The organism is Tritonibacter mobilis F1926 (genome assembly GCF_000376545.2).
Lineage (GTDB): Bacteria > Pseudomonadota > Alphaproteobacteria > Rhodobacterales > Rhodobacteraceae > Epibacterium > Epibacterium mobile.
The window spans coordinates 1,015,067-1,072,737 of sequence record NZ_CP015230.1 but is presented as its reverse complement, the minus strand read 5'-3'; the positions used below and the strand labels follow the sequence as shown (position 1 = coordinate 1,072,737).

Genomic DNA, 57,671 nt, shown 5'->3' with positions numbered 1-57,671 from the left:
ACTCCGACAGCGAAATGGGCCAGCCTGAGGCTGTGCTCTATCTGGATTGCGCCATCACCCTGATGCCCGATCTTGGCAGCGCGATCGAAGCTTTGATCGCGGTTGAGGTCGACACGGCAGGGGTAATCACCGCAGTATATTTGATCCCACAGGCACCACTGTCCGCTGGAACAGGCTATCGCTTGGTCCGCGCGGATCGTGCCCGCGTATGGGAACGACTTGCACAGCTCAGCTGTGTTGCGTTTTCACGCGGAACGCATATCACCATGGGCACCGGTGAGCAGCGCGCGATTGAAACCCTGAAACCCGGTGACCGGGTTCTGACCCGCAACAGTGGCGCGCGCACGATCACTTGGGTTGGGCAGACCACCGTGCGCGCCGTTGGCGAGATGGCCCCGATCCTGATCCGAGAGGGTGCGCTGAACAACGCTCGTGACTTGCTGGTCAGCCCAGATCACCGGCTGATGATCTATCAGCGCTCGGATGTATTGGGCACCGGACGGCACGAGTTGATGATCCGCGCGCGGGATCTGGTGAATGGCGACAGTGTCGTGGTGCAGGACGGCGGCTTTATCGATTACTATCAGATCCTGTTTGACCATCACCACATCATCTACGCCGAGGGAATCGCAGCAGAATCGATGCTGGTGGATGCGGTCACGCGCCCGGCCCTGCCAGAGGATATTCAGCGCAAAGTTGCAACACCACGCCGCCACGGCACACGCGGGGATCATGGGCTGGAAATTCGCCGCCCACTGCTACAGCGCCCCGATGCGGTAGAATTGCTAAAACGCGCATCCCTGCGCTAAGGATCGCGCCAACACCAACTGCCCATTAGCGCCATACGTGCCCGGCTCCGAGCACGACAACAGCGCGGCCCCGTCAGCTGCCGCGCTGTTGCATGCGGGCAAAGCCCGCGCCCTCGTTTACACCATTCATAAAGGCCTCAGCCACGCTCGGTGCTGTTGCGGCATGACCGTTAGGATGCGCCACATGGGGTGAGCCGACCCGCGGCTCTGAACCATAGTCCTCGCGATCCTCACCAACCGCACCTTTGGCCAGCAGAAAGACTCCCGACAGGCCAAACCAGATACAGCCAAGAATAAGCGATGCCATCGCGTGCGACTGCCCGGACTGCAAAAGCGCCGCGTAAAGCGCCGTCGTTGCAAACCCCGCGCCAATGGCTGCGCTCACTGCACAAAGTGCCGCGTAGCGCGCCCGGCGCACTCCGCGCCGGGCCTTGGATTTAATGAGCCTCAGCATCGCGTTAGCGACGATTGCTCAGGTAACCCAGCGCAAAGCCAAGACCGGCTGCAATTGCCGTTGCCGCGAGGGGCTGCGCGCGCACCGCGTCCTCGGCTTGGCGAGTCATCTGGGCAGCTCCATTCGCGACCGCTTGGCCTTGCTCGCGCGCGGTGTCACGCGCCGCATCACGGGCTTTGCCCGCGCGATCCTTGGCCAGATCGGAAACGGATTTGGTAAGCACAGAAATGTCAGAGCGCAGGACTTCCATCTGCGTTGCAATATCTTCGGTGGACGGTGCGGTTTGATCCTTCGGCATGGGAATGTCCTTTCCGGTTTTGTTTCGCGTTCGGACAGACAACGTGAGACCACGCAAATTGTTCCGCAAATTTCCCAAAAATCGCAGCCCCCTCCCAGCCTGCCTCTATCGCCACGGTCCAGACCACGACGCCTCACATGATGCTGGGGAAGGCTCAGAGCACCGATCCGGTGCTCTGAGCCTCGCCGGGCCGAATGGCCCGGTGCCCGGCCCAACCGGACGCGGGGTGCCCCAAAGGGGCGCAACGATGGATGGGCGGGAGGTCTCCCGCGCTCCTTGAGCGATGACACCGCTTTTCCTTGCCTCATCCCCGCTTTCTGGCTAAGGCCAGCCTCATGTTGGACACCGCTCATAACCGCCCCGATCTGCCGCCGGAAATCGCGCGGCGCCGCACCTTTGCGATCATCTCGCACCCGGATGCGGGCAAGACCACCCTGACCGAGAAGTTCCTCCTCTATGGTGGCGCCATCCAGATGGCCGGACAAGTGCGCGCCAAGGGCGAAGCGCGGCGCACGCGCTCTGACTTCATGCAGATGGAAAAAGACCGTGGCATTTCTGTTTCGGCCTCCGCGATGTCCTTTGACTACGGCAATTTCCGCTACAATCTCGTCGACACCCCCGGCCACTCGGATTTTTCCGAGGACACCTACCGCACGCTTACGGCGGTAGATGCAGCCGTCATGGTGATCGACGGTGCCAAGGGCGTCGAGAGCCAGACCCAGAAGCTCTTTGAGGTTTGCCGCCTGCGCGATCTGCCGATCCTGACCTTCTGTAACAAGATGGACCGCGAAAGCCGCGACACCTTTGAAATCATTGATGAGATTCAGGAAAACCTCGCCATTGATGTGACGCCCGCCAGCTGGCCCATCGGTGTGGGGCGCGATTTCATCGGCTGTTACGACCTCTTGCGTGACCGGCTGGAACTGATGGACCGCGCCGACCGCAACAAGGTCGCCGAGAGCATCTCGATCCAAGGCCTCGATGATCCCAAACTGTCCGAACATGTGCCCGAGCATCTCTTGGAAAAGCTGCTCGAAGAGGTCGAAATGGCGCGCGAACTGCTGCCCAAACTCGACCCGCAGGCTGTACTTGAAGGGCATATGACCCCGATCTGGTTCGGCTCTGCGATCAATTCCTTTGGCGTGCGTGAACTGATGGACGGCATTGGCCAATATGGCCCGGTGCCACAGATCCAATCCGCCGAACCCCGCCAGATCGCACCCGAAGAGAAAAAAGTCGCAGGCTTTGTCTTCAAGGTGCAGGCCAATATGGACCCCAAGCACCGGGACCGCGTGGCCTTTGTGCGACTGGCCTCGGGCCATTTCAAACGCGGCATGAAGCTGACGCATGTGCGCAGCAAGAAACCGATGGCGATCTCCAACCCGGTGTTGTTCCTCGCCTCTGACCGCGAGCTTGCCGAAGAGGCCTGGGGCGGTGACATCATCGGCATCCCCAACCACGGCCAGCTGCGCATTGGCGACACGTTGACCGAGGGCGAGGCCTTGCGCGTCACAGGCATTCCGTCCTTTGCGCCGGAACTTCTGCAGGGCGTGCGGGCGGGCGATCCGATGAAAGCCAAACATCTGGAAAAGGCGCTGATGCAGTTCGCCGAGGAAGGCGCTGCCAAGGTGTTCAAACCCTCGATTGGTTCGGGCTTTATCGTCGGCGTCGTCGGCCAGTTGCAGTTCGAGGTGCTCGCGAGCCGGATCGAGATGGAATACGGCCTGCCCGTGCGTTTTGAGGCCTCGCAGTTTACCTCGGCGCGCTGGGTGCATGGCGATAAGGCGGCGGTGGACAAATTCACCAACGCCAACAAACAGCACATTGCCCATGATAACGATGGCGACGTGGTCTATCTGACGCGCCTGCAATGGGACATCGACCGGGTGGAACGGGATTATCCTGACTTGAAACTCTCCTCCACCAAGGAAATGATGGTCTGAAACGCGGGCACCCCTTACCGGGTGCCCGTTTTCAATCATGCAGGCAGGTGGACAGATGAAAGATCCCGCAATTACGGGAAAATGGGGCCTCGTTGCTACCCTCAAGTCCGACGCGCACGAGATCCTGAACTTTGCCGCGTGGCATCTGGAACAAGGTGCGCATCGCCTGTTTCTCTACCTGGATGCCCCCTGCCCCGAGGCGCTGCGACACCTTGAAAACCACCCGCACATCCGTGTCATTGAAACGACCGAGGCCCATTGGCAAAAACGCCGGGGCCGTGTGCCGGTAAAACATCAGGTCCGCCAGAGCCTGAACGCCACCCGCGCCTATCGCCGTCAGGCCCGCGACCTGGACTGGCTGATCCATATCGACGTTGATGAGTTTTTGTGGTCCACCTCACCGATTGAAACGCAACTGGCATCCCTCACAGACGACACCATCTGCGCCCGCGTGCGCCCGCTGGAGTTGCTCGCTGGCAGCAACGATCAATTCAAGGCGCGCGTGCCCCAGGGATCAAACGCTAGCGCCACCAGCACCCGGCTCTACCCCCGTTTCGGCGGCTACCTGAAAGGCGGCTTTGTCAGCCACATACAGGGCAAGGTCTTTGTGCGTTGTGGCCTGAGTGATGTGGAATTGCGCATTCACAATGTCTTTGTGGATGGCGCCGAAAACCCTGCCAAAACAGAACTCGATGATATGGACCTGTGCCATTTCCACGCGAGCGACTGGGATCATTGGTTGAACCACTATCGCTACCGGCTGCAAAAAGGCTCCTACCGGGCAGACCTGCGCCCGGCTCAGCCCCGCGAAACCGGCGGTGTCACCTTGCACGAGTTGCTGTCCTCCTTGGAATCAGAAGAGGGCGAATCCGGCCTCAGGGCCTTTTTCGATGAAGTTTGCGCCGACAGCACCGACTTGCGGCAAAAATTGACGGCAGAGGGGCTTTTGCGCCAACGGAGCTTGCCACTTGCACAATTGCAGCGGAAACATTTCCCGGAATTTTGACGAACTGTTTCAGAAATACTGCAAATACCCCCAATCTCCAAAAGAACGCCGGCGGAATTTCGCGATCATTTGACCGTATCTCGCAATTTTGCTATGTGCCGCCACATCCGGGGACACCTGACTGCTCAGGCGTCCGACTGATACCGGGATAGAGACACACGCGCGGGCCAGGTCAGTGTCCGCAAAAACGGACGCATATGACAAAATTCACCGATCTGAACCTTAATCCCAAGGTCCTCAAAGCCATTGAGGAAGCAGGATATGAAAGCCCGACCCCGATTCAGGCAGGCGCGATTCCCGCCGCCCTAGAAGGACGCGATGTCCTCGGGATCGCTCAGACCGGCACCGGCAAGACCGCCTCCTTCACCCTGCCGATGATCACCCGCCTTGCCCGTGGCCGCGCCCGGGCGCGCATGCCGCGCTCGCTGGTGCTCTGCCCGACGCGCGAATTGGCCGCACAGGTGGCGGAGAACTTCGACACCTACGCCAAACACGTCAAACTGACGAAGGCCCTGCTGATCGGCGGCGTCTCCTTCAAGGAACAGGACGCAGCCATCGACCGCGGTGTTGACGTGCTGATCGCCACACCGGGCCGCCTGCTGGACCATTTCGAGCGCGGCAAGCTGCTGCTCACGGGCATTGAGATCATGGTGGTGGATGAGGCCGACCGGATGCTCGATATGGGCTTTATTCCCGATATCGAACGCATCTTCTCGCTGACGCCCTTCACCCGCCAGACGCTGTTCTTCTCCGCCACCATGGCACCGGAGATCGAGCGCATCACCAATACGTTCCTCTCCGGCCCCGAACGGGTGGAGATCGCGCGGCAAGCGACCACCTCCGAGACGATCGAACAGGCGGTGGTGATGTTCAAAGCCTCCCGCAAGGATCGCGAAGGCAGCGAGAAACGCCGCGTTCTGCGCGAGCTGATCAATCAGGAAGGCGAGGCGGTCAAAAACGCCATCATCTTCTGCAACCGCAAAACCGACGTGGATATCGTCGCCAAATCGCTGAAGAAATACGGCTATGACGCGGCACCGATCCATGGCGATCTGGATCAGAGCCAGCGGACAAAAACGCTTGATGGCTTCCGTGACGGAACGCTCAAGATCCTCGTGGCCTCCGACGTGGCGGCGCGTGGTCTGGATGTCCCCTCCGTGAGCCATGTGTTCAACTTCGACGTGCCCGGCCATGCGGAGGACTATGTGCATCGCATCGGGCGCACCGGTCGCGCCGGGCGCAACGGTAAGGCCATCACCCTGTGCAGCCCGCGCGATGAAAAGGCGCTGGATGCAGTCGAGGGTTTGGTTCAAAAAGAAATCACCCGCTTGGAAAACCCGGTAAAGCCGACACCGCGCAAAACCGCGACCAAGGAAGACGCGACAAGCGATAAGCCCAAACCGGCCCGTCGCAGCCGCAGCAAAACCACCGCTGCCAAATCCGAAGAGCCGCCGGTCGAAGCCGCTGCACAAACGACTGAGCAGCAGCCACAACAGGCGCAGGACAAACCCCAGCGTCAGGCCGAGAAACCCGCGGACGATACCAACAAATCTGGTAAATCACGCTCACGCGGACGCCGCGATGATCGTCGCGATGACAAGGTCGTGGGCATGGGTGACCATATGCCAAGCTTCATCGCGCTCAGCTTTGATGAGCGCCGCGCCAGCTGATCACCAATAGCTGCAGCCAAAGAAAAAACCGCCCTGCATCAGCACGGGCGGTTTTTTCATGGCGAAACGATCCACCTAACGGATGCCGCATTGCAGCAGAGGCATAGCGGGATTGCCAAGCTATGCGATGTGCAAAGCTGAGGGATACACTAGATGAAGGGCATCAAACGAAGACCCCAAGGTGAAGTTATGGACCTGAATTCAACCGCCCCGCTGCTCAGCGACGAGATGAAAGACATCGAACTCCGTGCCCGCAAAATGCGCGCCGAGATGATGGGCGTCATCCTCTCCAGCATCGGCGCTGCACTGGTACGTGCGATCAAAGCACCTGCCCTGCTGCTGTCACGCCCGCGTACGGCCTGATAATTCTGGCCGCCGCGGCCTCCCTCCCGCGTCAGCCTGATGAAAAACGCCCGGACTTCACGGTCCGGGCGTTTTCTTTGCCAAAGCGCCGACCGCTCCCCTTTCTTCTAACCGCAAATATCCTGGGGTGAATGCGCGTCAGCGCAGAGGGGCAACGCCCCTGCCGATAAAAATACGCCCGGAGAGGCAACTCTCCGGGCGCATCATTTCTCATGTATCGGTCAGATCAGTTGGTTATGATCTCAGGTCCCATGATCATATTGGGCAGGAAGGTCGAGATCGCCGGGATATATGTCACCATAATCAGGAAAACAAAGAGCACCGCGAGGAACGGCAGCGCAGCCCGCACCACCGCCATCATCGGCATCCCCGCAACCCCGGAGGTCACAAAGAGGTTCAGCCCCACCGGCGGTGTAATCATCCCGATCTCCATGTTCACAACCATGATGATACCAAGGTGAATCGGGTCAATCCCCAGCTCAATGGCGATCGGGAACACCAAGGGTGCCACAATCACCAGAAGTCCCGAGGGCTCCATGAACTGCCCGCCGATCAGCAGGATCACATTGACCACGATCAGGAACATCACGGGGCCAAACCCTGCCGAGAGCATCGCATTCGCGATATGCTGCGGCACCTGCTCGTCGGTCAGAACATGCTTCAGGATCAGCGCGTTGGCGATCACGAACAAGAGCGTCACAGTGAGCTTGCCAGCCTCAAACAGCGTGTGTTTGGTATCGCTGTGGAAAAACGCGGTGATCAGCGCATAGGGCTTTTTCAACAGCGAGTCCTTGGGTTGCCCCTCTCCATTGGAAAGCGGCCCCATGTCCTTGTAGACGAAACACGCAATAAAGAAGGCGTAGACCGCCGCCACTGCAGCCGCTTCGGTCGGGGTAAAGATACCGCCGTAGATGCCGCCCAGAATGATCACGATCAGGAACAGACCCCAGCCTGCTTCACGTGCAGAGGCAAAGACCTCCCCCCAGCCGTTCCACTCGCCCTGCGGCAGGTTCTTGACCTTGGCCATCACATAGATCGTGACCATCAGCATGATGCCCGCCATCAGGCCCGGAATAACACCGGCAAGGAACATCCGCCCGACCGAGACCTCAACCGCTGCGGCGTAAACCACCATCACGATGGAAGGCGGGATCAGGATACCGAGCGTACCTGCGTTACAGATCACCCCGGCAGCGAATTCCTTGGAATAGCCCACCTGACGCATGCCCGCGATCACGATCGTCCCGATGGCCACCACGGTTGCTGGCGACGACCCGGACAGCGCTGCAAACAGCATACAGGCAAAGACGCCCGCAATCGCCAGACCACCCGGCAAGTGACCGACACAGGCGATGGAGAAACGGATGATCCGCCGCGCCACGCCGCCTGTGGTCATAAAACTCGAAGCCAGAATAAAGAACGGAATTGCCAGCAGGGTGAAATGCCCTTCAAAGGCCTGAAACAGCGTCCCCGCAACCGAACCCAGCGAGCTGTCGGAATAGATCAGCAGGAACACGGTGGACGACAGACCAAGGGCCACCGCAATCGGCACACCGATCAGCAGCAATCCGATCACGAGGGTAAAGAGAAGAACCACTTCCATCAGTCATGCTCTCCTTGTTGAGCGCGAACCGCTTCGAGTTCGTCTTCGACTTCGTGACTTGCAACCAGACGGTCGGTCTGACCGCGCAGGATCTGAAACGCCGCCTGAACAAAGCGGATCACCAGCAACAGCATCGACAGCGGCAACACCAGATAAGGCACGACCTTTGGCAGTTTTTCGTAGGAATCGCCGTAGTTGATCAGATCCTCAAGAAAGCGCAGCGCACCGATCATCGGCACATCCTGAACTTCATAGAAACTCTGGCTCCGCGCTTTCAGATCCAGACCCGTGGGAAACCAGCGCCCGGAGGTTGGCGGCAGATCGGCAAAAACCGCCCAGTAGTCATAGGCACCTTTCAGCATCAGAAGCGAAAAGATAATGCAGGCCGCCGCCGCAATCAGACCCAGCGTACGGCGCACGCCCTCGGGCAGCATATTGATCACCGCATCAACGCCCAAATGGGCATGCACTTTGACCGCATAGGACGCGCCCAAAAGCACCAACCAGGCAAAGAGGAACACAGTGACCTCAAGCGCCCAGAGAATATTGGAATTGAAGACGTAGCGCGCAATCACGTTGGCAAAGGTGAGCAATGTCATTGCTCCGAGGATCAGCGCGATCAACGATTCCTCAAGTGTATGGATGAACCCGGACGGGCCGGTTCTTGCCCCCGACATCATTGTCTCTCCAGTTTTTGGGAAATGGGTGCGGACACAGCCTCTGTGCCGCTCAGGTGTCAGAGCGCATTTTCCCTGCGCTCTGACCAGTATTTCAGATGATCGCGGCCCGCATGGGACCGCAGATCTGCCTTAGAAGCCCGCGTTGATGGACTGCGCCGCGTCGATCATGTCCTGACCTACGTCGCCTGCGAATTGCTCCCAGACAGGTTTCATCACATCGACCCACGCCTGACGCTGATCAGCGGAAAGCTCACGCACCACACCGCCTGCGGCGATAATGGACTGTTTGGCTTCGTTGTTCACACGGGTGGATTCGGCGTTCCGGGTTGCGGTGACCTCATGCATGATGGTCATGAACTGGTCACGCACTTCGGGCTCAAGGCTGTCGAGCCAGTCAACCGAGGCCACAACCAGATAGTCGAGCACACCGTGGTTGGTTTCGGTGATACCGTCCTGAACCTCAAAGAACTTCTTGCCGTAGATGTTGGACCAGGTGTTTTCCTGACCGTCCACAACACCCTGCTGCAGCGCGCCATAGACTTCGGAGAAAGCCATTTTCTGCGGGCTGCCGCCGATCGCTTCCATCTGCGCAACCAGCACGTCAGAGGACTGCACGCGGAACTTCAGACCATTGGCATCTTCGGGCAGCAATAGCGGCTTGTTGGCCGACATCTGCTTCATGCCATTGTGCCAGTAACCCAGACCTTGCAGACCACGGCGCTGCATGCTGTCGAGCATGGCCTGACCATTGTCGGAGGCTTGGAAGGCGTCGACCGCGTCGATGTTCTTGAACATGAACGGCAGATCAAAGAGGCGGAACTGTTTGGTGAATTTCTCAAACTTCGAGAGCGACGGTGCGGCCAGTTGCACGTCGCCTTGCAGCATCGCCTCAAGCACCTTGTTGTCATCATACAGCGTGGAGTTCGGATAGACGACCATGCACATGGTGCCGTTCATCTCTTCGTTCACGCGCTTTTCCAGCAGTGAGGCCGCGATCCCCTTGGGGTGCTTGTCGGTGTTGGTCACGTGGCTGAACTTTACGACGATTTCGCCGTCATCACAGGCTTCGGCTTGTGCGGCACCTGCGGTGACGCTCAGTGCCAGCGCGGTTGCGGCAGCAGTCAGAAACTTCATGGAGATCCTCCCTAAGAATCGATGTCTTCCTCTGACCCCGGATCGGACCCGAGGCTTGGGAGCTAGAATTGGCAAAGGCGGAGTTTCGCTCAAGTCGCGATTCGAGAATCACGACAAATTAACTATTTTTGCCTGTTTTCAATAAGGTAGCGCAAAGTGCGAAGGCGAAAGTGATGCGCGCCTTGCCGCCCTGTGCGGGATTTCACACAGGGCTGTTGCGGGTTGTGCGAAAAACCGCACAAGCGTTAGCGCCGATAGTCTTCTGGGCGAATCCCATAGCGGGCGAGCTTGTCGTAAAAGGTTTTGCGCGGCAGCTTCAGCGCTTCGGCAGCCGCAGCCGCCTTGCCGTTTTGCCGCCCCAAGGCCGCAATCAGCAAGGAGCGCTCCACCTGCGCCATCTGCTCTGCGAGCCCCAGGTCGGCAGCTTTGGAGACCTCCTCGGGCATCCCCAGCACAAAGCGCATCGCCGCCGACATCAAGGATCGCGCATTGCCGGGCCAGTCCTGCGCCATCAGGCTGGCGAGGGTCTCGGGGCTGATTTCGGGCGCATCAATCCCGGCTTGCTCTGCAGCCTGCGACACGTAATGACGAAACAGCACCGGGATATCGTCGCGCCGCTCGGCAAGCGACGGAATACGCACCCGCATCACATCAAGCCGGTAGTAGAGATCGGCGTTAAAGCTGCCCCCCGCAACCCTCTCTGACAGATCAACGGAAGAGCCGCCGATGATGCGCGCATCGCTGCCCTGCTCCAGCCGCGCCAGCACCGCATATTGCGTCTCTTGCGGCATGGCGGACAGCTCATCAAGGAACAGCGATCCTCCCTCGGCGCTGTGGCACAGCTCCTCAAAGGTTTCAGGCGTCAGCCCCGCCGCCGGGCGTTTGACAAACGCGCCCTGCCCGCGCCGCGACATCAGATGCACCACCTCGGCAACTTTGGGAATGCCGCTGCCCGGCGCGCCACTCACCAGCACCTCTGCCTCGGTTACGGCGGCGGCGCGCACCCGCGCGCGCAACTCCTGCACCTGCGGCGAGGTGCCAAAGATCATCCGTGCCGCCGGGTCGCCCCGCTCCAGTTGCCGTTGCAGACGGCGGTTTTCCAGCACCAGAGCGCGGGTTTTCAGCGCCCGCTCCAACACCGTCATCAACTTTGCCGTCTCGCAGGGTTTTTCAAGGAAATCAAACGCGCCTTCGGACATGGCCCGCACCGCCATCGGGATGTCGCCCTCGCCCGTAAGCAGCACCACCGGCAGTTCCGCATCCACCTCCTGCGCGTAGGCCAGAAGATGAAACCCATCGCGCCCCGGCATCCGCATATCCGACAGGATCACCCCGTCAAACTCTGGCGTGATGTGATCCTTGGCCGCGACAAACGACCCCGCCGTCACCGCATCCAGATCCGCCAGTTCCAGCGTCTGGCCCAGCGCCTCGCGCACGGCGGCGTCATCATCCACCAACAAGACTTTGCGGGTGGGCAGCGGTGACAGAGAGCGCGTCATGCGGCGGTTTCCTCTTTCCAGTAGTCCAGCTCAACCGTGAACAGGGCGCCATGTTCGGTATTGGTGCCTCGGATATTGCCGCCAAAGCTTTGCACCAGACCGTAGGAAATGGACAGCCCCAGCCCCATGCCTTCCGAACTCCCCACCGCCTTGGTGGAGTAAAACGGCTCAAACACCTTTTCGGGCTGTTTCAGGCCGGGGCCGATGTCGCGCACAGTTACCGTAAGCCGCTTTCCATCATTGACGACAATCCGAACAAGGCGGTCGTCCTGTCCCATCATCGCATCCACCGCATTGTTGATCAGGTTCACAAACACCTGCGTCAGACGCACCTCGCCGCCGCGCACCCAGATCGCGCCCGCCTCGGGGGGGCGCCAGTCAAGCGTCACGTCATGGTCGCGCAGGCGGGTTTCAGTCAACTCCACCGCCGCAGTGATCACCTGCACCAGATCGACACGGCCCACCGGCTCGCTCTCGTTGCGGGCAAAAGCGCGCAGGTTCTTGATGATCCGGGCCATCCGCGCCGACATCTGCGCAATCCGCGTAAGGTTCTCGCCCGCGCGTTCCGATTTGCCACGCTCCAGAAAGGCCTGACCGTTTTCGGCAAACTGCTGAATCGCCATCAGCGGCTGGTTCAACTCGTGGCTGATCCCTGCCGACATCTGCCCCAGCGCCGAGAGTTTATCGGCCTGCACCAATTCGGCCTGCGCCTGTTTCAGTGCCGCTTCCGCCTCCTTGCGTTCGCGCACCTCGCGGCGCAGCTGAACGTTGGCATCCGACAGGGCGCGCGTGCGGGTTTCAACCCGCACCTCCAGTTCGGCATTGGCCTTTGCCAAGGTGCGGCGGCGCTCTGCCACCCAGAACAGGATCGTGCCAAAGGCCAGACAGACCGCAGCCATCGCCATGGCCTGTAATGTGGCGATCCGCTGTGCTGGTGTCACATCCACCAGAATTTCGCCGCGCATCCCAATGGAGGGCAGATCGATGCCGAGATGCAGTGCCTGATTGGGCAAATACGGACTCCAGCCCTGTTGCCAGATTTCATGTTCCCCCACATGACGCACCTTCAGTGGCAGATCGCCCCCATCGGCAGTCATCAGCCCGGTCTTGTCGTCATCCAACTGCCAGAACAGCAGCTCAAACCGGTTCGACATAAAAACCCGGCCATCCTCGATAGTGAAATACACCGCCGGCAGCGAGCCGCGCCACGTCTGCTCGACCACCTCAATATCGGCCACCACCACCAATGTCCCGCGCACCCGCCCATCGGGTCCGTAATCAGGCGCCGCAAAGAAATAGGCGCGGCGTTTGCCTCCGGGCAGCACCATCGGCTCTGCCCCCATGGCGCCTTGCATGGCGCGACGAAAATAGCGGTTTTGCGAGACATCCGCTCCCGCGACCCCTTCGGCTGCCGCCAGCACCTGGCCACTGGCATCCGCATAAAACACATCCAGCGCGCCGGATTTATCGGCAAAGCGGCGCAACAAATTTGTCGCCAACTCCCGCCCTGCTGCATTGTCGAGCGTCTGAAGCCCCGGATGCTCCACCACCAGCACCGCTTGTTCGCGAAAAATCTGCAATTGCGTGCTGACCCGATCAGAGGCCAGCGCCAGATCGGACGCGGTGCGCTCTCCCAGCGCCGTGAGCGCCTGCCGGTAAGCCGATGACCAAACCGCGACAGACAGCACCACGATGACCAGAACAACGCCTAAGATCAGCGCGAGACGGGGGTGACGTGTATCTAACATTGCGCCACAGTAGCAAAGCCCCCCTTGCCAAGGCCAGAGACCTCCGCAAAAAGCCATATACATGAAAACACTGACCCAATCCCCGACTGACCCAGATTTTGTCCAGGACCCCTATCCCTTTTACGACGCCGCGCGCGCAGCTGGGAAACTCGGGTACTGGCAGGACTATAAAATGGTGGCGGCCTTTGGCCATGATGCGGTGCATATGCTGCTGCGCGACCGCCGCTTCGGCCGCGAAATCCCTGCCGAGATGGCCACCGAAGGCCCGGCCCATCTCGCGCCCTTCTTGCAGGTAGAAGCGCACTCTCTGCTGGATGCGGAACCGCCCCGCCACACACGCCTGCGCAAACTGGTGCTGCGCGCCTTTACCAGCCGCGAGATCAAGGCGCTCGCACCGGGGCTGGAGACGCTGTGCCATGATCTGATTGATGCCTTTCCCAAAGATGCGCCCTTTGACCTGCTGACCGCCTATTGCACGCAGGTGCCGGTGATCGCGATCTGTCGCCTGCTCGGCGTACCAGAAGACATGGCCCCGAAGCTCTTGGACTGGTCGCACAAGATGGTGGCGATGTATCAGGCCTCCAAGACCATCGAGACCGAACATGCCGCCGCCAAAGCGAGCGAAGAGTTCATCGCCTTTCTCACCAACTATGTGGACGAGCGTCGCAAGACACCGGGCGATGATCTGATCACCCGCCTCATTCAGGCCGAAGAAGATGGCGAGAGCCTCTCGACCGATGAACTGATCGGCACCTGCATTCTGCTGCTCAATGCCGGGCACGAGGCGACGGTGCATTCGCTCGGCAACGGGGTGAAGACGATGCTGGAACAGGGCTGGTCGCCCGAGTGGCTGGCCCCTGAGGGCATCAGCGGGCTGGTGGAGGAGATCCTGCGCTATGATCCGCCGCTGCATATGTTCACCCGCTACGCCTATGAGGAGGTCGAGATGCTCGGCCATACCTTCCAGCGCGGCGATTTGGTGGCGCTGATGCTGGCGGCGGCCAACCGCGACCCGGAGGCGCTGGCGCGCGCAGATCAGTTTGACCCGACCCGACCGCCCAAGGTGAACAAGAGCTTTGGCGGCGGCTTGCATTTCTGTGTTGGCGCGCCGCTGGCGCGGTTGGAGATGGAGATTGCCCTGCCGATCCTGTTTGCGCGCTGCCCAGAACTGAAACTGGCAGAGGCACCGCAGTATTCCAACAGCTACCATTTCCACGGGCTGACCCGCCTTTGGGTCCAGCAAAGCTAACCTCAGTCGCGCGCATCTGCGTGAAAAAACCGGGCAACCCCGCGATCCGCTGCCCGGTTTTGCGGGGAAACTCTGCTTGAAATTGGCAAAAAAGCCGCCCAAGCGGGCTGCCCTCTGGTTTCAGGACCAATGGATTGCTACATCTTGGGAAACAGCCGTGGGAGGGAACACCTTGGGCATTTTCGATTTTCTCAAAGGCGAATTCATCGACGTCATCCATTGGACCGATGATACCCGCGACACGATGGTCATGCGTTTTGAGCGCGAAGGCCACGCAATCAAATACGGTGCCAAGCTGACGGTCCGCGAAGGTCAGGCGGCGGTGTTTGTGCATGAAGGCCAGCTGGCGGATGTGTTCACGCCCGGGCTTTATATGCTCGAAACCAACAACATGCCGCTGCTGACGACGCTGCAGCACTGGGACCATGGCTTCCAGTCGCCTTTTAAGTCTGAGATCTACTTTGTCGCGACGACGCGGTTCAATGACCTCAAATGGGGCACCAAGAACCCGATCATGTGCCGCGACCCGGAATTCGGCCCGGTGCGCCTGCGCGCCTTTGGCACCTATTCGGTGCGGGTGGTGGACCCGGCGCGGTTCCTCACCGAGATTGTCGGCACCGATGGTGAGTTCACCATGGACGAGATCTCTTACCAGATCCGCAATATCATCGTGCAGGAGTTCTCTCGCGCGATTGCAAGCTCCGGCATTCCGGTGCTTGATATGGCCGCCAACACCGCCGATCTAGGCAAGCTGGTCGCCGCCGAGATCGGCCCCGTTGTGGCTGAATACGGCCTCTCGATCCCTGAGCTATATGTGGAGAATATCTCCCTGCCGCCGGCGGTGGAGCAGGCGATGGACAAGCGCACCCAGATGGGCATCATCGGCGATCTGGGCCGCTATACGCAGTTCAAGGCCGCCGAAGCGATGGAAGCCGCCGCCACGACCCCCAACAGCGGCATGGGCGCTGGCCTCGGCATGGGGATGGGCATGGCGATGGCACAGCAGATGGGGCAAACCTTGCACCAGGCGCAGTCCCCGGCGGCAGCGGGTCAGACCTCCGGTCCCTGGGGCGCACGGCCCGCACCCGCTGCCTCGCAAGCGCCCACGCAGGCCGCACCGAAGGCCCCGCCGCCACCGCCGGTGGAACATGTCTGGCACATTGCGGAAAACGGTCAGACCTCTGGTCCCTACTCCAAGGCGCGTATGGGACGCATGGCCCAAGAAGGCCAGCTTACCCGCGACACCCATGTCTGGACACCGGGTCAGGACGGCTGGATGCGCGCGGGCGACGTGACCGAACTGGCACAGCTGTTCACCATCCTGCCCCCGCCTCCTCCGCCGCCACCGCCTGCGGGGTAATATCCCTGACGATGCCGAGCTTTTCACCCTATTCAACGCACCAATGGAGGTATGCGGTCAGCCTAAGCGGCCCGGTCGCATACAATATCATCCTTATCGTTTCGACAGCCCCAATTCTGCTTTCGAGCGACCCTTGGTATGCTGCAGTTGTGTATATCTTAGCGTTTGCTCTAGTTGGTACACCAATTGCCTTGATGGTGAGTTGGGTATTCTTGTCAGGGTTGCTATGGTATCTCATGCGACGCCGGATAAGCTGGGGAGTTGCAACGCTTTGGGGTGCCATAATTCCGGTGGTCGCTATAGTGACCTATTCGTTTGTGATAAATACTATTGGAAAAACAGAGCCTGGCTGGACTGGCCCCGTGACGCGAGACTGGACAGTCTCGGCTCAACACCAGTTCCTCACATCCTTTCAATGGCAAGCGACCTTTGTAGGCACGTGCGTTGCAACCGCACTTTTTGTTCGCTTCTGTCTCGGACCGGGCAGACAACCTGAAGCACCTTGAATAATTGGCTCCAGACCAGATGGTATCCTCTTCGTGACCCAGACACCGCCGCCCCCGCCCGCAATGGACGCAGCCCCGCAACAGGCAGAGGAAACCCATCGTTTCCCCTGCGAGCAATGCGGCGCGGACTACCGCTTTGCCCCCGCTGAGGGCGCGTTGATCTGTGATCACTGCGGTCACAAGAAAGACCTCACTGAAAGCCCATGGGGCGGAAGCGCGCTGAAGGAGCTCGATTTCCTCAAGGCCCTGCGCGAACAGCTTCCCGCTGCCGAGATGGAAGTGACGCGCGTCTCCTCCTGCCCCAATTGCGCCGCTCAGGTGGAGTTTGACCCCTCGGTACATGCGCTGGAGTGCCCCTTCTGCGCGACCCCGGTGGTGGCGGATACCGGCGAGAATCGCCATATCAAACCCAAGGGCGTGCTGCCCTTTCAGTTTGACGAACGCGCCGCGCGTCAGGCGATGGAGGACTGGCTCGGCGGGCTGTGGTTCGCCCCCAATGGCCTCAAGGATTACGCTCAGAAAGGGCGCAAGCTGGATGGGATTTACGTTCCGTACTGGACCTATGACGCCCAGACCCACAGCCAATACACCGGCCAACGCGGCACGGAATATACCGTCAGCCGCACCGTCATGGTCGATGGCAAACCGCAAGTGCGCACCGAAATCCGCGTGCGCTGGTCCAATGTGCGCGGGCGCGTGCAGCGGTTCTTTGACGACGTGTTGGTGCTGGCCTCCAAAAGCCTGCCGCGCAAATATACCGAAGGGTTGGAGCCCTGGGATCTGTCGCAGCTTGCGCCCTATCAGCCCAAGTATCTGGCCGGGTTCCGGGCCGAAGCCTATACAGTCGACCTTGAGACAGGCTTTGCCGATGCGCGCCAGAAAATGGACCGGGTCATCGAACGCGACATCAAATTCGACATCGGCGGGGATCGCCAGCGCATCAGTTCGGTCGATACGGATGTCAGCGCGGTGACCTTCAAACATGTGCTGCTGCCGGTCTGGTTGGCGGCCTATAAATACCGCGGCCAAAGCTATCGCTTTGTGGTCAATGGCCAGTCCGGCCGCGTGCAGGGCGAACGCCCCTATTCCGCATGGAAGATCGCCGGTGCCGTGGTGCTGGGTCTGATTGTCGCGGCGGGTGTGGCCTACCTCGCGTCACAGAGTTAAATTCCGACATCTGCTTGCGTTTTCACGACACCCCCGGCATGTTCGCGCCAAATCCGGGGAGACGACACATTGTCCGACAGCGCTTTGAGCGAGTTCGACCAACGGCCACGCAGGCGTCACAGCCACCCACGACGGACCCGACCTCATGCGGTCGCGGTCGCTCTGGCTGATGCTGACAGGCGCTGCGCTATCAGCGACAAGGCGCGCTCAGCCCTCTCCCGTAATCCCAAGATGAAAGGACAGGCATGCGTGCCCTCCTGCAACGTGTGAGCACCGCCAGCGTCACCGTCGATACAAAGGTCATCGGCGAAATCGGTCCCGGTCTTCTGGTTTTGGTCTGCGCCATGCAGGGCGACTCGGAAGATGAGGCTGCGCAATTGGTGCATAAAATTTCTCGCCTGCGGATCTTTCGCGATGACGCAGGCAAGATGAACCGCTCCGTCAGCGACATTGGCGGCGCCGTGCTGGTGGTCAGCCAGTTCACGCTGGGTGCCGACACCCGGAGCGGCACGCGGCCCGGCTTTTCCAAAGCGGCCCCTCCGGATGAAGGAAAGCGCCTTTATCATTGTTTTTGCGACAAAATGCGTGCGATCGGCCTGCCGGTTGAGACCGGAGAGTTTGGCGCTGACATGAAAGTTTCACTTGTCAACGACGGTCCTGTTACAATCTGGCTAGACACCGATGACCGTCCAAACAAGCCCGCAAGACCGGGGTAACACCCCCGCTCGGGCCAGAGGATGTGCGGGCCGACATGGGGGCGATAATGGCCGGTTTTCCCGGCCCCCCCAGCAAGGCTCACGCAATTTTCTGGCATTATTCCTTGCCCCAGTGTGCCAAATCGGCAAATCTTGATTCACCATTCAAGAAAAAAGCCGGGACCTACCCGTAACCTCGACAGGGAGACAACGAATGAACGATTATCTCAAGCACCTCGCACAGGAAGCCGCTCTGGGCCGTATGGGCCGACGCGAATTCCTCGGCCGCGCTGCCGCGCTGGGTGTGGCCGCACTGGGGGCCAACACGCTGTTGGCCACTGCTGCCAAGGCCGCAGGTCCGCAAAAGGGCGGCACCATCCGGGTTGGTATTCAGGGCGGCAGCTCTGCTGACAGCCTTGATCCGGCACTGGCCGCAAATGCCACCGCAAGCTCTATTGGCCGTCTCTGGGGCGAGCCGCTGGTCGAACTCGACCCGATGGGCGGCATCTGGCACCGCTTGGCCGAAAGCTATGACGCCTCTGCCGACGCCCGCGTCTGGACCTTCAAAATCCGTCAGGGTGTGACCTTCTCCAATGGCAAGGAACTGACCGCCGAAGACGTGCTTGCCACGATGGAGCGTCACTCCGGCGAGGAAAGTAAATCCGGTGCGCTCGGCATTATGCGCGGGATCAAATCCATGCGTGCCGAAGGCAATGATTTCATCATCGAACTGGACGAACCCAACGCCGACCTGCCCTATCTGCTGACCGACTACCACCTGCTGATCCAGCCGGGTGGTGGCAAGGACGATCCGGCGGCAGGGATCGGTACTGGCCCCTACATCCTGAAATCGGTCGAGCCCGGCGTGCGCTTTGTTGCGGAAAAGAACCCCAACTACTGGGACGACTCGCTGGGTCATGCCGACACCATCGAGTTTATTGTCATCAACGACGATACCGCGCGTGTTGCTGCCCTGCAGTCCGGTCAGGTGCATATGATCAACCGCGTTCCGCCGCGCACTGCCCGCCTTGTGGACCGTGCGCCGACCATCGACGTGCGCGAAACCGCAGGTCCGGGTCACTATGTGTTCATCGCCCATTGCGACAAAGATCCCTTTGCCAACAACGATGTGCGCATGGCGCTGAAATACGGCATCAACCGTCAGGAAATGGTCGACAAGATCCTGAACGGCTATGGCTCTATTGGTAACGACACGCCGATCAACTCGTCCTATCCGCTGTTCACTGAACTCGAGCAACGCACCTACGATCCCGACAAGGCGAAGTTCCACATGCAGAAATCGGGCTATGACGGCTCCATTTTGCTGCGGACCTCCGATAACTCCTTCCCGGGTGCGCCGGATGCGGCAGCGCTGTTCCAGCAATCGCTTTCGGCAGCCGGCATCAACCTCGAAATCAAGCGTGAGCCAAACGATGGTTACTGGTCCGAGGTCTGGAACAAACAGCCCTTCTGTACCTCCTACTGGGGTGGCCGTCCGACGCAGGATTCGATGTTCTCAACCGCCTATCTGTCCACCGCAGACTGGAACGACACCCGTTTCAACAACGAGCAATTCGACCAGTTGCTCTATGCGGCACGCGCAGAACTGGATGAGGCCAAGCGGACGCAGATGTATGCGGATATGTCCACCATGGTCCGCGACGAGGGTGGCTTGGTCTGCCCGATGTTCAACAGCTTCATTGACGGTGTCAGCACCGAAGTGGACGGCTGGGTCGACGCAAAAGCGGGCTTTGAGCTGAACAACTTCTATGCGCCCATGAAAATGTGGGTCAAAGCCTGATATGAATCCGGTTCTAAAGCTACTGGCTCAGCGCATTGCGCTGAGCCTCTTCCTCCTGTTGATGATCTCGGCACTGATCTTTGCGGGCACCATGATCCTGCCCGGTGACGTCGCCCAGTCCATCCTCGGACAATCCGCAACCCCCGAAGCGCTCGCCAACCTGCGCGCAGATCTTGGCCTGAACGACCCTCCGCTTACTCGCTATTTTGAGTGGCTTTTCGGTGCGTTACAGGGTGATCTTGGCACTGCCTTGACCTCTGGACAGGACATCACTTCTGCGATTGGCTCGCGCCTCTCCAACACGCTGTTCCTCGCCTTCTGGGCCGCCATTATCGCGGTGCCTCTGGCCATTTTCCTCGGTCTTTTGGCGGTACGCTACAAAGATCGCTGGCCCGATAAGCTGATCTCAGGCGTCACTTTGGCGTCGATCTCCATTCCTGAATTCCTGATCGGCTACGTTCTGATGTATCTGATCGCCGTGAAACTGCGCTGGTTTCCCTCTGTCGCCATGATCAACGACAGTATGAGCCTGTGGCAGAAGCTCAATTCCATCGCCCTGCCCGTTGCGGTGCTGACGCTTGTGGTGCTTGCCCACATGATGCGCATGACCCGTGCGGCGATCCTCAACGTGATGCAGTCCGCCTATATCGAGACCGCTGAACTGAAAGGGCTTTCGACCTTCAAGGTCATCTGGCGTCACGCCTTTCCCAACTCGGTTGCACCGATTGTGAATGTGGTGATGCTGAACCTTGCGTATCTGGTCGTCGGTGTCGTGGTGATCGAAGTGGTCTTCGTCTATCCCGGCATGGGGCAATATCTGGTGGATCATGTCTCCAAACGTGACGTGCCGGTGGTGCAGGCCTGTGGCCTGATCTTTGCAGCCGTCTATATCGGCCTCAACATGGTTGCCGATATCGTGTCGATCCTGTCGAACCCGCGTCTGAGGCATCCGAAATGAAGAATATCCCCGTATCCGCATTGATCGGGCTGTTTTTCACGGCCCTTTACTTCCTCGGCGCGATCTTTGCGCCGCTCTTGGCCCCCTATGGCATGGCCGAAGTGGTCGGCGACGTCTGGGAACCTTCCAGCGCCGACTACTGGCTGGGCACCGACAATATCGGCCGCGACCTCCTGAGCCGCATGATCTACGGCGGGCGCACCACCATCTTTATCGCCACAATGGCGACGGTGATCTCCTTCACCACCGGTGCGATTCTCGGCATCTTTGCTGCGGTCTCCGGTGGCTGGGTTGACCAGCTGCTGTCGCGCTTTGTCGATCTGATCATGTCGATCCCGACGCTGATCTTTGCGCTGGTGGTGCTGTCGGTCACACCTGTCACAGTCCCGATGCTGATCCTCGTGATGGGGCTTTTGGATTCCACCCGCGTGTTCCGTCTGGCCCGCGCCGTTGCCGTCGATATCGAGGTGATGGACTATGTGGAGGCCGCCCGTCTGCGCGGCGAGAAAACCGCATGGATCATCTTCCGCGAAATCCTGCCCAACGCGCTGTCGCCGCTGGTGGCAGAGATGGGTCTGCGCTTTATCTTTATGGTGCTCTTTGTCTCCACCCTCTCGTTCCTTGGTCTGGGCGTACAGCCCCCCGAGGCAGACTGGGGCGGCATCGTGAAGGAAAACAAGGACGGTATCGTCTATGGCATCCCCGCCGCCCTGATTCCCGCCTTCGCCATCGCAACCCTTGCGATCTCGGTGAACCTCGTGGCGGATTGGGTTCTGAACCGAACCACATCGCTGAAAGGAGGCCGGGGATGAGCGAACCACTTCTGAAGGTCCGCGACCTGAAAATCGGCGCCACGGTCTACCCGCCGGGCGAAAAGCCCCATGATATCGAGATCGTGCATGGGGTCAGCTTTGACCTGATGCCGGGCAAGGTGCTCGGTCTGATCGGGGAATCCGGCGCGGGCAAATCCACCATCGGTCTGTCGTCCATGGCTTACGGTCGGGGCGGCGTAAAGATCACCGGCGGCGAGGTTTGGGTCAACGGGCGCGATATCCTGAAATCGCGTCTGCGCGACATTCGCAAACTGCGCGGCGGTGAGGTGACCTATGTGTCGCAATCCGCCGCCGCGTCGTTCAACCCGGCCAAGACCATCATGGAACAGGTGATTGAGGCCGCTGTCGAGCAGGGCAAATTTTCGCGCAAAGTGGCCGAAGATCGCGCCCGCAACCTCTTTGCCAAGCTCGGCCTGCCCGATCCCGACAACATCGGTGCCCGCTATCCGCATCAGGTCTCCGGCGGCCAGTTGCAGCGCTGCATGACAGCACTTGCGCTCTGTCCTGAACCCGATCTGGTGGTCTTTGACGAGCCCACGACGGCGCTCGATGTGACCACGCAGATTGATGTTCTGATGGCCATCAAAGAAGCGATCCGCGACACCGGGGTGGCCGCGCTTTATATCACCCACGATCTCGCGGTGGTGGCGCAGGTCTCTGATGACATCATGGTGCTGCGCCACGGCGAAACCGTGGAATACGGCACGGTCGATCAGATCATCAACAACCCACAAGAAGAGTACACCCAGGCGCTGGTTTCCGTGCGCTCTATCGAGCATGAGGAAAAGGCCCCCACCGAGGAGCCGGTCCTGTCGGTGCGCAATATCACCGCGCGCTATCAGGGCACCAAATTCGATGTGCTGCACAATGTGAACGTGGATCTCTACCCCGGTCAAACGCTGGCTGTGGTGGGCGAGTCTGGTTCAGGCAAATCGACGCTCGCGCGGGTCATCACCGGGCTGTTGCCGCCGCGCGAGGGAGAGATCTACTTCAACGGGCGCACCCTCACGCCGGACTTCAAACACCGCAGCCGCGAGGATCTGCGCGAGTTGCAGATGATCTACCAGATGGCGGATGTGGCGATGAACCCACGCCAGACCGTGGGCACCATCATCGGCCGCCCGCTGGAGTTCTACTTCGGCCTCCGGGGCAGCGAAAAGCGCAAGCGGATCATCGAGTTGCTCGATGAGATTGAACTTGGCGAGAGCTTTATGGACCGCTACCCGGCAGAGCTGTCGGGCGGGCAGAAACAGCGTGTCTGTATCGCCCGCGCATTGGCGGCAAAGCCCAAGATGATCATCTGCGACGAGGTCACCTCGGCGCTTGATCCTCTGGTCGCCGATGGCATCCTGAAACTGTTGCTGAACCTGCAAAAGATCGAGGATGTGGCCTATCTCTTTATCACCCACGATCTGGCGACGGTGCGCGCGATTTCGGACAATATCGCGGTGATGTATAAGGGGAAGGTGCAGCGCTACGGCGGCAAAACGCAGGTGCTGAGCCCGCCCTTTGATGATTACACCGACCTTCTGCTGAGTTCCGTGCCAGAGATGAAACTGGGCTGGCTCGAAGAGGTCATCGCCAATCGCAAGATGGAGAGCGCAGGCAACTGATGCCCGCCTCCTGCCAACCAGCAGCGCCCGCTCGATGCGGGCGCAAGACAATAGAAGCCCTGTTCGGCCGCAAGGCCGGACAGCGCCCAACCCTCCCCCCAGGGAGGGCGCTTCACGCCCACCCTAGGCTCGGGCGCTGACCTGAGCATCATAGATCAAACCCCAGCCCAGGACCTCTCCCATGGACCGCAAACTTCTGCTCATCATCCTTGACGGCGTGCCCTATCGCAATTTCCGCCGCCTGTTTGGCAACCTCGAAGGCTGGGTTGCATCTGGCGATGCGCGCATCTGGAAACACCGCGCGGTGCTGCCCTCGATCTCCGCGAGCTGCTATGCCTCGATCCACACCGGGGTCAGCCCGCAGGAACATGGCTGCACCGGCAACGGCAATGTCTTTCGCCTCAGCCACGACGATGTGTTCTCTCAGGTGCGCAAAGGGGGCGGCACCACGGGCGCTGTGGCGCATAGCTTCTGGTCGGAGTTCTTCAACCGCTCCCCCTTCGATTATGTGCGCGACATTGAGTATGACGAACCTCAAAGCGCCACCATCAACCATGGCCGCTTTCACTCCATGACCGGCTATGGTCACGACAACCAAATGACGCCCTCGGATGTGGATCTCTTTGCCACGCTCACCAACCTCTGCGGGCGCTTTGATCTGAACTACGGCATGTTGCACACCTGCACGCTGGACAGCATGGGACACCGGTTCTTTCACGAAAGCGCCGAGATGGACAAAGCCTGCTTTGTCATGGACGAGATGCTCGCGCCTTTTATTCCGCGCTGGCGCGCCATGGGCTATGAGGTGATCGTGACTGCAGACCACGGTCAGGACGAACGCGGCCACCACGGCGGACGCCATCCGCTGCAACAGGAAACTGCGCTTTATTACTTTGGTGATGCCGAAGGCCCGGCTGAGGATGACGTGATCGACCAGCTACAGCTGGCCCCGACGATCCTCAATCGCCTCGGCGCACCTGTTGCACAGAGCATGAAAGCTGGGGCATTCTTGCGCTGAGGTCACGCATTTCGGCCTCGCCCAGCCTTTCATGAGGTCCGATATGAAGCTCATTGTTCCCCTCCTCGCACTCGCCGCAGCCACCCCGGCTGTGGCGGGGGATTACTGCGCTGATCTGTGGTTCACGCGAAACGCCATTATAGATCGCGCCGGATATTGCTTTGGCTCCACATTGGGGCAGCGGCTGTTTGACAATGGCGACTGCATCGCAAAATCCGTGAGCCTCTCTGATGCGGATAAGGCCAAGGTGGCCCTTATTCAGCAACAGGAAAAAGATGCCGCCTGTCGCGTCGACACCAATCGCACAGCACTGGATCTGCCGGATATCGCCACCCGCAGGCGGCTCATCGATCTCCCCGTCAGCGATGGCTTGGAAAGCGCCTGTATCGGCTGGCTGGGCGATCCGGTGCCCCTGCGCGCAGGACACAGCCAGAATACGAACGTCATCGGGCAAATCCTTCCCGGCGACACCATCAGCTATGGCCACCTCCCGGAGGGCGGCTGGACCTATGTCACGATCTCAAGCGGTGACTGGCAGATCAAAAGTGCGGGCTGGTATCACTTTGAGGCGTATCAGGAAACCTGCGCACAATACGCAGGCTAACGCGCTCATACCGCCACGGGCTTGGGCCTCCATGCGCCAAACAAGGCCGCCGCCGCGATTGCAATGATCCCAAGCCATGACAGTGGCGTCGGCAAATGGCTGAACAACAAAAGATCAAACAGCATCGCCCAGATCAACCCCGTGTAGTCAAACACCGCCAGCGCAGATATCGGACTGCGCGCCACCGCCTCGGTCGAGGCAATATGCGCAAGACCACCAAGCAGCCCCGCCCCGATCAGCAGTGCCCAGACCGATGACGTCAGCGTCAGCCAGCCAAACGGCAGCGTCGCCAGACCGATCACGCTACAGGTCAGGGCAAAGTAAAACGCAATCGCCGCCGGGGTCTCATTGCGGGTCAGCGCTTTGACATGCACCCGCACCACCGCCATCGTCAGCGCATAGGCAAGCCCTGCCCCGATCCCCCAAAGAGCCCCCTGTCCCGGTGTCTCAAGCGCGTCCCACAAAAAAGCAACCGCGCCCAGCAGCCCCAAAATCGCGCCAAGAATGACCGGAACGCTCAGACGTTCTCCGAGAAAATGCGCCGCCAGTGGCAACGTCAGAACCGGCGCGAGGTAACTCAGCGCCTGAGCATTCGCCACCGGCAACCAGATCAGGGAGGCGAATGAACATAGCATCGCAAAGGCCCCAAAAAGGCTGCGCAGGATATGCCCGCGCGGATTGCGAGTGCTGAGTTGTGCCCTCAGGCCCGCCTGCGCGCCACGCCGAAGCGCCGCATAGATGGTAATCGGCACTAAGGCCACCGCCGAGCGCCAGAATATGATCTGCCCCAGTTCAGCCTGTTGCCCAACCGCATGGATCAGCGCTGACATTGCGGTGATCAAAAACACCGCCAATATCCTCAACCCAAACCCATAATGTAATGAAGACGTTACCCCAGAGATCGCGGCATTGGTCACATTGCAAATCCAGACCTAAAATGAATTCCCCCGGAGGGCTTAATCCTCGTAGGGCCAGATTTCTTGACCAAGCCCCTCGATTGCCAGCACGATCCGCTCAAAACTGTCGCGCGCACGGCCCACGCTGTGACGGGCGCGCAGGTATCCGTGTACCAGTCCCGCCTCATTGATCCACTCTGCCAAGCCCCCTGCGGCGTGGATCGCATCGCGATAAGCGCGGCAATCATCGCGCAGCGGGTCGCAATCGGCTGAAAACATCACCGTTGGCGGCAGCCCTGCAAAATCGCTGTCCTGCAATGGCGCATAGGTGGGGTCATTTTGCACCTCGGTGCCGCCGCTGCGAATGCCTGCATAGAATTTGACATCCTCAAGCGTCAGCATCGGCGCCTGCGCATGTTCTGTATAAGAGGGCAAAGCATGATCGCCACCAAGCCCCGGATAGATCAGCACCTGCCCCAGAACGTCATCTATGCGGCCCCGCGCGTGCTGCGCGACACAGGCGCTGAGCATGCCGCCCGCACTGTCGCCTGCCAGCACCACCCCGCCCTCATAGGTCTTGGCGATCCATTCCAGAACCGCCCATGCGTCATCAAACTGCGCCGGGTGCTCATGTTCGGGGGCCAGCCGATAATCCACCGAGACCACGCGATACCCGGTCTGCTCGCAAATTTCAGAACACACATCGTCGTGGCTGTTGAGGTCGCCCACCACAAAACCGCCGCCATGGCAGTACATCACAGTGCGGGTTGGATCGCCCGCCTCATAGATACGCACGGAAACGGTGCCGACGATGTGCTCGCTCACCTCGACCACGGCAGAGCGCGGTTTGCGAAACGCCGCGGCCATTTTGTTATAGACCTCGCGCTGCTCATCAATGGAGAGATCCACAGAGTCCTCCGGGTAATGCCGGCCCGTCTCCCGGATAAAGGCCCAGGTCTCTTCGTCGATCAGCTTTTCATAATCCATCACACTCACCGTCGCTGGTGTCACTCAGATGGAGCCTAGGACCGCAAAAGCCTGTTGAAAACGGCAAAATGCAAAAAGCACGCCAAACGTGGCGTGCTTTGCAATCTCATCGGGCTGGCTCGGTTGGGTTCAGGCTTTGGCCTCTTCCCACGGGCGGGTGTAGACCGACAGAACATTGCCCACATCCTCGGCGCTGCTGCCGTTCAGGACAATCTGCGCCACCAGACCGCGTTTCTTGTCATCAATCACAGACCCCACCCGCGCATTGAGGCCCGCGCTCTCCAACGCCCCATCATAGATGCGAGTGATTGCATGGCGGCGCAGGTCGGGTTTGAAAATCTTGCCCACTGCGGTCTTGGGCAGTTCGGGCATGATTGTCATGTGTTTCGGGATTGCAGCGCGCTCCCGGACGTGGCGCTTGCAGTATTCCAGCAGTTCCTCTTCGGTGGCCGTTGCGCCATCCACCAGTTCGACAAAGGCACAAGGCAACTCTCCCGAATGCGCGTCGGGCTGGCCAATGGCCCCCGCAAAGGCCACCGCATCATGACCCAGCAGCGCTTCTTCGATGTCGGCGGGATCAATATTGTGACCGCCGCGAATGATCAGATCTTTGGCCCGCCCGGTGATCCAGAGGTAGCCATCGGGATCGACCCGCCCCAGATCGCCGGTGCGCAGGTATTTCTCCTGATAGTAGAGGTCGATGTTCTTGTCGGCCTCGGTATAGGTGTGGCCCGCAAACACGCCGGGGGTGGAGACGCAAATCTCACCGATTTCATCCGCGCCGCATTCCTGCATCCCGTCTGGGGTGCCCTTGACGATCTTCACATCGCAGTAGGGGAAGGGAATCCCGATGGAGCCCACCTTCTTTTCGCCCTCAACCGGGTTACAGGACACCAGACAGGTCGCCTCGGTCAGGCCGTAGCCTTCGACAATTGTGATGCCCGTGGCTTTTTCAAAACGGCGGAACAGTTCCAGCGGCAAAGGCGCAGAGCCCGAAAACGCGGTTTTTACGGTCGAGACATCCGCATTCACAGGCCGCTGCATCTTCGCCGAAATCGCCGTGGGTACGGTGATGATAAAGGTGATCTTCCAACGCTCGCAGAGCTTCCAGAAGTTGTCAAAGACGCCATCCCCGCGATAGCCCTGCGGCGTCGGGAACACCACATGCGCGCCAGAGGCCACCGCCGCCATCACGATCACATGGCAGGCAAAGACGTGAAACAGCGGCAGCGGGCACATGATGTTGTCTTCTTCGGTGAACAACAGCGTATGCCCCAGCCAGCCATTGTAAATCAGCCCCTCATAGGTGTGCTGCGCAACCTTGGGCATGCCGGTGGTGCCGCCGGTGTGGAAATAACACGCCACCCGGTCGCCATCGCTGTCGGCAAATGTCAGCTCGGTGGGCTGCTTGGCCAATTCACGGTTGAAGTTCTTGTAATCCGCATGGGCATGGGCCTTGTTCACCTTGGGGCGAATGAGCGGCACAATCCATGATTTTGGCGGCGTCAGATAGCGGTTGAGATCCACCTCCAGCACGGTTTTGACGTTGGGCGCATGGGCCACCGCCTCGGCCACTTTTTGTGGCACGTCGGTCTTGGGAAAGCCCTTGAGCGTCACCACCACCTTAGCCCCGGTTTCGCGCAGGATGGATGCGATCTGTTCCGGCTCCAGCAGCGGGTTGATCGGGTTCACAATCCCCGCCACCGCACCGCCCAAGAGGGTGATCAGCGTCTCATTGGCGTTGGGCAGCACATAGGCCACAACGTCCTTTTCGCCGATCCCAAGCGAGCGAAACAGATTGGCGGCCTGACAGGTCTTTGCCTTAAGCTCCCGCCACGTCAGGGTTTCCGCCTTATCGGTGGGGCCGGAAAAGATCTGATAGCTGACCGCGTCATTGTTCGGAAAACGCTCAGCCGTGCGTGACAGCAGACCATAGAGCGTACGTGGAACGTCGCGCTCCGCCCAGGTGCATTCCTGTTCGATCGCCGCGACATCCGCCACCGTTGCAAAAGTCATTCAAGTTCCTCCCCTGGGGCGGATCGGCATATGCCAAGCGCCCCCAATCGTCAATTTCGCAAGTCACAGGCACATCAGGCGACCCCGCCGTTTTCAACGCAATCGCAGCCCGTGCATCTGAGCCTAATTTGTTCCTCTGAGCCAAGATGATTGGAATTTGAAGACCACGCAAGCGAGACCGTAAATTCACGTAAGGGAACGCTCAAAGTGACGCTGCGCTATTTTGACCGGATCGCGGTCACGCAGGCGCATCACCCCCGGCTGGTGTGGCCGCAATCACCCGGATCTCGACCAATGCCCCCTCTCGTCTCAGTCCCGCAACCTCTACCGCGGTCCATGCGGGATATGGCGCGCGGACGTAGTCAGACCGGACCTCGTTGAACAAATCGAAATGTTCCCGCAGGCCCAGATGATAGCTCGTCATCTCCACCACAGCGCCAAAATCCAGCCCCGCTTCCCCCAGGACAGCCGCGACCTTGTCAAAGGCTTGCCGGAACTGCTGCTCCGGTGCGTCCGGCATGGTTCCATCCGGGCTGCTGCCGGTCATACCCGTCACAAAGACATGCCCGGCGGACAAAACGCCGGGCGACAGTTTGAGCGCCGCCACGGCCCCCTCTGCGCCTTCTGGAATTAGGGACTGATGTGTCATTTGCCTGCTCCTGCTGAACTCCGTCCTCGCCCGCCCAAACATCTGGCAGGGGACGTGTTCAGCATAGCAAGACTGTCAAGCCTGCGCCTGCCCGTCGGTAAACTGCAGACGCGCCAGACGCGCATAAAGCCCGCCCTCTGCCACAAGGCTCTCATGGCTGCCCACGGCAACAATGCGCCCCTGATCCATCACCACGATACGGTCCGCCTTTTTGACCGTCGCCAAACGGTGTGCCACCACAATGGTCGTACGGTCCCGGCTCAGGTCATCAAATGCCGCCTGCACCAGACGCTCGCTCTCGGCATCCAGCGCCGAGGTCGCCTCATCCAGCAAAAGCACAGGCGCGTCGCGCAGGATCGCACGCGCAATGGCGATGCGCTGCTTTTGCCCGCCCGACAGCATCACGCCCCGCTCGCCCACATAGGCGTCATAGCCTTCGGGCAGGTTCATGATGAATTCATGCGCGGCAGCGGCTTTGGCGGCAGCTTCGACCTCTGCATCCGTCGCATCGGGGCGACCAAAGCGGATGTTGTCACGCGCGGTAGCGGCAAAGATGATCGGGTCCTGCGGCACCAGCGCGATATGACGACGGAAGACATCCCGCATCAGCGCTGTCAGCGGCACACCGTCCAGACGCACCTCGCCCGATTGCGGATCGTAAAACCGCTGGATCATCTGGATGATCGTGGTCTTGCCCGCCCCCGACGGGCCGACAAAGGCAACCGTTTCCCCCGGCTGAATGGTCAGGTTCACCTGATCCAGCGCCGATGTATCTGGCCGCGACGGATAGGTGAAAGAGACATTATCAAACCTCAACTCACCGCGCACAGGTTCCGCCAAGGTCTGCGACTGCACCGGGTCGCGCACACTATCGTCGGCCTGCAACAGCTCCACCAGACGCTCCGTTGCGCCTGCGGCACGTTGCAGCTCGCTCCAGATTTCCGAGAGCGCCGCGACAGAGCCTGCCACCATCACCGCGTAGATCACAAATTGCACCAAGGCGCCCTCGCTCATGGAGCCAAAGCGCACATCATTCGCCCCGATCCACAACACGCCGACGACGCCGGAAAACACCAGAAAGATCACAATCACAGTGAGCCACGCCCGCGTCTGGATGCGCCGTTTGGACACCTCATAAGAGGTCTCGGTCATCTCAGAGAAATGCTGGCGGCTCAGATCCTCATGGGTAAAGGCCTGCACGGTCTGCACCGCGCCCAGAGCCTCGCCCGCATTGCCCGAAGAAGCGGCGATCCAGTCCTGATTTTCCTTTGAAATTGCCCGAAGACGACGGCCCAGAAACAGGATCGGCACGATCACCGCAGGCACGATCAACAGCACCAGCGCCGTGAGCTTGGCCGAGGTCAACAGCATCAAGACCAAACCACCGAGGAAAATCAACAGGTTGCGCAGCGCAACAGAGGCAGAAGAGCCCAGCACCGATTGAATAAGCGTGGTGTCGGTGGTGATGCGGCTCAGCACCTCGCCGGTCATGATGCGCTCAAAAAACGCCGGGCTCATGCCGATGATCCGGTCAAACACCGCCTTGCGGATGTCGGCGACCACCCGCTCGCCCAGTTTCGTCACCAGCGCGTAGCGCAGGCCCGTGCCAAAGGCCAACAGCGCGGCCATAATCATCGCCGCCGTAAAATACTGGTTCAACAATGCGGCATCGGTGATGCGAAAGTTATCAACCACCCGCCGCACGGCCAGCGGTAGCGACAGCGACACGCCTGCAGTCAGTGTCAGCGCGCCAAGTGCGGCAAAAATCATGCCGCGATATGGGCGCATAAACGGCCAGAGCGCCTTTAGAACTCCAATTCGGCGCGAGGTTTCGCGTTCCTCGTTGCCGCCCGCATTTTGCACTGCACGTCGTGCCATGAGCGCTCCTTTGTTCGCCGCCTGAAGTCTGGCGCGCAAGGCGCACCCGTTTAGTGCGTGTCATGGCCCTGCACCACAGGCAGGTCAAGGCTGCATTCTCGGCAAGGCTGGGAACAATCGACGCAGCCGCAGGATAACAAACAGGACCCAACCGAGGAAAAAGTGCCACACCGGCAATGGTTTATCCCCTGTTTTACAGCTAGCCCCAATCAAAGATCCTGCGCGGCGGCCCCCCGTGGGGAATGCACCGCGCGCTATATTTCCGGCCCAGCCGGGACAGAGCCAACGGGGGGACTTCCCCCCGAGACCTAAAGGGATGCGCTCAGGCTCAGTTTCGTGTAAAAACCCCCAAACCGTTCAAAATATACATATTATTCAATTACCTAACAGCCATTTCTGGCCTGCAAAAGGACTACACAAAGATGAAGGTATTTCTCGGCATCCTTGCAGGGGTTTTGGTAGTTGCCATACTGGTGGTGGAATGGGGTTTATGGGTCTTAAGCGGCTCCCCGGCACCCAATATTCCACCTGCCCGAACTCCCGCTCCAGCGGGATTTGATGCCTCTGCATATCAGGACATGGACTCTGTAGTATCGACCGAGGATGCAGATGTCCGGGTCCTCTCCAGCGATATAGGCTTTCGTGAGTATTACACAATCCCAGATCTGGGAGTCACTTACCTGATCCTCTCGACCGCCGAGGGCAAGGAACGTTTTATATTCCTCAACGCACAGGGACAGGAGATCGGAGAAATCATCGATCAGCCTCAGGCATTTCCGCTGGGTCGATACATCGTGACGCTGGATGGGTATTATGCCGTTTCACCCCAGAGCGTGACTGAGCGTCTTCCATATGTTGATGTCGAAGCGCCCTCTGCCGCTGACCTCAAAGCAATGGCCGAGGAAAGCACCCACTATCGCTCCTACTCACATACAGATCTGCCGGGAAATGACCTTGCAAAGGGGATCAATCGCCAGATGCATGTCATGCTCCATGATGGCGTCTGGAAGCGGTTCACCACCCCGGAGCCGCAGCTCACGGATTGGAAAGGGGCAGATTTTCCGGGTCTCATGCAAACATATATCGCCTATCGGTCTGGCTACGGACCCAGTGTCGACAATACCGGACGCCGGCGTTTCCGCGTGGAACTCACGCATTTCGACCAGAATGAATTCCTGCCGCGTCGCGGTGCAGCTTTTGGTAGCCCGACGGGTCAAGGACGTCAGGCGCAATGGATTGGCACAGGGTATTACACAGTATTCATCGACGACAAACCTGTGCTGCGCTTTAAGCTCAACAATGATCGCGAATACATCGGCAGAAAGGGCACGGATCTGTTCACGGGTTACAGCCCTGAGGGTGCGTTCATCATACTCGAGAAGATATATCGCAATGGCCAGAAGCAAGCGCTGATCGTGCGGGATGCGCGATTAAACGAGCGCTGAGCCAGTGCGGCGTTCCCTGCCCGTTTCATTCCATACGCCATCCCGGAGACCGGAATGCTCGACACCAGACATCGCCTAAAAAATTGACACGTTTAAAATGTTAAGTGAAGTTCGCTTTGCGTGGGCGGTCTAAACGCCGTTATTAATTTCAAAATCATGATTTAGCCATATTTTCACGCAAGGAGAGATTCGAAATTTGCTGTATGTAGGCCTGCGTGAGGAGTGTCAGGACGTTCAGCGTAAGGAGAGAGCGAATGCTGAAGATCTCGCCTGAACTTGCGATATCCGTGGCCGCTCAGAATGATCTGGTGCGCGCGGATCTCCCTACCCGCTTTGCCTCAATCACCATCGTCTCTCTGTTATCGCTGTTTTTCCTGCCCGCGACAGTGCTTGGGGCGGTCTATCTCGCTTATGCGGTGACTGAGATCGTTGGTGTCTTCGTCTATCGCATGCTGGCAAGGGAAGTGACCTGGCGCGGGATTGTGCTGTTTAGCACTTCTGCCTTCCTCGGGGTCTGGATCTTCAATCTGATCCCGTTGCTGTTGTTCCTTGAGCAAGATCCCTTCCTCAAAATGATCGGAGCAATGTTGCTGATCATCGCGCTCAATCATTGCGTGGTGGCCCGCGCGACGTGGATATTCTTCGGTTTTTTGACCACACTCCCGATCATTTGCGTGGTCGGGTTCATCATCGTCAGCTTCCTGAGAGAGTTTGCGACTCCGGCTGAGATGGCGACCACGGCGATCATCACTGTGATCGGTGCCGCCTACATGCTCCATGCCCTGTGGACCCAGCATCGGTTGACCGCACGCCTGCGAGCGGCGCTGGAGGAAGCAGAAGCCGGTAGCCGCGCCAAGAGCCGGTTCCTCGCCGCCATGAGCCATGAGATCCGAACGCCCCTCAACGCGATCTGCGGCATGTCGGAACTCATCGACGAGGAAAACAAGGATCGCCCGCTGCTGCAGGAGCGCAGCAAGCTGTTGCGCACATCGGCGCTGGCACTGGCGGGCATTCTCGATGACGTGCTGGATCATGCGAAGATCGAGGCCGGGCTGATGGAGTTGAGCCTGGCGGCTGCGGCACCGGCGGTAGAGATCCGGAGCGCCATAGAGATGTTCCGTGCCTCGGCCGAGGACAAGGGGTTGCGGCTCGAGTTCACCATAGACGAGAGCCTGCCGGCCTACGCCGAATGCGATGCCCTTAGGCTGCGCCAGGTCATCGGCAACCTGTTGTCGAACGCCGTCAAATATACCGACACGGGTCAGGTGACGGTGCATGCCAGCGCCGTGACAGAGGGCGATCACGCGATTATTGAGGTCAAGGTCGCAGACACCGGGCGCGGGATGACGCCGGAGCAGACCGAACGGCTATTTCAGGACTTTTACCGGGCGGTTGACAAGAATGCGCCCACCGTGCCCGGCACTGGGCTGGGCCTGTCGATTGCCCGGCAGTTCGCGCGCATGATGAACGGTGACATTACCTTGACCACCAGCCCGGCTAAGGGCAGCTGCTTCACCTTTACGTGCCGCGTGCAGGTTCTGGAGATGACGGCCCTCTCTGGCACCAATCCGCCCAACCAAGATACGATCTTCACCGACCTCGGGGTGCGGTCCATCCTGCTGGTGGATGACACCGCCTCCAACCGACTGGTGGTACGCTCCTTCCTGAAGGACTTTGATCTTGACCTCATAGAGGCCTGCAACGGCGCCGATGCGCTTGCCATTCTCGATCATTCCTCCGTGGATCTGGTTCTGCTGGACATGAAGATGCCTGTGATGGATGGGCAGGACACCCTGTTGGCCATGACCGCGCGCGGCGGGCGGATTGCCGCGACTCCGGTGGTGATGTTGACCGCAAATGCTGCGCCCGAGGATCGCGAACTGTTTCTGAGCTTGGGCGCGGTCGGCTATATCGCCAAACCGGTCCGCAAGGCACAGCTGCTCGCAGAAATCCAACGTGTCGCCGCAGCCCATGGTCATAAGCCAATCGAGACCAGACAGAGCGCGCGCACGGGCACCTAAATGCCGCGCGTACGCCGACCTCTCGGGTCGATCATCCCCCCAAAACAATGCCAAGACCTGCCTCTTGGCCGCCAAATCTCCGTCATTAACGGTTAATTTACCGACTCACCTAAAAGTTGATTAAAATTATTGAAACTGCCGCAGCTGACCTTGGGCGCTGCGGGAAAAGGCGTGGCGATCCATGCAGTCAACTGAAATCACTTTTGATAACTTGGGCGAAACTGGCGACTTGTTCACTGCCCTTCTGCGCGCGCGCTATCACCATTTCATCATGGTGCGCGGCTGGCCGATGCCGAATGTGCGGGGTCTGGAGTTCGACCAATACGACACACCGGAAAGCGTCTATTGCGCCATCCATGATGAGGCCTCGGTGCAAGGTGGCTTTCGCATAACACCAACCACTGCGCGATGCATGAACTCCACCTACATGCTGCGCGACGCACAGCGTGGCCTGTTGCCAGATCTACCGCGGGATGTGCTCGACACAGAGGCACCGCAAGATCCCCATATCTGGGAGGTCAGCCGGGTCTTTGTCTCCGACCGCCTGAAGAGCCGTGAGCGCATGCTTGTACGAAACGCCATGGGGCGCAGCTTTGCGCAGCTTTCACAGAAATGGCGCATCAACGCTTTTCTCTGCCTGACCTCCGTGACATCCGCGCTGTTGACCCGGCGCTCTGGCCTCGAGCTGACGCCAGCCGGTCCTCGCTTTGACGCGGCTGGAGAGATCTGCCAAGCCTACCACCTGAAGGTGCGCAGCCGCACTCCCGCAGGACTGCCTCAGATGCGGGCTGAGGGCATTCGCAACGCGGGCTAGGAAATATGCCGACCGGGGGCTATTCAGTCGTGTTTCTCTCGCAAGCCCCTCGCCTCTGCCGTCTCGGTGACGGATGCTCCGACGCCCGATCATGAAAAGAATCCTTGCATTGTTGCGGCAAAACGACCATCTGTGGCTGGCTAACGTTTCTTCTCTTCGAATCTCTGCTCCCGTGAAAACGGTATCGGTTGGTCGACTTGGATCAACTTTTGCCGACCTGTCGCAATTCTGCGGACAGATTTTTTAGGAGATTACGGATATGGCCAATGGCACCGTGAAATGGTTCAACTCTACCAAAGGCTTCGGCTTCATTCAGCCTGAAGATGGCACTCAGGACGTGTTCCTGCACGTGTCCGCAGTTGAACGCGCTGGGATTAACCGCATCGATGACGGTCAGAAAGTGACCTACGACCTCGAAAGCGGTCGTGACGGTCGCACGTCTGCCAGCAATCTGGCACTCGCTTGATAACCATTGCTGGGGAGAAGGACAGATGACCGACGCCCCAGCAAACAAAGACAGCGTGGATATCTTCGGGTATCTATCTGTATCTGCAGCAAAATCAAAAACTGCGGGTGCACTGTCTTCGGCTGATAGAACAACTCAAATCGTCAAGCGACTGCAAGACGAGGAAGCCAAAGCAAACGCAGAAAAGACCGCACGTCTTAGAGCGTTTCGGAAAAAGAGTGTTCAAAAATCGGGGGAGTGATCCGCTCCCCCTATTGCTTCCTTGCACTGCGAGAGCATGTGCAACGTGCAAATCCCTCCAAGCAAATGCGTTGAGTGGCCCCACCTTGAACAAGGTGATCGCTCCGCACCTCGCTTGGAGAACCTGTGGCGAGGCCCGCCTCGCCACAGGCGCTTGCAAGACATTGCAGCTCCCCACCCCGAAGTTCTGCAGCGCGTTCATCGCGTGGCGCGAGCGTGCGGCCTCCCACCGATGAGATTGCTTGGTGTGTTCCTTGGCTACATGTGAGCGCCATCTCAATCTACCCTCCATCACGTCAAACACATCCGCTCGCTGCAAAACAGACCATCCACGGCCACACGCAGGCCAAGACCTCGGAGGTCTACACAATAGGTGTGGAACGGTGGCGTCTGGCAAAGGATGCCATGGCCAAATTGGAGGGGCTGGATTGGTAGATGTGTCCCACGGGGCTTTTGAACGCGGGACAAATCACCCCTTAAGAGGCTGATATACCTAGCATTTGAGGGAGGATTTGGAGCGGGTAGCGGGAATCGAACCCGCACCTTAAGCTTGGAAGGCTCTTATGATACCATTTCACCATACCCGCTTCGTAGACCGTGGTGTATGTGAAGGATTTTTGGCCGTCAACCACATATCCGGGATTTTTGCACCTTGCAGCCGCCAAAGCGCCAGCCACACGGGCTTGCGCCAGCTGCGCGACGCAGATCAAACCGCAGTATTTCCACCGCTGGCCCTTTCCCAAGTGCAGGCGGCGATCTAAGTTCTGGGTCTCAAAGCAGTTTTAGGACCCACATGAGCGCGCGCCCCAGCATTGCCATTCTCACGTCGCACGGCCAGCCTTCTGCGCCGCCGCCGCCGGAAATCCATCTCGCTGCGGTGGCCGCAGCGGTGCAGGATCATCTGCCGGGGTGGGATGTGCGGTCCGCGACCCTCTCATCCAAAGGCTTCCTTGAGGCCGCCATGCGCGAAGATGGTGCGGTGATCTACCCGTTTTTTATGGCGCGCGGCTGGTTCACCGGCAAGGTGCTGCCCGGCAGGCTCTCCGGCTGGCGCTACCATATGGCGACGCCCTTTGGGCTGGACCCCGCGCTCCCTGATCTTACGGTGGCGGCAATCCGCGCGGAACTGGCACGTCGGGGCTGGCAGCCCGAGGCCTCCGAGATCTTGCTGGCCGCCCATGGTTCTGCGCGCGGCCCCAAAGCCGCCGAGGCCGCCGAGGCTTTTGCCGCCAAGCTCCGCCCTGCCCTGCCCGGCCTGCGCCTGATCACCGGGTTTGTCGAGCAATCGCCCTTTATCGCAGAGGCTGCGCGGGACTGTGGCCCCCAAACCCTCTGCCTGCCTTTCTTTGCGCAATCAGGCGCCCATGTGCGCCACGACATTCCCGAGGCCCTCGCCGAGGCCGGTTTTCAAGGCGACCTGCTGCCGGTCCTCGGTGCCCTGCCCGATGTGCCACGCCTGATCGCCAACGCCATCGAACGGGCACAGGGGGCCGAGATGTCGCCGGTCGATATCGACTAGAGATTTCGCATACACCAAGTGCCGCGCCCCTATCGGCGTCACAACATGTGTCTCAATCAGTGTAACATCGTGCAGTTATGCTACTGCAGTACCTTGCAATTCTGCCTCGAACGGCTGCTATCAGAGATGCCAAAACTGCGTATAACTTGTGTCGACTTAGACAGCGCTGTAATGGCTGCCATATTTGGTGCCGATCAGAGGCTATAGAAACGTGCGCATTATTAAATTCCTTATCGCAAGCCTCTTTTTACTACAGCCCGCGTACGCGGATGTTGTTGAGGTGCCCCTGCTATCCGATGGAACGGTGAACCTTGATGCGGTGATGTCGACCCTGAATTTCGCGTTCCCCATCCATTCAGATGGAGCGCTTCCTACTGATTTCACTGGAGAGATGCTCGGAGAGAAGTTTTCAGGGCGTGTGATTGACGTTGACTCAAAGCAAAGCTTTACCCTCGCGATTGATGCTCCGACACATTCCGAGCACGGGAATTTTTTGATTGCAGTATTGGCGACCGACATCATCTGTCTACGGAGCGGATCTTCACCTGGTCCCGTGCTTTGGAAGGACACAAGAAAACGTGCTGGCACGATTTGGGAGGTCTCTACCTCCTGTGCTAGCGCAACTGATTGAGCTCACTTAACGTGAGTTCCATTTCCAAGGTCATGCCTTTGAGGGCCAACCTCTAAAATCAGCTCCGTCCGCAACCTGTGAACTCAGTTTTCAAAATTGAATGACCACAACACGGAGGTGGGGTGTCGGCCCTGCCGCTTCTGCTGTGTAAAATCGGGTTATGTCCATCACTCCCGCTGCGCCCCTTTTCAATTAGCATGGCTTTGCCCCCTCTCGCGTACGCGACAGTCAGTTCCATCTGACATTCAACCGCCTCTCGCCCGCAGCCTTTGCCCGCCTCTGTCGATAATTTTTGATCAAATTCTCTTGCCAGAGCCATCTGGCCGCGCCAATGTGTCTTTAGCAAGACAAGGAGCACGCGCATGGACCTCTCTGCGCTCAGAACGATCCGCATCGCCGCCTGTGACCTCAATGGACAGATGCGCGGCAAACGACTTCCCGCTGGCATGGCGGCAAAACTGGGCGAAGGCTCGGCCCGGATGCCGTTCTCGGTCCTCAACGTCGACATCTGGGGCCGCGACATCGAAGACAGCCCGTTGGTGTTTGAAACCGGCGATGCCGATGGCATCCTGTTGCCCACCAAACGCGGCGCGGTGCCGATGCCCTGGCTTGCGACCCCTTCGGCGCTGGTGCCGATGAAGATGGTGCATGAGGACGGTCGCCCCTTCCTTGGCGATCCGCGTCAGGTGCTGGCGCATGTGCTGGACCGCTACACCGAAAAAGGCTGGCAGGTGGCCGCCGCGACGGAACTCGAATTCATCCTGATCGACGACGCCGGCACCGAACCGCTGCCGCCGATTGACCCCCTCACGGGGCGCGCGCTCGATCAGCAATCGGTGCTCTCGATTGCGGAACTGGACGCCTATGACGACTTCTTTACCGATCTTTATGACGGAGCCGAGGCGATGGGCATCCCGGCACAGGATGCAATTTCCGAGGCCGGTCTGGGCCAGTTTGAAATCAACCTGACCCATCAGGACGCCATGCGCGCCGCCGATGACACATGGCTCTTTAAGGCGCTGGTCAAAGGGGTCGCGCGCAAACATGGCTTTGCCGCAACCTTTATGGCCAAACCCTACGCTGAGGAATCCGGCAACGGCATGCATGTGCATTTCTCGGTTGTGGATCGCGACGGCAACAACATCTTTGACAATGGCGGCCCCGAGGGCACGCCTGCGCTGCATGCTGCCGTGGCGGGCTGCATCAACGCCATGCGCGACAGCACGCTGGTCTTTGCCCCGCATGGCAATTCCTACGACCGTCTGGTGCCCGGCGCCCATGCCCCGACCTCTGCCGCCTGGGCCTATGAGAACCGCACCGCCGCCATTCGTATTCCCGGTGGCAGCCCCAAGGCGCGGCGCATCGAGCACCGGGTCTCGGGCGGCGACATCAACCCCTATCTGATGCTGGCAACCGTCCTTGGCGCGGCCCTCATCGGCATGGAAGATGGCGCAACACCCCCGCCCCCCTCCGAGGGCAATATCTACGACATCGAAGGCCTGCCGCAGTTGGCGGGCAGTTGGGCCGAGGCGATTGACCTCTTTGAAAACAGCCCCCTCATCGCGCGCATCCTGCCGCCAATGGCGATCCGCAATCTGGTGATGACCAAACGCCAGGAACTCCTTGGCTTTGCCGAGCGCCCGGCAGAGAGTCATTGGCTCTCGTGGCTGGAGGCCGTATGAGGCAGGGAGAGACCTCTGTGTCCTGCCCTTGTATTTTGATCATATTTGGTGACCTATGAAGATCGGCATCCTGCAAACCGGCCACGCTCCAGACGAACTGAAATCCGCCTCCGGGAACTACGATGAAATGTTCCGCACGCTCCTTGATGGGCATGGGTTCAGCTTTGACACCTATCCGGTGCTGGATGGCGTGTTCCCCGATGGCGCGGAGGCGGCGGATGGCTGGCTGATCACCGGATCAAAACATGGCGCTTACGAGGATCACGACTGGATTCCCCCGCTCGAAGATCTGATCCGCGAGATCCACGCGCGCAAGATGCCCTTGGTGGGGGTCTGCTTTGGCCATCAGATCATCGCGCAGGCCCTTGGCGGCAAGGTGGTGAAATATGATGGCGGCTGGAGCGTCGGCCACACCGAATATCGCCTGCATGGCGCACCGGTGCAGCTGAATGCCTGGCATCAGGATCAGGTGGTGGAGCTCCCCGCCGAGGCCCGCGTGATCGGCAAGAGCGATTTCTGCGCCAATGCCTTTCTGGCTTATGGCGACCACATCTGGACCTCGCAGCCGCACCCGGAGTTCGAGAACGCCTTTGTCGACGGGTTGTTGCGCACCCGTGGCAAGGGCGTGGTGCCCGATGAACAACTCAACGCGGCCGGGGCTTCCCTCGACCGCCCCACCGATTCCAACCTAATAGCCAACGAGATTGCCGACTTCTTCAAGAAAGTGAGGACCTGATGCCCACCCCGACGCGCTGGCAAGAGCAACTGCCCGAAGCAGCCAAGACCTATCTGGAGGGCCGTCGTCTCGACGAGGTTGAATGCGTTATCTCAGACCTGCCGGGCATCGCCCGAGGCAAGGCGGTGCCAGCGTCAAAATTTGCCAAGCAGGACTATTTCCACCTGCCCGACAGCATCTTTTACCAGACCATCACCGGCGACTGGGCGGATGCCGCGGACGAGGATGGCTGGATCGAAAAGGACATGATCCTGCGCCCGGACATGAGCACCGCCACAGCGGCTCCATGGACCGGCGACTGGACGCTTCAGGTGATCCACGACGCCTATGACCGCGACGGCGACCCGATCCCGTTCAGCCCGCGCAACGTGCTGAAACATGTGGTTGGCCTCTATGAGGCGCAGGGCTGGAAACCCGTGGTGGCGCCTGAGATGGAATTCTATCTGGTGGCCCGCAACGTCGATCCTGCCCGCGACATCCAGCCGATGATGGGCCGCTCTGGCCGTCCGGCGGCGGCGCGTCAGGCCTATTCCATGACCGCCGTGGATGAGTTTGGCCCGGTGATCGACGACATCTATGACTTTGCCGAGGCGCAAGGCTTTGAAATCGACGGCATCACCCAAGAGGGCGGCGCGGGCCAGTTGGAAATCAACCTGCGCCACGGTTCTCCGGTGAAGCTCGCGGATGAGGTGTTTTACTTCAAACGTCTGATCCGTGAGGCGGCGCTGCGCCATGATTGCTTTGCCACTTTTATGGCCAAACCGATCGCGGATGAGCCGGGCTCTGCCATGCATATCCACCATTCGGTGATCGACATTGAGAGCGGCGAGAACATCTTCTCCGGACCGCAAGGTGGCGAAACGGATGCGTTTTATCACTTTATCGCGGGGCTTCAGAACCACCTGCCCGCCGGACTGGCGGTGATGGCGCCTTATGTGAACTCTTATCGGCGCTATGTGAAAAACCACGCAGCCCCGATCAATCTGGAATGGGCGCGGGATAACCGCACCACCGGCATTCGGGTGCCCCTGTCCAGTGCCGCCTCGCGCCGGGTTGAAAACCGCATCGCAGGGATGGATTGCAACCCCTACCTCGGCATCGCGGTGTCGCTTGCCTGTGGCTATCTCGGGCTGATGGAAGAACGCCGCCCCACCCGCCAGTTCAAGGGCGATGCCTATGAAGGCGAAGGCGATTTCCCACAAGTGATGGGTCAGGCGCTTGATCTCTTTGAGGAGTCAAACGCCCTGCAAGAGGTGCTCGGCCCCGAATTCGCCCGCGTCTACAGCACGGTGAAACGGGCCGAATACGAGGAGTTCCTGCAAGTGATCTCGCCGTGGGAGCGCGAGCACCTGCTGCTGAACGTCTGATCCATTGGTGCTGCGTCCAGTCTCGGGCGCGGCACATTGGATATTTAAGAGAAGCTGAAAGACCAGCCCCCTGCGATCAATTTCCAGGGGTGGCAGACCCATGAGGCCGACCCGATGGCGCTGAACCTTCTGCACGCAAACGACCGCCCCGGCAAATATCCCCAAAGCTGGTATGCCGCCACCGCGACGCCGGGGGTGCATTACCCCTCGCTTTCGGGCGGGGTGCGGGCGGATGTCTGCATTGTGGGCGCGGGCTACACGGGGCTTTCCGCAGCGCTGCATCTGGCCGAAGCAGGACGCTCGGTGGTGCTGTTGGATGCGCAGCGGGTGGGCTTTGGGGCGTCGGGGCGCAACGGCGGCCAGCTTGGCTCTGGCCAGCGTCAGGACCAGGAAGCGCTGGAAAAGATGGTGGGGCAACAGGATGCCACCCATCTGTGGGCCTTGGGCGAAGAGGCCAAGGATCTGGTGAAATCCCTGATCGCCAAGCATCAGATCGACTGCCACCTGAAACCCGGCGTCGCCTGGACCGCCGAGAGCGCGCGGGACGTGCGACATCTGCATGACTATGGCCACCATCTTCAAGACCGCTATGGCTATGATCAGATTGAGATCTTAGATCAAGACGCCTGTCATGCCATGTGCCCCTCACCCGCCTATAAGGGCGGCATTCTGGACCATGGTGCGGGGCATCTGCATCCGTTGAATTTTGCTCTCGGTCTGGCCCGCGCAGCAACTGCCGCAGGCGCGCAGATTTATGAACGCAGCGAAGTCTTTGCCATCGAGGACGGCCCGCAGGTCGAGGTGCGCACCGGCGAGGGCACCGTGCGCGCCGATCATCTGATCCTCGCCTGTAATGGCTATCTTGGCGGCCTGAACGAACAGGTCGCCGCACGGGTGATGCCGATCAATAATTTTGTCGCCGCAACCGAGCCTTTGGGCGATGCCGCAGCGCAGGTTCTGGCCCGTGACGTGGCGGTAGCGGACAGCAAATTTGTGGTGAATTACTTCCGCCTCAGCCATGACAAGCGGCTGTTGTTTGGCGGCGGCGAGAGCTATGGCTACCGCTTTCCCAGCGATATTGCCGCCAAGGTGCGCGGCCCCATGAGCGAGATCTTCCCGCATCTTCGCGATGTAAAGATCGACTACGCATGGGGCGGCACTCTTGGGATCACTATGAAACGGCTGCCCTATCTGGCGCGGGTCTCGCCGCGCATCCTGTCGGCCTCTGGCTATTCCGGGCATGGGGTGGGCACGGCCACCCACGCGGGCCGTCTGATGGCCGAGGCCGTTGCTGGCCAAAGCGACGGGTTCAACACCATGGCCCGCATTCCCACCACGCCATTTCCTGGCGGTGCGCGTATGCGCTCGCCGCTGCTGGTGCTGGCAATGACGTGGTTTTCGCTGCGCGACCGGCTTGGGGTCTGATCCGACCTGTCGCGAGAGCCTTACCCGCTGTTTTAGATATTCGGGTGCGCTGGCCACAGGTCTAAATGTTCGGTGGACTCTGCCCAGAGTTTTAAATGTCCGGGGGCTCTGCCCACAGTTTTAAATGTTCGGGGGCTCTGCCCCCGGGGACCCCCGAGGTATTTCCGAAAAGATGAAGCAGACCTAAATCCAGCGAATCTGGTTTATTGCTCAGTGGGCCGCCTGCCGCACTTTGAAGGCAAAAACCTCCGCCTGAAGGCAACAGTTTCGTGAAATTCCTGCCAACTAAACCCCTGAGTACAGGGGAATCCTTGGCTTCCTTGCGCCATTGTTTTATAATTTTGAAAAGGTAAATTCAGGATTTTGAAATATGAAGCAGGCATCCTCCCCCCAAGTCCCGAACACCGAGGTTCCAAATGTGCATCAGGGCGAGCCAATCCCTGAGTCTGCGCGCGAAGCGATCGAGGCTTTGATGCAATCGGGCGATCTGTTTCGCTATACCGCGCCGCAGGATGCGCCGGTGTCGCTGCTTGAGACAGAGTTTGCCGAGCTTTTGGGGTCAAAATACGCGCTGGCGGTGTCGTCCTGCTCGGCGGCGCTGTTTTTGTCGCTCAAGGCGCTGGACCTGCCCCGGGATGCGCGGGTCTTGATCCCCGGTTTCACCTTTGCGGCGGTGCCATCGTCTGTTGTCCATGCAGACTGCGTGCCGGTGCTCTGTGAGGTGGGCGAAAACTACCGCATCAATATGGCCGACTTTGAGGCCAAGATTGATCAGGACATCGCGGCGGTGATCATCTCGCACATGCGCGGTCATACTTCGGATATGGATGCGATCATGGCGCTCTGTGAGGCGCGCGACATCCCCGTGGTCGAGGACGCGGCCCATTCGCTCGGCACCACTTGGCATGGGCGCAATATCGGCACGCTTGGTAAGGTCGGGTGTTTTTCGTTCCAATCCTACAAGATGCTGAACGCCGGCGAAGGCGGTATTCTGGTCACCAATGACGCCGATGTGGTGGCGCGCGCGGTGATCATGTCCGGCGCGTATGAGCACAACTGGCAGAAACACAAACCCGCCCGCGGCGACAATGGCACCGCGCTGGCCGAGGCTTTTGGCCGCTGGCAGAACCTGCTGCCGCTTTATAACCTGCGGATGAGCAACCTTTCGGCCGCTGTCATTCGCCCCCAGATCCCGGAGCTGGCGCGCCGGGTCGCGGATGGTCTGAAGAACCACGACTATGTGGCGGCAAAACTGAATGCGCATGCCAATTTCCACGTCCCCGCGCCTTTGGTGCCAGAACGGCGCGCCCCGGATTCGATCCAGTTCAATCTGGTCGGCATGGATGATGCGCAAATCGAAGCCTTTGCGCAGGCCACCGCAGCCAAAGGTGTGAAGGTCCAGATCTTTGGCCGCTCCACCGACAATGCTCGCGCGTTCTGGAACTGGCAGTTTCTGAAGGATCTGCCCGAGCTGCCCGAAACCCGCGCCATGCTGATGCGCGCCTGTGACGTGCGCCTGCCGGTGCGGCTGACGCAGGGGGAGCTGGATGTGATTGCACAGATCCTTTTGTCCTCGGTCGAGGAAACCATGGCCCGCGCTGCGGCGGCCTGACCGATCGGTCAGCCTCTCAAATTCCTCAGGGTCGCGTGAAGACGCGGCCCTTTCTTTTTGACCGGCCTGTGCCACCTGCCCCCGCCGCGCGTCAGCGCGGCGCCCGGACCAACTGGCGGCGCCACATCTTGATGTGGCGCCGCTGGGCGGGAGCGCTCCCGCGCAGCGGCAGGACATCAAAGATGTCCTGCAGCCCCTTGGGCCGGGCAGCGCGCCTGCGGCGCGCTGCCCTCCTCCCAGATTTCACCGAACCACAAAAAAGCCCCGGATAATCCGGGGCAATCTTATCTCAGGTGGCACACAGCCGCTTAGCTGAGTTTGGAGAGCTTTTCCTGCAACTCCGCCAACTGGCGTTTGATGGCGCTGAGGTCTTCTTCGCCCTCGGTGCCTGTGCCTTCTTCACCGCCACCGGTCCAGCCGCCGCCAAAGCCGCCTGTCATTGCCTTCAGGAACGCTTCTTGTTGGGCTTTCATCGCCTCGAACCCCGGGATCTGCGCCATCGGGTTCATGGCGTTCATATTCTCCATCATCTTCGACTGGCTGTCGCGCAGCATATCGAATGACGCCTGCAAGAACTGCGGCATCACCCCGCCGCCGGGCACCATATAGCTGCGCACCAGATCATTGAGCACATTGACCGGCAGCACGTTTTCGCCCCGGCTCTCATGTTCCGCAATGATCTGCAGCAAATACTGGCGGGTCAGGTCATCGCCGGTCTTCAGGTCGAGGATCTGCACCTCGCGCCCGTCGCGGATAAAGCCCGCGATATCTTCCAGCGTCACATAATCGCTGGTCTCGGTGTTGTAGAGCCTGCGGCTGGCATAGCGTTTGATGAGCAGAGGCTTATCCTGTTCCGCCATTCTCTTTTCCCCCGGAATTCTGCGCGTTGCAGAAAATCCTAGGCGAGCCGCTCACAAAAAGAAAGTGCTGAAAGCAAAAGGAGATGCCCCCATTGCCACCACATTGGCCGCTCAGACGGTGCTGCGCCTGCGATATCGCATTGGTCAGCACCTCTTTCTCGACAAAAAACTTTCGAATCGAGGCCACGGGGATCGATCTTTTGGCGAGGCCCCGGTCGATTATCGCCGCGACAACGGTGCAGACCATTTCACCTATATGGACAGCCCGCCGCCGGGCGCGGTGGATGCTCACCCGGATCGTGCCGCTTTTTTGCGTGAACTGGCCTCAGACCTGCGTGCATTTGCCAAAAGCTAGCCCCCAATGCCCCCCTTACAACCAATCGGGCACCACCACACTCTGCGTTGGTGTCCCAAATGACCGTGTTGCCGCCGAAATTATTGAACCGCCCACCAGCAACAGTCCGGTGAGCGGGATAGAACCGACCTTCGGCACGCCCTTGCGAGCATGCCGATGCCGTCGGTAACATTACGTCATTCAGCAAGAATGCGTGTGATCAGGTCAAGGGTCGCGCGGACCCGCGCTTCGTTGGGGTAGTTGCGGTTGGCAAGGACCACGACCCCCAGATCTTTGCGAGGGACCAGAGCAATATATGCACCGAACCCGTTCGTGGCGCCCGTCTTGTTCAGGATGATATCCTCATCGGACTGACCTGCCACCTCATGCATCGGTTGGGGATTGAGGATGAAGTCATAGCCATTCCCCTCCACCATGCGTTCCGGTGCGACAGGCCAGGGATAAGCCTCCCAGATCATGGCCTGCGTATAAAGTCGCGTCTGGAACTGCCCCTTCTGAGTGCGAGACACCGCATTTCGGATTTCAGGAGAGACATCCCCCTTCGCAAGCTCGACGTCCAGAAGTGTCAGCATGTCACGCGCAGAGGACTTTACACCATAGGCTTCATCGTCAAGAACGCCGGGTGTGACACGGATTGGCGCATTCGTTTTCCGGTCGTAACCATATGCGTAAGAGGCCGCCGCGCCCTCGGGAACATCGATCCACGTATTCGTCAGTCCGAGCGCGGGGAGGAGATCCGTCTGCAGGGCATCAGTATAGCTCATGCCTATCGCGTCGGAGGTGATGCGCCCCAGCAGGCCAATGCTGATATTGGAGTAGCTGCGCGCGCCCGGTTCAGATGGCTGCCAGTTTCCCAGCCAGTCCACCAGTTGATCGACATCTGCCACCTCACTTGGAACCTGCAAGGGCAAGCCACCGGAATGATGCGTTGCAAGATCCATCAGCGTCAGCTCCCCTGCCGGTGACCCTTGCAGGGCCGGAAGGTAGGTCGAGACCGGCGCATCAAGCGACAGCTTTCCCCGCTCCTCGGCCAAGGCCGCCAACGTGGCATTGAAAATCTTACTGATGGAGCCCAGCTCGAACAGCGTATCAGGCGTCACAGGCCGCTGGTCCTCGCGCGAGGCCAGCCCGGTTTGATAGAACTGGTGCTGCCCATTATGGGTTACGCCCACGATCAGGCCGGGAATATCGTAGTCCGCGATTACACTCTCAAAGCTTGCGGCGGCGTCAGTTTCAAACCTCTGCTGGCTGTCTTGCGCAAACACTGGGCTAAACGAAGCTGTCACGATCAGGGTGGAGAGGAGGAAGTTGCGTTTCATGTCTGGTCCATTTCAGTTTTCGAGGCTGAAATATCCGCAGCGGCGCGCAATAAGAAGACGACAACATATTGACCTGCATATAAGCTCAGCTCATGCCAGATCGTCCCGACCTTCCCCTGAATGCCTTGCGTACCTTTGAGGTGGCCGCACGTCAGGGCAGCTTTACCCGCGCCGCCATAGAACTTCGCGTGACGCAAGCGGCGGTCAGTCACCAGATCGCGCGGCTGGAGGATGTGCTGCGCGTGACCCTGTTCCACCGCACCCCGGCGGGGCTGGTCATGACCGACGCCGGACAGGCGCTGTTCCCGGTGATGGAGCGGGGGTTGGACGACATTGCCCGCGTGCTCGACCGCGTTGCCGGTGGCCCGCCGACCGAAATTCTCAACATCGGCGCCGTGACAACCTTCGCCGTGGGGTGGCTCATTCCCCGGCTTCAGGCCTTTGATCGGGCACATCCCGGAATCACGCTGCGTCTGTCCACTCACAACAATCGCGTGGAAATCGCCCGCGAGGGATTGGATGCCGCCATCCGCTTTGGCGACGGCCAATGGCCGGGGGTCGAAGCCTATCACATCATGGATGCGCCCATGGCGCCGCTCTGTTCCCCCAATCTGGACATCCAGACCCCGGCGGATATGCGCAAGCACACGCTTTTGCGCAGCTACCGAGCCGATGAGTGGTCCGCTTGGTTCGCGCAGGCCGGAGAGGCCTGTCCTTCCCTCACAGGGCCGGTTCTGGACAGCTCGCTTGGGCTGGCGGATGTTGCCGCCGAGGGCTTCGGCATGGCGCTGTTGCCTGTGTCGATGTTCCAACACCATCTTTATTCAGGTCGGTTGGTGCGCCCATTCCCAACGACCGTGACACTCGGGAGCTATTGGCTAACCGTGCCCAAAGATCGCCGGATAACGAGTGCTGCAAAGATACTGCTGGATTGGATGCAAAATGAAGCGGGCGATCCCCAACGTGGTGAATGATTAGATCCGGCTTGGCCTCAATCCCCTCGTCGCGTGACACATGAACGCCGACCGACAATATCGCCTCGGCATAGGTCAGACGGCAAGCCAATCACCCGATACCCACAGGCCGCACACATACAGGCCGCACATACAAAAGGGCAGGCGCGCGGCCTGCCCTTTTCTTCGGGGTCTCATCTCTTGGGAGGAGAGCTAAGTGAGCCCCCGGACTTTCCTTGCGGCGATTATTTCGCAGCAGCAGCTTTTTTCGCAGCGGTGGAGACCTCTTCGGTGGCCTTCTTCACAGCAGCGGTTGCTTCCTCGGACATGTCCTTGCCAGCCGCCATCAGCAGCTCAACGGTGTCCATCTGAACTTTTTTGGCAACTTCAGCAAAGGCCGCCATGTTCTCAGCCGCAACTTCAGCAGAAGCGGATGCGAAATCGGTTGCCGCTTTGGCGTAATCCGCAGGCTCTGCCTTCGCTTTGGAGATTTCACCCATTTTGGTCAGGGTGTCTTTGGTCCATTTGGAGGAGATTTCTGCATTCTTCTCAGCGGCTTGCAGCGCAACGGAAGACAGCTTTTCGTTCAAAGCTGCGGTGTTCTTGAAGAAATCTTCCATCGCGGATGTGTCAACCGGGAAGGATGCCATCATGTCTTTCATCATAGCGGAAAAATCTTGGGTCTTGGCCATGGTACTCATTCCTTAGTTTACGTGTCCCCGGCCACGAGCCGGTGGGGTCCCGAGCGGGCCACTCCCGCCGTTGCCCACAATATGCATGCCGCAGTGCAGCATTTCAAGAGATTTTTGCTGCGTTGCAGAAAATTCATCCTGTTTTTACGAAACTGCCATCTGAAGTGCACGCCTTCTGTCCCCACCTGTCCCCATAGGGGACAGCCTGCACTCATCTGCAGTCTTGGCCCAAATCAGAGCGGCTTATCCCGAATGTACGTGATGCCGCATGTGCGCAATTGCGCCCCTGCCCACGCCCTCAGATTGCCCTCAGACCACGCTCTGGTCCGAGAGCGATTTATGCGCCAAGGCGGCGATCAGATCGGTGCCCGTCACAATGCCCACCAGACGCTCTTCGTCCAGCACAGGCACCGCATCGACCTCCCCGTCCGCCATCATCGGCAACAGCTGCGCGACCGGCGCATCCGGGCTTACATAGGGGCTGGAAGCATCCATGATATCCGCCGCCCGCAAACGCCCCGTTCGCCCCGTTCGCCCCCCTGCCAGCAGATGCCGCAGCGCCGCGATATACCCGCCCTCCAGCGCCAGCGCCTCGCCCCGCGCTCGGGTGATCAGATGCAACTGAAAGATCACTCCCAGATACCGCTCCCCCTCGCCAACCACCGGGATCGAAGTAATCCGGTGCTGTGCAAACAGATCCGCCACCTCAGAAAGCCGCGCGCCGGGGGAGACTGTGATCAGGTCACGCGACATCAGATCCCGCGCCGCAATCGCGCCGCTGTCATGGGTTGCGGCCTGCAATTCCGCCGCACTGATCAGCCGCGCCAGATCCTCCACCCCGAGGTTAAAGCTCTGCCGATAACGGTCCAGAAGCGCGCTCAGTTCGTCTTGCGAGAGGCCAAGCCGCTCTTGTGCGGGACGATCCCGGGTGCCCTGCGGGCTTGGGTCATCGAACTGGCGAAACGGGTAGCGCCGCCCGGTCAGCCGCGCATAGGCCGCAGCCAGGATCACCAATGCGACCGTCCCCACGGCCACCGGCGCCAACGCAAACCCAAAGCCCAGCCGCTCCACCGCCTCCGGGCTCATGGCGGCGGTCATCGCAACTGCGCCCGCAGGGGGATGCACCGCGCGGCACAGCATGGTTGCCGCAATCGCCAGCCCCACCGCCAAGGCTACCCGCAAGGCCGGGTCCGCCACGCTCAGACAGACGGCAACCCCCACCAGTGCGGCAACCGTATTGCCCACAATGGCCGACCACGGCTGCGCCAGCGGGCTGTTGGGCACCGCAAACAGCAATACCGAACTGGCCCCAAACGGGGCCACCAGATACAGCCCCAGTTGCAGATCCACCGCAGGTGACAGCAGCAACAAACCGATCAGCGCCAGCGCCACCACCGCGCCCGCCCCCGCCCGCAGCGCCTCTGTCGCAGGCACCCGCGCCACCGCCGGGCCAAGGGATCGAAAAAACTGCTGCATAGGCTTGGCTCCTGCGGCGCGCGGCCTACCATCCGCCAGAGGGGCACAGACCCTCTGACCCACCGCAGGCCTGCGGGGTCAATACTTTAGCGCAAAGTTTCACCCTCGGAGGTGAAATGCAATCACCCGCCGCTATTGACCCGAATAGGGGGCAAAGCTGGTGCGATCCGCATCCGTGCGCGCCGGACGCCCCGACATGGGAAAGGCCCGCTGTGGACAGGCCGGGCGGTCACAGACCTTGCACCCCGCTCCGATGGGGGTCGCCAGATCCGGATTGCGCAGATCGACACCGCGCGCATAGACCAGCCGCTCCGCATGGGCCAGATCGCAGCCCAGCGCCACCGCGAACCGTTTGACTGGCGCTCCAAAGCCACCGGTGCCATGGCTCACCGTGCGCGCGATCCACAGGTAGCTGCGCCCATCCGGCATCTGCGCCACCTGCGTCAGCACCTCGCCGGGGCGGGAAAACGCCTCATAGACGTTCCACAGCGGACAGGAGCCGCCAATGCGCGAGAAATGAAAATCGGTGGCCGATTGCCGCTTGGAGATATTGCCCGCCCGGTCCACGCGGATAAAGAAGAACGGTACCCCCCGCGCCTCAGGCCGCTGCAAGGTCGACAGGCGGTGGCAAGTGGTTTCAAACCCCACGCCAAAGCGATGCGCCAGACGCTCGATGTCATAGCCTTCGCTCTCTGCCGCCTCCAGAAAGCTGCGATAGGGCAGGATCACCGCACCGGCAAAATAATTGGCAAGGCCAATGCGCAGCAGCGTGCGGGCATCCTCTCCGGCAAGGCCCGCGCCATCCGCAAGCTGCGCGATCACGTCGCCCTGCTCCAGAAATGCCAGTTGCGTGGCCATCTGAAACGCCCGCTGCCCCGGTGTCAGCCGCGACGACAGATGCAGCACCCCGGCACTATCGTCAAAGCGACGCAGGGCGCTGGTGTCGTCATCCATCGACACCCGAATCCCATGCCGCCCCGCAAGCCGCTCGTTCAGCCCCTCTGCCATTCGCCCGGCGCGAATGCCCTGCCCCAGCGCCTCGCCCGCCTCATCAAGCGCTGCGATATAGTTGCGGTTGTGGTAGAAATAGTCGCGCACCGCCTCAAAAGGCGCAGGCTCCGCGCCCGTCTCGCCGCTCAGACGCCCGGCCATCAGATCGACCTGTTCAGAGGTATCCCGCAGCCGGTTTTGCATGCTGATGATCGCCTGCGCGATGCCCGGCATATTGGCCGCAATCTCCCGAACCTCCGCCAGCGAGGCCGCTGCGCCCTGATCCGCCAGCGCGGCCCGCAAATCCGGGATCAGCCGGGCTTCTTCCGCCTCGGAGAACAGCTGCACATCCAGACCAAAAACCGCGTTGAGCCGCAACAACACCGGCACCGTCAGTGGCCGCTGATTGCGTTCCATCTGGTTCAGATAGCTCGGGCTCAACTCCAGCGTCCGGGCCAGCGCGGCTTGGGTCATACCCCGCTCCTCGCGCAGCCGTCTGAGGCGTACTCCCATATAGGCTTTCTTCACACCATCACCTTCGCAAAATTCGCAAAATCCAATGCCACCCTTCGCACGATTACGCATTTTCAGTAGTTTAGCCTATGTGTGCGGTTGTGAAAAGGTGGTGTTGCGAAACTTGCGAAGGCCCGGACGGCATGACCCAGCCCCCCTCAATCACCACCTCGGAACTGATCCTGCCGGATCAGGCCAACCACTACGGAACCCTGTTTGGTGGTCACGCGCTGCGGCTTCTGGCCAGTGCAGCCTTTGCCGCCGCCTACGCCACAACCGGGGGCGCCGTGGTCATGGCGGCGGTGGAGCGGGTGGATTTTGCCAGCCCGGTGCCCGTGGGCAGCCTGCTCGGTCTTGCCGCCCACGTGCTTGAGATCAGGCACAGCTCCATGACCATCACCGTCACCGGCACGCTCGGCGCAGAACACGTGCTGACGGCGCGGTTTGTGATGGTCGCCGTCGATGCCGAGGGCCGCCCCCGCCACATCCCTTCACCCTCCAAAAAGGAAGCGTAGTCATGAAGACGCATGAAGTTCGGACCTATAAATCCGCCGAGGATTTGCCCCGCGAAAACCAACTGGCCTGGAAAATTGCCGAAGTGGCCGCCGATCCGGTCGCGGTGGATGCTGATGTGACCGACATGATTATCAACCGGGTGATCGACAATGCCGCGGTCGCCGCAGCCTCAGTCGCCCGCCGCCCCGTCGCATCTGCCCGTGCCCAGGCCCTGAGCCATCCGATGTCCCCCGGCGCAACCGTTTTTGGCGTCGACAGCGCGCAGCGTGTCAGCCCCGAATGGGCCGCCTACGCCAATGGCACCGCCGTGCGCGAATTAGACTTTCACGACACGTTTCTGGCCGCAGACTACTCCCACCCCGGCGACAACATCCCGCCGATCCTCGCCGTGGCCCAGCATTGCGGTCTGTCTGGCGCGGATCTGATCCGGGGGCTTGCCACCGGCTATGAGATCCAGGTGAACCTCGTCAAAGGCATCTGCCTGCATGAGCATAAGATCGACCATATCGCCCATCTCGGCCCCTCGGCGGCGGCGGGCATCGGCACCTTGCTGAACCTGCCCACAGAAACGATCTATCAGGCGGTGCAGCAGGCCCTGCATGTGACCACCACCACCCGCCAGAGCCGCAAGGGAGAGATCTCCTCGTGGAAAGCCTTCGCCCCGGCCTTTGCCGGCAAAATGGCGATCGAAGCGGTGGACCGCGTGATGCGAGGCGAAGGCGCGCCAAGCCCGGCCTGGGAAGGCGAAGATGGCTTTATCGCCTGGCTCCTCTCCGGCCCCGAAGCGGTCTACCATGTGCCCCTGCCCACCTCTGGCGAGGCCAAACGCGCCATACTGGACACCTACACCAAGGAGCATTCCGCCGAGTATCAGTCGCAGGCGCTGATTGATCTGGCCCGTCGCATGGGGCCAAAGGTCGGTGATCTCTCTCAGGTCAAATCCATCCTGATCGAGACCTCGCATCACACCCACTATGTGATCGGCACCGGTGCCAATGACCCGCAAAAGATGGACCCCCACGCAAGCCGCGAGACGCTTGATCACTCCATCATGTATATCTTCGCGGTCGCGCTCGAAGATGGTGGTTGGCACCATGAGGCCAGCTACACCCCCGCCCGCGCCCAGCGCCCGGAAACCAAGGCGCTCTGGCACAAGATCACCACCAAGGAAGACCCCGAATGGACCCGCCGCTACCACGCGCGCGATCCCAAGGAAAAAGCCTTTGGTGGCAAGGTCACGATCACGATGCAGGACGGCTCCACCGTGGTGGACGAACTGGCGCTTGCGGATGCCCATCCCGATGGTGCGCGCCCCTTCAAGCGCGAACATTACGTCAAAAAATTCCTGACCCTCTCAGAAGGCGTGCTGAGCGTGGATGCGCAAAAACGTTTCCTGAACGCGGCGGAAGGGCTGGCGGATCTCAAGGCAGGCACGCTGGACGCACTCAATTTCACGGTCGACGCCGCGCGCCTTGGCGCACCGCGCCCGACTGGCATTTTCGACCGGAGCTGAGGAGGACAGACCATGACCCCCCCCACCAGAAAACCAAAGAAATCCGTGGCGCTTTCGGGCGTCACCGCAGGCAATACCGCGCTCTGCTCTGTCGGACAAAGCGGCAATGACCTGCATTATCGTGGCTATGACATTCTCGATCTGGCCGAGGCCTGCAGCTTTGAGGAAGTGGCGCATCTGCTGATCCACGGGCATTTGCCTTCGGACGCCGAACTGACCAGCTATCGCCACAAGCTGCGCGGCTTGCGTGGCCTGCCGCGCGCGGTGCGCGACACGCTGGAAGCCATCCCGGCAGCGGCGCATCCGATGGATGTGCTGCGCTCGGGCGTCTCGGCGCTGGGCTGCGCGCTGCCAGAGGCCAGCGATCACAACCTTGCCGGGGCGCGCGACATCACCGACCGGCTGATCGCAGCGCAGGGCTCCATGCTGCTCTACTGGTATCACTTCGCCCAGAACGGTCGCCGCATCGAGGTGGAGACCGACGACGACAGTATCGCCGCCCACTTCCTGCATCTGTTGCATGGGGCGCGCGCGACCGAGGCGCAGATCCGCGCCATGGACACCACGCTCAATCTCTATGCCGAGCATGAATTCAACGCCTCCACCTTTACCGCGCGCTCCATCGCCGGAACCGGCTCGGACGTCTATTCGGCTGTGACTGGCGCGATTGGAGCCTTGCGCGGTCCCAAACACGGCGGCGCCAATGAGGTGGCGTTTGAAACCCAGCGCCGATACAGCGACCCCGACGCGGCCGAGGCCGACATTCGCGCCCGCGTCGCCGCGCGCGAGGTCATCATCGGCTTTGGCCATCCGGTCTATACCATCTCAGATCCGCGCAACGTGGTCATCAAACGGGTGGCGCAGCAGCTCGCGCGCGAGGCCGGGTCGCTCAAGATGTTCGCCATTGCCGAGCGGATCGAACACGTGATGATGGAGGCCAAACAGATGTTTCCAAACCTCGATTGGTATTCTGCGGTCTCTTATCACCTGCTTGGGGTGCCCACCGCGATGTTCACCCCGATCTTTGTGATTTCACGCACCGCAGGCTGGGGCGCGCATGTGATCGAACAGCGCGAGGACAATAAGATCATCCGCCCCTCTGCCCATTACACCGGGCCTGACAATCGGGCGTTTGTGCCGCTTGCACAGCGCGGCCAGATCCTCGCGGCAGCGGCGGAGTAGACCCATGACCTATCTCAATGCTGACACCCTGCCCCAACAAAGCGCAGGCCGCCGTTTTCGCGCCTTGATGGATCAACCGGGCATCCTGCGCCTGCCCGGTGCCCATAATGGGCAGGCCGCCCTACAGGCCCGCGCCGCCGGATTTGACGGGCTGTATCTCTCTGGTGCCGCAATGACCGCCTCTATGGGGGTGCCCGATCTTGGCATTATCACTGTGGATGAGGTCAGTTTCTTTATTCGCCAGATCGCGCGGGCCTCGGGTCTGCCGCTCTTGGTGGATGGCGACACCGGCTATGGAGAGGCCCTGAACGCCATGCATATGGTGCGCTGCTTTGAGGAAGCTGGCGCAGGCGCGGTCCACCTGGAAGATCAGATCCTGCCCAAAAAATGCGGCCATCTCAATGACAAGCGCCTGCTACCGGCCGCCGATATGGCCGCCAAGGTCGCCGCCGCCACCCGTGCCGCGCGTGATCTGGTGGTGATCGCCCGCACCGATGCCGCCGCCTCCGAAGGGGTCGAGGGCACAGTGGCGCGCTCCAAACTCTATATCGAGGCGGGGGCCGATGCGATCTTTACCGAAGCCCTCACCTCGGTTGAGATGTTTCGCGAGATACGCGCCGCCTTGCCGGGTGTGCGGCTGCTGGCCAATATGACAGAGTTCGGCCGCACCCCCACCCTCACCGCGCAGAAGTTTGAGGATCTGGGATATGACATGGTGATCTGGCCGGTCTCTTCGCTGCGCGTGGCGAACCGCGCCCAGCAACGGCTCTATGAGGCCTTGCAGCGCGACGGGGCCACCACCGCGCTGCTGCCCGAGATGCAAACCCGCTCAGAGCTTTACCAGACCATTGGGCTGGGAGAATTTGAGGCGCTGGACCAAAGCATTATCGCCTCTGCAGCGCCCAATTGGGCCGGTTGACGGCACCTGTCTAGCCCGCCGGTCCATCCAGCAAACACTCGGTGACCGCATCAGAGAACTGACGCGGTCGTCCCGCCATCAGAACTGCGCCGGGGTGGTTGGGGTCACGCCGCACGCCGGGCAGCCCGTGCTCCAGCAATGCCTCGGCGCAGGCGACCCAATCGCCCTCGCGGACGGGGCGGTTTTGCGAGGCCCAGCACAGGGTGCCAGAGACATCGTCGCCAAACCCGTGCTGCGCCTGCCACGACGCCCCCCGCTCCAGCAAGAACCGCGTCATCTGCGCATCGCCGCGAAACACCGCCTGATTGAGCGCACTTGCGCCCCAATCACCACCCTTCACCTCTATCGGCCAGCCCAATTCCACCATCAGCCGCACCGCCTTTGATGCACCCGCCGCCGCGAGTTCCGGCAGCAATGCCAGCTCCGCCTCCTTTAGCGCTGCAATCAACCCCGGCTCTTGGCTAAGGAGATCATGGGCAACAGCAGCCTCACCCGCAGCACAGGCCGCAAGAAACCGGTCCTGACCGGACATTGCTGTAGGACTGCCCGGTGCGCGCAGCATCTCCGCCACCTCCCGCAGACCATAGCGCAGCGCCAGCTCCCACAGGCTCTGCCCTTGCGCCGTGCGCGCAGCGGGGTCGCATCCCCCCTCCAGCAATACAGCAAAGATCTCCGGTGCGCGCCGCCGCCGGATCGCCCATGCCAGCAGGCCTGCGCCCTGCAACTCCGGCGCGCCCGGCGCAGCCTTCAACAACAGCGCCAGCGCAATGGGTGCATGAAAATCCAACACACGATAGAGCGCATTGGTGCCGGTAACCCGCGCTCCGGCCTCCAGCAACAGGCGCAGGCAGTCCACATTCTCCACCGCGTGATAAAGCGATTCGCCATCATTGGGATCAGCGCCCGCCGCCAACAGCAGCCGCACCGCCTCCGGGTCACGGATCACCCCGGCAGCCCCATAAAGCGGTGACAGCGGTGTGGTCTCATC

At 60.4% G+C, this 57,671-nt stretch carries 51 protein-coding genes and 1 tRNA gene (2 of these 52 running past the window's edge); 33 read left to right on the top strand and 19 right to left on the bottom strand.

All coding sequences use genetic code 11. From position 1 onward, the window contains the following. Nucleotides 1–809, top strand: the 3' portion of a protein-coding gene (locus K529_RS05150; protein WP_005653767.1) for a Hint domain-containing protein. 208 nt of this gene lie to the left of the window's left edge; the window shows 809 of its 1,017 coding nt (coding positions 209–1,017); its start codon lies beyond the left edge, outside the window; it ends in the stop codon at nt 807–809. Nucleotides 810–882: 73 nt separating this feature from the next. On the opposite strand, the gene K529_RS05145 is transcribed toward K529_RS05150, so the two are convergent. Both K529_RS05145 and K529_RS05140 read right to left on the bottom strand, forming a co-directional pair. Next, nucleotides 883–1,263 (bottom strand): hypothetical protein, encoded by a 381-nt coding sequence (locus K529_RS05145; protein WP_046002017.1) that lies wholly within the window; start codon nt 1,261–1,263, stop codon nt 883–885. Nucleotides 1,264–1,267: 4 nt separating this feature from the next. Further along, nucleotides 1,268–1,561: a DUF883 family protein gene (locus tag K529_RS05140; protein WP_046002016.1), complete on the bottom strand. Its 294-nt coding sequence runs from the start codon at nt 1,559–1,561 to the stop codon at nt 1,268–1,270. Nucleotides 1,562–1,896: 335 nt separating this feature from the next. On the opposite strand from K529_RS05140, the gene K529_RS05135 reads away from it, so the two are divergent. The 4 genes from K529_RS05135 (at nt 1,897) to K529_RS23435 (ending at nt 6,543) form a co-directional block, all read left to right on the top strand. Continuing rightward, nucleotides 1,897–3,504: a peptide chain release factor 3 gene (locus K529_RS05135; RefSeq protein ID WP_046002015.1), complete on the top strand. Its 1,608-nt coding sequence runs from the start codon at nt 1,897–1,899 to the stop codon at nt 3,502–3,504. Nucleotides 3,505–3,559: 55 nt separating this feature from the next. Then, the gene (locus K529_RS05130; RefSeq protein ID WP_046002014.1) at nt 3,560–4,510 is read left to right on the top strand and encodes a glycosyltransferase family 2 protein; all 951 of its coding nucleotides are present in this window, start codon (nt 3,560–3,562) and stop codon (nt 4,508–4,510) included. A 197-nt stretch (nt 4,511–4,707) separates the two neighbouring features. Then, nucleotides 4,708–6,180, top strand: coding sequence for a DEAD/DEAH box helicase (locus K529_RS05125; RefSeq protein WP_009177100.1), 1,473 nt, complete (start codon nt 4,708–4,710; stop codon nt 6,178–6,180). Between the two features lie 189 nt (nt 6,181–6,369). Then, nucleotides 6,370–6,543: an RSP_7527 family protein gene (locus K529_RS23435; RefSeq protein ID WP_157859731.1), complete on the top strand. Its 174-nt coding sequence runs from the start codon at nt 6,370–6,372 to the stop codon at nt 6,541–6,543. Nucleotides 6,544–6,769: 226 nt separating this feature from the next. Here K529_RS23435 and K529_RS05120 read toward each other — a convergent pair whose 3' ends face one another. The 5 genes from K529_RS05120 to K529_RS05100 form a co-directional block, all read right to left on the bottom strand. Beyond that, nucleotides 6,770–8,146: a TRAP transporter large permease gene (locus K529_RS05120; RefSeq protein WP_005634554.1), complete on the bottom strand. Its 1,377-nt coding sequence runs from the start codon at nt 8,144–8,146 to the stop codon at nt 6,770–6,772. Next, the gene (locus tag K529_RS05115; protein WP_009176906.1) at nt 8,146–8,823 is read right to left on the bottom strand and encodes a TRAP transporter small permease; all 678 of its coding nucleotides are present in this window, start codon (nt 8,821–8,823) and stop codon (nt 8,146–8,148) included. Before K529_RS05115 ends, K529_RS05120 begins: the two co-directional genes overlap by 1 nt. Before the next feature lie 132 nt (nt 8,824–8,955). Next, nucleotides 8,956–9,960, bottom strand: a complete 1,005-nt coding sequence (locus K529_RS05110) for a DctP family TRAP transporter solute-binding subunit (protein ID WP_005634562.1) — start codon at nt 9,958–9,960, stop codon at nt 8,956–8,958. A 245-nt stretch (nt 9,961–10,205) separates the two neighbouring features. Continuing rightward, complete coding sequence (locus K529_RS05105) at nt 10,206–11,459, bottom strand: sigma-54-dependent transcriptional regulator (RefSeq protein ID WP_009177090.1); 1,254 nt, start codon at nt 11,457–11,459, stop codon at nt 10,206–10,208. Next, nucleotides 11,456–13,207: a sensor histidine kinase gene (locus K529_RS05100; protein WP_046002013.1), complete on the bottom strand. Its 1,752-nt coding sequence runs from the start codon at nt 13,205–13,207 to the stop codon at nt 11,456–11,458. Before K529_RS05100 ends, K529_RS05105 begins: the two co-directional genes overlap by 4 nt. Before the next feature lie 61 nt (nt 13,208–13,268). Here K529_RS05100 and K529_RS05095 point away from each other — a divergent pair, with 61 nt between their 5' ends. The 10 genes from K529_RS05095 (at nt 13,269) to K529_RS05050 (ending at nt 25,011) form a co-directional block, all read left to right on the top strand. Next, on the top strand, nt 13,269–14,456 hold the full coding sequence (locus tag K529_RS05095) for a cytochrome P450 (protein WP_005662356.1): 1,188 nt from the start codon (nt 13,269–13,271) through the stop codon (nt 14,454–14,456). Between the two features lie 172 nt (nt 14,457–14,628). Beyond that, on the top strand, nt 14,629–15,816 hold the full coding sequence (locus K529_RS05090; RefSeq protein WP_046002027.1) for an SPFH domain-containing protein: 1,188 nt from the start codon (nt 14,629–14,631) through the stop codon (nt 15,814–15,816). Between the two features lie 569 nt (nt 15,817–16,385). Continuing rightward, the gene (locus K529_RS05085) at nt 16,386–17,489 is read left to right on the top strand and encodes a TFIIB-type zinc finger domain-containing protein (RefSeq protein ID WP_005628650.1); all 1,104 of its coding nucleotides are present in this window, start codon (nt 16,386–16,388) and stop codon (nt 17,487–17,489) included. Between the two features lie 245 nt (nt 17,490–17,734). Continuing rightward, the gene (dtd, locus tag K529_RS05080) at nt 17,735–18,205 is read left to right on the top strand and encodes a D-aminoacyl-tRNA deacylase (protein ID WP_005628647.1); all 471 of its coding nucleotides are present in this window, start codon (nt 17,735–17,737) and stop codon (nt 18,203–18,205) included. Nucleotides 18,206–18,398: 193 nt separating this feature from the next. Then, nucleotides 18,399–19,985 carry an ABC transporter substrate-binding protein gene (locus K529_RS05075; RefSeq protein WP_005628644.1) on the top strand — a complete coding sequence of 529 codons (1,587 nt, stop codon included), beginning with the start codon at nt 18,399–18,401 and terminating at the stop codon, nt 19,983–19,985. A 1-nt stretch (nt 19,986) separates the two neighbouring features. Then, complete coding sequence (locus K529_RS05070; RefSeq protein WP_005628642.1) at nt 19,987–20,943, top strand: ABC transporter permease; 957 nt, start codon at nt 19,987–19,989, stop codon at nt 20,941–20,943. Continuing rightward, nucleotides 20,940–21,755 (top strand): ABC transporter permease, encoded by an 816-nt coding sequence (locus tag K529_RS05065; protein WP_005628639.1) that lies wholly within the window; start codon nt 20,940–20,942, stop codon nt 21,753–21,755. Before K529_RS05070 ends, K529_RS05065 begins: the two co-directional genes overlap by 4 nt. After that, nucleotides 21,752–23,389, top strand: a complete 1,638-nt coding sequence (locus tag K529_RS05060) for an ABC transporter ATP-binding protein (RefSeq protein WP_005628636.1) — start codon at nt 21,752–21,754, stop codon at nt 23,387–23,389. Before K529_RS05065 ends, K529_RS05060 begins: the two co-directional genes overlap by 4 nt. Nucleotides 23,390–23,570: 181 nt before the next feature. Continuing rightward, entirely contained in the window at nt 23,571–24,407 is an 837-nt protein-coding gene (locus K529_RS05055) for an alkaline phosphatase family protein (protein ID WP_005628633.1), read from the top strand. Between the two features lie 43 nt (nt 24,408–24,450). Then, nucleotides 24,451–25,011, top strand: coding sequence for a DUF4453 domain-containing protein (locus tag K529_RS05050; RefSeq protein ID WP_005628631.1), 561 nt, complete (start codon nt 24,451–24,453; stop codon nt 25,009–25,011). Nucleotides 25,012–25,016: 5 nt separating this feature from the next. Here K529_RS05050 and K529_RS05045 read toward each other — a convergent pair whose 3' ends face one another. The 5 genes from K529_RS05045 to K529_RS05025 form a co-directional block, all read right to left on the bottom strand. Continuing rightward, nucleotides 25,017–25,859, bottom strand: a complete 843-nt coding sequence (locus K529_RS05045; RefSeq protein ID WP_005628629.1) for a DMT family transporter — start codon at nt 25,857–25,859, stop codon at nt 25,017–25,019. Between the two features lie 108 nt (nt 25,860–25,967). Continuing rightward, nucleotides 25,968–26,894, bottom strand: a complete 927-nt coding sequence (locus K529_RS05040; protein ID WP_005628627.1) for an alpha/beta hydrolase — start codon at nt 26,892–26,894, stop codon at nt 25,968–25,970. A gap of 129 nt (nt 26,895–27,023) precedes the next feature. Beyond that, entirely contained in the window at nt 27,024–28,910 is a 1,887-nt protein-coding gene (locus tag K529_RS05035) for an acyl-CoA synthetase (protein WP_005628625.1), read from the bottom strand. A 238-nt stretch (nt 28,911–29,148) separates the two neighbouring features. Further along, a complete protein-coding gene (locus tag K529_RS05030; RefSeq protein ID WP_005628623.1) occupies nt 29,149–29,559 on the bottom strand; it encodes a RidA family protein in 411 nt (136 codons plus the stop codon). Between the two features lie 75 nt (nt 29,560–29,634). Further along, the gene (locus K529_RS05025; RefSeq protein WP_005628621.1) at nt 29,635–31,437 is read right to left on the bottom strand and encodes an ABC transporter transmembrane domain-containing protein; all 1,803 of its coding nucleotides are present in this window, start codon (nt 31,435–31,437) and stop codon (nt 29,635–29,637) included. A gap of 422 nt (nt 31,438–31,859) precedes the next feature. Here K529_RS05025 and K529_RS05020 point away from each other — a divergent pair, with 422 nt between their 5' ends. From K529_RS05020 to K529_RS05000, 5 genes are all read left to right on the top strand, one after another. Beyond that, nucleotides 31,860–32,882, top strand: coding sequence for a hypothetical protein (locus K529_RS05020; RefSeq protein WP_005628619.1), 1,023 nt, complete (start codon nt 31,860–31,862; stop codon nt 32,880–32,882). Between the two features lie 254 nt (nt 32,883–33,136). Continuing rightward, nucleotides 33,137–34,903, top strand: a complete 1,767-nt coding sequence (locus K529_RS05015; protein ID WP_005628617.1) for an ATP-binding protein — start codon at nt 33,137–33,139, stop codon at nt 34,901–34,903. Between the two features lie 181 nt (nt 34,904–35,084). Next, complete coding sequence (locus tag K529_RS05010; RefSeq protein ID WP_005628615.1) at nt 35,085–35,717, top strand: acyl-homoserine-lactone synthase; 633 nt, start codon at nt 35,085–35,087, stop codon at nt 35,715–35,717. Between the two features lie 259 nt (nt 35,718–35,976). Continuing rightward, nucleotides 35,977–36,183: a cold-shock protein gene (locus tag K529_RS05005; protein ID WP_005628613.1), complete on the top strand. Its 207-nt coding sequence runs from the start codon at nt 35,977–35,979 to the stop codon at nt 36,181–36,183. A gap of 25 nt (nt 36,184–36,208) precedes the next feature. Continuing rightward, entirely contained in the window at nt 36,209–36,424 is a 216-nt protein-coding gene (locus K529_RS05000; protein ID WP_005628612.1) for a hypothetical protein, read from the top strand. Nucleotides 36,425–36,936: 512 nt separating this feature from the next. Here the strand turns inward: K529_RS05000 and K529_RS04995 are convergent. After that, nucleotides 36,937–37,010 (bottom strand) — tRNA-Gly (locus K529_RS04995). A 206-nt stretch (nt 37,011–37,216) separates the two neighbouring features. Here K529_RS04995 and K529_RS04990 point away from each other — a divergent pair. The 7 genes from K529_RS04990 (at nt 37,217) to K529_RS04960 (ending at nt 45,395) form a co-directional block, all read left to right on the top strand. Continuing rightward, complete coding sequence (locus tag K529_RS04990; protein ID WP_046002012.1) at nt 37,217–37,942, top strand: sirohydrochlorin chelatase; 726 nt, start codon at nt 37,217–37,219, stop codon at nt 37,940–37,942. Nucleotides 37,943–38,153: 211 nt separating this feature from the next. Continuing rightward, nucleotides 38,154–38,573: a hypothetical protein gene (locus tag K529_RS04985; protein WP_005635050.1), complete on the top strand. Its 420-nt coding sequence runs from the start codon at nt 38,154–38,156 to the stop codon at nt 38,571–38,573. Nucleotides 38,574–38,935: 362 nt separating this feature from the next. Further along, complete coding sequence (locus tag K529_RS04980) at nt 38,936–40,255, top strand: glutamine synthetase family protein (RefSeq protein WP_009176278.1); 1,320 nt, start codon at nt 38,936–38,938, stop codon at nt 40,253–40,255. 55 nt (nt 40,256–40,310) lie between these two features. Then, the gene (locus K529_RS04975) at nt 40,311–40,991 is read left to right on the top strand and encodes a type 1 glutamine amidotransferase (protein ID WP_005652898.1); all 681 of its coding nucleotides are present in this window, start codon (nt 40,311–40,313) and stop codon (nt 40,989–40,991) included. Next, nucleotides 40,991–42,358, top strand: coding sequence for a glutamine synthetase family protein (locus K529_RS04970; RefSeq protein WP_005652901.1), 1,368 nt, complete (start codon nt 40,991–40,993; stop codon nt 42,356–42,358). Before K529_RS04975 ends, K529_RS04970 begins: the two co-directional genes overlap by 1 nt. A 114-nt stretch (nt 42,359–42,472) precedes the next feature. Then, a complete protein-coding gene (locus K529_RS04965; protein ID WP_005652904.1) occupies nt 42,473–43,783 on the top strand; it encodes an NAD(P)/FAD-dependent oxidoreductase in 1,311 nt (436 codons plus the stop codon). A 370-nt stretch (nt 43,784–44,153) separates the two neighbouring features. Next, entirely contained in the window at nt 44,154–45,395 is a 1,242-nt protein-coding gene (locus tag K529_RS04960; RefSeq protein ID WP_005652908.1) for a DegT/DnrJ/EryC1/StrS family aminotransferase, read from the top strand. 308 nt (nt 45,396–45,703) lie between these two features. Here the strand turns inward: K529_RS04960 and phaR are convergent, their stop codons facing one another. Beyond that, complete coding sequence (gene phaR / locus K529_RS04955; protein WP_005638403.1) at nt 45,704–46,255, bottom strand: polyhydroxyalkanoate synthesis repressor PhaR; 552 nt, start codon at nt 46,253–46,255, stop codon at nt 45,704–45,706. A gap of 64 nt (nt 46,256–46,319) precedes the next feature. Between phaR and K529_RS04950 the strand changes: the two genes are divergently transcribed. Beyond that, nucleotides 46,320–46,610 carry a hypothetical protein gene (locus K529_RS04950; protein WP_005638400.1) on the top strand — a complete coding sequence of 97 codons (291 nt, stop codon included), beginning with the start codon at nt 46,320–46,322 and terminating at the stop codon, nt 46,608–46,610. 176 nt (nt 46,611–46,786) lie between these two features. On the opposite strand, the gene ampC is transcribed toward K529_RS04950, so the two are convergent. Further along, a complete protein-coding gene (ampC, locus tag K529_RS04945) occupies nt 46,787–47,929 on the bottom strand; it encodes a class C beta-lactamase (protein ID WP_005638398.1) in 1,143 nt (380 codons plus the stop codon). 92 nt (nt 47,930–48,021) lie between these two features. Between ampC and K529_RS04940 the strand changes: the two genes are divergently transcribed. Next, nucleotides 48,022–48,903, top strand: a complete 882-nt coding sequence (locus tag K529_RS04940; protein WP_005638395.1) for a LysR family transcriptional regulator — start codon at nt 48,022–48,024, stop codon at nt 48,901–48,903. Between the two features lie 224 nt (nt 48,904–49,127). On the opposite strand, the gene K529_RS04935 is transcribed toward K529_RS04940, so the two are convergent. The 3 genes from K529_RS04935 to K529_RS04925 form a co-directional block, all read right to left on the bottom strand. Then, nucleotides 49,128–49,574 (bottom strand): phasin family protein, encoded by a 447-nt coding sequence (locus K529_RS04935; RefSeq protein WP_005638392.1) that lies wholly within the window; start codon nt 49,572–49,574, stop codon nt 49,128–49,130. A gap of 309 nt (nt 49,575–49,883) precedes the next feature. Next, on the bottom strand, nt 49,884–51,050 hold the full coding sequence (locus K529_RS04930) for an HPP family protein (protein WP_046002011.1): 1,167 nt from the start codon (nt 51,048–51,050) through the stop codon (nt 49,884–49,886). A 132-nt stretch (nt 51,051–51,182) separates the two neighbouring features. Then, on the bottom strand, nt 51,183–52,568 hold the full coding sequence (locus K529_RS04925; protein ID WP_046002026.1) for a short-chain fatty acyl-CoA regulator family protein: 1,386 nt from the start codon (nt 52,566–52,568) through the stop codon (nt 51,183–51,185). A 128-nt stretch (nt 52,569–52,696) separates the two neighbouring features. On the opposite strand from K529_RS04925, the gene K529_RS04920 reads away from it, so the two are divergent. From K529_RS04920 to prpB, 4 genes are read left to right on the top strand one after another with little or no spacing between them, the layout of a single operon-like run. Then, nucleotides 52,697–53,068: an acyl-CoA thioesterase gene (locus K529_RS04920; protein ID WP_046002010.1), complete on the top strand. Its 372-nt coding sequence runs from the start codon at nt 52,697–52,699 to the stop codon at nt 53,066–53,068. 2 nt (nt 53,069–53,070) lie between these two features. Next, entirely contained in the window at nt 53,071–54,582 is a 1,512-nt protein-coding gene (locus K529_RS04915) for an MmgE/PrpD family protein (protein WP_046002009.1), read from the top strand. Between the two features lie 12 nt (nt 54,583–54,594). After that, nucleotides 54,595–55,764: a bifunctional 2-methylcitrate synthase/citrate synthase gene (gene prpC / locus K529_RS04910; protein ID WP_046002008.1), complete on the top strand. Its 1,170-nt coding sequence runs from the start codon at nt 54,595–54,597 to the stop codon at nt 55,762–55,764. A 4-nt stretch (nt 55,765–55,768) separates the two neighbouring features. Further along, entirely contained in the window at nt 55,769–56,683 is a 915-nt protein-coding gene (prpB, locus tag K529_RS04905) for a methylisocitrate lyase (RefSeq protein ID WP_046002007.1), read from the top strand. 10 nt (nt 56,684–56,693) lie between these two features. Here prpB and K529_RS04900 read toward each other — a convergent pair whose 3' ends face one another. Next, a protein-coding gene (locus K529_RS04900; protein ID WP_046002006.1) for an ankyrin repeat domain-containing protein crosses the window boundary here: on the bottom strand, nt 56,694–57,671 show its 3' portion. 648 nt of this gene lie beyond the right edge of the window; 978 of the gene's 1,626 nt are visible here — the last part of the coding sequence; its start codon lies off the right edge, out of view; it ends in the stop codon at nt 56,694–56,696.

Bases quoted from the DNA above. Each gene is read 5' to 3' on its own strand.
- K529_RS05145 (WP_046002017.1), bottom strand. From the start codon at position 1,263: ATGCTGAGGCTCATTAAATCCAAGGCCCGGCGCGGAGTGCGCCGGGCG.
- K529_RS05140 (WP_046002016.1), bottom strand. From the start codon at position 1,561: ATGCCGAAGGATCAAACCGCACCGTCCACCGAAGATATTGCAACGCAG.
- K529_RS05135 (WP_046002015.1), top strand. From the start codon at position 1,897: ATGTTGGACACCGCTCATAACCGCCCCGATCTGCCGCCGGAAATCGCG.
- K529_RS05130 (WP_046002014.1), top strand. From the start codon at position 3,560: ATGAAAGATCCCGCAATTACGGGAAAATGGGGCCTCGTTGCTACCCTC.
- K529_RS05125 (WP_009177100.1), top strand. From the start codon at position 4,708: ATGACAAAATTCACCGATCTGAACCTTAATCCCAAGGTCCTCAAAGCC.
- K529_RS23435 (WP_157859731.1), top strand. From the start codon at position 6,370: ATGGACCTGAATTCAACCGCCCCGCTGCTCAGCGACGAGATGAAAGAC.
- K529_RS05120 (WP_005634554.1), bottom strand. From the start codon at position 8,146: ATGGAAGTGGTTCTTCTCTTTACCCTCGTGATCGGATTGCTGCTGATC.
- K529_RS05115 (WP_009176906.1), bottom strand. From the start codon at position 8,823: ATGTCGGGGGCAAGAACCGGCCCGTCCGGGTTCATCCATACACTTGAG.
- K529_RS05110 (WP_005634562.1), bottom strand. From the start codon at position 9,960: ATGAAGTTTCTGACTGCTGCCGCAACCGCGCTGGCACTGAGCGTCACC.
- K529_RS05105 (WP_009177090.1), bottom strand. From the start codon at position 11,459: ATGACGCGCTCTCTGTCACCGCTGCCCACCCGCAAAGTCTTGTTGGTG.
- K529_RS05100 (WP_046002013.1), bottom strand. From the start codon at position 13,207: ATGTTAGATACACGTCACCCCCGTCTCGCGCTGATCTTAGGCGTTGTT.
- K529_RS05095 (WP_005662356.1), top strand. From the start codon at position 13,269: ATGAAAACACTGACCCAATCCCCGACTGACCCAGATTTTGTCCAGGAC.
- K529_RS05085 (WP_005628650.1), top strand. From the start codon at position 16,386: ATGGACGCAGCCCCGCAACAGGCAGAGGAAACCCATCGTTTCCCCTGC.
- dtd (WP_005628647.1), top strand. From the start codon at position 17,735: ATGCGTGCCCTCCTGCAACGTGTGAGCACCGCCAGCGTCACCGTCGAT.
- K529_RS05075 (WP_005628644.1), top strand. From the start codon at position 18,399: ATGAACGATTATCTCAAGCACCTCGCACAGGAAGCCGCTCTGGGCCGT.
- K529_RS05070 (WP_005628642.1), top strand. From the start codon at position 19,987: ATGAATCCGGTTCTAAAGCTACTGGCTCAGCGCATTGCGCTGAGCCTC.
- K529_RS05065 (WP_005628639.1), top strand. From the start codon at position 20,940: ATGAAGAATATCCCCGTATCCGCATTGATCGGGCTGTTTTTCACGGCC.
- K529_RS05060 (WP_005628636.1), top strand. From the start codon at position 21,752: ATGAGCGAACCACTTCTGAAGGTCCGCGACCTGAAAATCGGCGCCACG.
- K529_RS05055 (WP_005628633.1), top strand. From the start codon at position 23,571: ATGGACCGCAAACTTCTGCTCATCATCCTTGACGGCGTGCCCTATCGC.
- K529_RS05050 (WP_005628631.1), top strand. From the start codon at position 24,451: ATGAAGCTCATTGTTCCCCTCCTCGCACTCGCCGCAGCCACCCCGGCT.
- K529_RS05040 (WP_005628627.1), bottom strand. From the start codon at position 26,894: ATGGATTATGAAAAGCTGATCGACGAAGAGACCTGGGCCTTTATCCGG.
- K529_RS05035 (WP_005628625.1), bottom strand. From the start codon at position 28,910: ATGACTTTTGCAACGGTGGCGGATGTCGCGGCGATCGAACAGGAATGC.
- K529_RS05030 (WP_005628623.1), bottom strand. From the start codon at position 29,559: ATGACACATCAGTCCCTAATTCCAGAAGGCGCAGAGGGGGCCGTGGCG.
- K529_RS05025 (WP_005628621.1), bottom strand. From the start codon at position 31,437: ATGGCACGACGTGCAGTGCAAAATGCGGGCGGCAACGAGGAACGCGAA.
- K529_RS05020 (WP_005628619.1), top strand. From the start codon at position 31,860: ATGAAGGTATTTCTCGGCATCCTTGCAGGGGTTTTGGTAGTTGCCATA.
- K529_RS05015 (WP_005628617.1), top strand. From the start codon at position 33,137: ATGCTGAAGATCTCGCCTGAACTTGCGATATCCGTGGCCGCTCAGAAT.
- K529_RS05010 (WP_005628615.1), top strand. From the start codon at position 35,085: ATGCAGTCAACTGAAATCACTTTTGATAACTTGGGCGAAACTGGCGAC.
- K529_RS05005 (WP_005628613.1), top strand. From the start codon at position 35,977: ATGGCCAATGGCACCGTGAAATGGTTCAACTCTACCAAAGGCTTCGGC.
- K529_RS05000 (WP_005628612.1), top strand. From the start codon at position 36,209: ATGACCGACGCCCCAGCAAACAAAGACAGCGTGGATATCTTCGGGTAT.
- K529_RS04990 (WP_046002012.1), top strand. From the start codon at position 37,217: ATGAGCGCGCGCCCCAGCATTGCCATTCTCACGTCGCACGGCCAGCCT.
- K529_RS04980 (WP_009176278.1), top strand. From the start codon at position 38,936: ATGGACCTCTCTGCGCTCAGAACGATCCGCATCGCCGCCTGTGACCTC.
- K529_RS04975 (WP_005652898.1), top strand. From the start codon at position 40,311: ATGAAGATCGGCATCCTGCAAACCGGCCACGCTCCAGACGAACTGAAA.
- K529_RS04970 (WP_005652901.1), top strand. From the start codon at position 40,991: ATGCCCACCCCGACGCGCTGGCAAGAGCAACTGCCCGAAGCAGCCAAG.
- K529_RS04965 (WP_005652904.1), top strand. From the start codon at position 42,473: ATGGCGCTGAACCTTCTGCACGCAAACGACCGCCCCGGCAAATATCCC.
- K529_RS04960 (WP_005652908.1), top strand. From the start codon at position 44,154: ATGAAGCAGGCATCCTCCCCCCAAGTCCCGAACACCGAGGTTCCAAAT.
- phaR (WP_005638403.1), bottom strand. From the start codon at position 46,255: ATGGCGGAACAGGATAAGCCTCTGCTCATCAAACGCTATGCCAGCCGC.
- ampC (WP_005638398.1), bottom strand. From the start codon at position 47,929: ATGAAACGCAACTTCCTCCTCTCCACCCTGATCGTGACAGCTTCGTTT.
- K529_RS04940 (WP_005638395.1), top strand. From the start codon at position 48,022: ATGCCAGATCGTCCCGACCTTCCCCTGAATGCCTTGCGTACCTTTGAG.
- K529_RS04935 (WP_005638392.1), bottom strand. From the start codon at position 49,574: ATGGCCAAGACCCAAGATTTTTCCGCTATGATGAAAGACATGATGGCA.
- K529_RS04930 (WP_046002011.1), bottom strand. From the start codon at position 51,050: ATGCAGCAGTTTTTTCGATCCCTTGGCCCGGCGGTGGCGCGGGTGCCT.
- K529_RS04920 (WP_046002010.1), top strand. From the start codon at position 52,697: ATGACCCAGCCCCCCTCAATCACCACCTCGGAACTGATCCTGCCGGAT.
- K529_RS04915 (WP_046002009.1), top strand. From the start codon at position 53,071: ATGAAGACGCATGAAGTTCGGACCTATAAATCCGCCGAGGATTTGCCC.
- prpC (WP_046002008.1), top strand. From the start codon at position 54,595: ATGACCCCCCCCACCAGAAAACCAAAGAAATCCGTGGCGCTTTCGGGC.
- prpB (WP_046002007.1), top strand. From the start codon at position 55,769: ATGACCTATCTCAATGCTGACACCCTGCCCCAACAAAGCGCAGGCCGC.